General features: G+C 46.2%; 44 protein-coding genes and 2 tRNA genes (2 of these 46 cut by a window edge). 30 read left to right on the top strand and 16 right to left on the bottom strand.

From position 1 onward, the window contains the following. From ACZ5KY_RS01590 to ACZ5KY_RS01580, 3 genes are all read left to right on the top strand, one after another. Positions 1–992 carry the 3' portion of an ABC transporter ATP-binding protein gene (locus ACZ5KY_RS01590; protein ID WP_464242161.1) on the top strand. The gene continues 763 nt to the left of window position 1, outside the view, so the window shows 992 of its 1,755 coding nt (coding positions 764–1,755); its start codon lies beyond the left edge, outside the window; its stop codon occupies positions 990–992. Positions 993–1,033: 41 nt separating this feature from the next. Continuing rightward, entirely contained in the window at positions 1,034–1,984 is a 951-nt protein-coding gene (gene rsgA, locus ACZ5KY_RS01585) for a ribosome small subunit-dependent GTPase A (RefSeq protein ID WP_464242160.1), read from the top strand. A 104-nt stretch (positions 1,985–2,088) separates the two neighbouring features. Beyond that, positions 2,089–2,931, top strand: coding sequence for an alpha/beta fold hydrolase (locus tag ACZ5KY_RS01580; RefSeq protein WP_464242159.1), 843 nt, complete (start codon positions 2,089–2,091; stop codon positions 2,929–2,931). Between the two features lie 90 nt (positions 2,932–3,021). Here ACZ5KY_RS01580 and mnmM read toward each other — a convergent pair whose 3' ends face one another. After that, on the bottom strand, positions 3,022–3,645 hold the full coding sequence (gene mnmM / locus ACZ5KY_RS01575; protein ID WP_464242158.1) for a tRNA 5-(aminomethyl)-2-thiouridylate-methyltransferase MnmM: 624 nt from the start codon (positions 3,643–3,645) through the stop codon (positions 3,022–3,024). A gap of 83 nt (positions 3,646–3,728) precedes the next feature. On the opposite strand from mnmM, the gene ACZ5KY_RS01570 reads away from it, so the two are divergent. From ACZ5KY_RS01570 to ACZ5KY_RS01500, 15 genes are all read left to right on the top strand, one after another. Next, positions 3,729–5,474, top strand: coding sequence for a hypothetical protein (locus tag ACZ5KY_RS01570; RefSeq protein WP_464242157.1), 1,746 nt, complete (start codon positions 3,729–3,731; stop codon positions 5,472–5,474). Between the two features lie 185 nt (positions 5,475–5,659). Next, the gene (locus ACZ5KY_RS01565) at positions 5,660–6,820 is read left to right on the top strand and encodes a NifS family cysteine desulfurase (RefSeq protein ID WP_464242156.1); all 1,161 of its coding nucleotides are present in this window, start codon (positions 5,660–5,662) and stop codon (positions 6,818–6,820) included. Between the two features lie 47 nt (positions 6,821–6,867). Continuing rightward, complete coding sequence (locus ACZ5KY_RS01560; protein WP_464242155.1) at positions 6,868–7,836, top strand: iron-sulfur cluster assembly scaffold protein; 969 nt, start codon at positions 6,868–6,870, stop codon at positions 7,834–7,836. A 194-nt stretch (positions 7,837–8,030) separates the two neighbouring features. Further along, on the top strand, positions 8,031–8,546 hold the full coding sequence (gene def, locus ACZ5KY_RS01555; protein ID WP_464242154.1) for a peptide deformylase: 516 nt from the start codon (positions 8,031–8,033) through the stop codon (positions 8,544–8,546). Positions 8,547–8,575: 29 nt separating this feature from the next. After that, complete coding sequence (fmt, locus tag ACZ5KY_RS01550) at positions 8,576–9,490, top strand: methionyl-tRNA formyltransferase (RefSeq protein ID WP_464244607.1); 915 nt, start codon at positions 8,576–8,578, stop codon at positions 9,488–9,490. 170 nt (positions 9,491–9,660) lie between these two features. Next, on the top strand, positions 9,661–10,497 hold the full coding sequence (gene htpX / locus ACZ5KY_RS01545) for a zinc metalloprotease HtpX (protein WP_464244606.1): 837 nt from the start codon (positions 9,661–9,663) through the stop codon (positions 10,495–10,497). A 103-nt stretch (positions 10,498–10,600) separates the two neighbouring features. After that, the gene (rsmB, locus tag ACZ5KY_RS01540) at positions 10,601–11,971 is read left to right on the top strand and encodes a 16S rRNA (cytosine(967)-C(5))-methyltransferase RsmB (RefSeq protein ID WP_464242153.1); all 1,371 of its coding nucleotides are present in this window, start codon (positions 10,601–10,603) and stop codon (positions 11,969–11,971) included. A 56-nt stretch (positions 11,972–12,027) separates the two neighbouring features. Continuing rightward, entirely contained in the window at positions 12,028–12,681 is a 654-nt protein-coding gene (rpe, locus tag ACZ5KY_RS01535; RefSeq protein WP_464242152.1) for a ribulose-phosphate 3-epimerase, read from the top strand. Positions 12,682–12,723: 42 nt separating this feature from the next. After that, positions 12,724–14,589 carry a bifunctional homocysteine S-methyltransferase/methylenetetrahydrofolate reductase gene (locus ACZ5KY_RS01530; RefSeq protein WP_464242151.1) on the top strand — a complete coding sequence of 622 codons (1,866 nt, stop codon included), beginning with the start codon at positions 12,724–12,726 and terminating at the stop codon, positions 14,587–14,589. Between the two features lie 243 nt (positions 14,590–14,832). Beyond that, a complete protein-coding gene (locus ACZ5KY_RS01525) occupies positions 14,833–16,791 on the top strand; it encodes an FAD-dependent oxidoreductase (RefSeq protein ID WP_464242150.1) in 1,959 nt (652 codons plus the stop codon). 68 nt (positions 16,792–16,859) lie between these two features. Then, positions 16,860–19,451, top strand: coding sequence for a molybdopterin-dependent oxidoreductase (locus ACZ5KY_RS01520; RefSeq protein WP_464242149.1), 2,592 nt, complete (start codon positions 16,860–16,862; stop codon positions 19,449–19,451). A gap of 840 nt (positions 19,452–20,291) precedes the next feature. Next, the gene (locus tag ACZ5KY_RS01515; RefSeq protein WP_464242148.1) at positions 20,292–22,214 is read left to right on the top strand and encodes a TonB-dependent receptor plug domain-containing protein; all 1,923 of its coding nucleotides are present in this window, start codon (positions 20,292–20,294) and stop codon (positions 22,212–22,214) included. 15 nt (positions 22,215–22,229) lie between these two features. Next, on the top strand, positions 22,230–22,793 hold the full coding sequence (locus tag ACZ5KY_RS01510; protein WP_464242147.1) for a YfiR family protein: 564 nt from the start codon (positions 22,230–22,232) through the stop codon (positions 22,791–22,793). Continuing rightward, on the top strand, positions 22,790–25,483 hold the full coding sequence (locus tag ACZ5KY_RS01505; protein WP_464242146.1) for an ATP-binding protein: 2,694 nt from the start codon (positions 22,790–22,792) through the stop codon (positions 25,481–25,483). The genes ACZ5KY_RS01510 and ACZ5KY_RS01505 overlap by 4 nt, the downstream gene beginning before the upstream one ends. Next, entirely contained in the window at positions 25,480–27,177 is a 1,698-nt protein-coding gene (locus tag ACZ5KY_RS01500; RefSeq protein WP_464242145.1) for a two-component system response regulator, read from the top strand. The genes ACZ5KY_RS01505 and ACZ5KY_RS01500 overlap by 4 nt, the downstream gene beginning before the upstream one ends. 108 nt (positions 27,178–27,285) lie before the next feature. On the opposite strand, the gene ACZ5KY_RS01495 is transcribed toward ACZ5KY_RS01500, so the two are convergent. Then, positions 27,286–27,684: a CoA-binding protein gene (locus ACZ5KY_RS01495; protein WP_464242144.1), complete on the bottom strand. Its 399-nt coding sequence runs from the start codon at positions 27,682–27,684 to the stop codon at positions 27,286–27,288. Positions 27,685–27,712: 28 nt separating this feature from the next. Continuing rightward, complete coding sequence (rnhA, locus tag ACZ5KY_RS01490) at positions 27,713–28,162, bottom strand: ribonuclease HI (protein WP_464242143.1); 450 nt, start codon at positions 28,160–28,162, stop codon at positions 27,713–27,715. A gap of 141 nt (positions 28,163–28,303) precedes the next feature. Between rnhA and ACZ5KY_RS01485 the strand changes: the two genes are divergently transcribed. From ACZ5KY_RS01485 to ACZ5KY_RS01465, 5 genes are all read left to right on the top strand, one after another. Then, on the top strand, positions 28,304–28,483 hold the full coding sequence (locus ACZ5KY_RS01485) for a diguanylate cyclase domain-containing protein (protein ID WP_464242142.1): 180 nt from the start codon (positions 28,304–28,306) through the stop codon (positions 28,481–28,483). 445 nt (positions 28,484–28,928) lie between these two features. Next, positions 28,929–29,525, top strand: coding sequence for a hypothetical protein (locus tag ACZ5KY_RS01480; RefSeq protein ID WP_464242141.1), 597 nt, complete (start codon positions 28,929–28,931; stop codon positions 29,523–29,525). 18 nt (positions 29,526–29,543) lie between these two features. Further along, positions 29,544–29,684: a hypothetical protein gene (locus tag ACZ5KY_RS01475; protein WP_464242140.1), complete on the top strand. Its 141-nt coding sequence runs from the start codon at positions 29,544–29,546 to the stop codon at positions 29,682–29,684. Between the two features lie 203 nt (positions 29,685–29,887). Next, complete coding sequence (locus ACZ5KY_RS01470; protein ID WP_464242139.1) at positions 29,888–30,883, top strand: DUF3089 domain-containing protein; 996 nt, start codon at positions 29,888–29,890, stop codon at positions 30,881–30,883. 314 nt (positions 30,884–31,197) lie between these two features. Beyond that, positions 31,198–31,788 carry a cache domain-containing protein gene (locus ACZ5KY_RS01465; protein ID WP_464242138.1) on the top strand — a complete coding sequence of 197 codons (591 nt, stop codon included), beginning with the start codon at positions 31,198–31,200 and terminating at the stop codon, positions 31,786–31,788. Between the two features lie 332 nt (positions 31,789–32,120). Here ACZ5KY_RS01465 and ACZ5KY_RS01460 read toward each other — a convergent pair whose 3' ends face one another. The 10 genes from ACZ5KY_RS01460 to ACZ5KY_RS01415 all read right to left on the bottom strand — a co-directional run bounded on the left by ACZ5KY_RS01460 (position 32,121) and on the right by ACZ5KY_RS01415 (position 42,962). After that, positions 32,121–33,884 carry a sensor domain-containing protein gene (locus ACZ5KY_RS01460; RefSeq protein WP_464242137.1) on the bottom strand — a complete coding sequence of 588 codons (1,764 nt, stop codon included), beginning with the start codon at positions 33,882–33,884 and terminating at the stop codon, positions 32,121–32,123. 1,037 nt (positions 33,885–34,921) lie between these two features. Beyond that, positions 34,922–34,999, bottom strand: a tRNA-Glu gene (locus tag ACZ5KY_RS01455). A 13-nt stretch (positions 35,000–35,012) separates the two neighbouring features. Further along, positions 35,013–35,088, bottom strand: a tRNA-Lys gene (locus ACZ5KY_RS01450). 96 nt (positions 35,089–35,184) lie between these two features. Continuing rightward, positions 35,185–36,480 carry an adenylosuccinate synthase gene (locus ACZ5KY_RS01445; RefSeq protein ID WP_464242136.1) on the bottom strand — a complete coding sequence of 432 codons (1,296 nt, stop codon included), beginning with the start codon at positions 36,478–36,480 and terminating at the stop codon, positions 35,185–35,187. An 18-nt stretch (positions 36,481–36,498) separates the two neighbouring features. Beyond that, complete coding sequence (gene hisZ, locus ACZ5KY_RS01440; RefSeq protein ID WP_464242135.1) at positions 36,499–37,776, bottom strand: ATP phosphoribosyltransferase regulatory subunit; 1,278 nt, start codon at positions 37,774–37,776, stop codon at positions 36,499–36,501. Between the two features lie 147 nt (positions 37,777–37,923). Beyond that, the gene (serA, locus tag ACZ5KY_RS01435) at positions 37,924–39,555 is read right to left on the bottom strand and encodes a phosphoglycerate dehydrogenase (protein ID WP_464242134.1); all 1,632 of its coding nucleotides are present in this window, start codon (positions 39,553–39,555) and stop codon (positions 37,924–37,926) included. 147 nt (positions 39,556–39,702) lie between these two features. Next, positions 39,703–39,903, bottom strand: coding sequence for a cold-shock protein (locus ACZ5KY_RS01430; protein ID WP_464242133.1), 201 nt, complete (start codon positions 39,901–39,903; stop codon positions 39,703–39,705). 253 nt (positions 39,904–40,156) lie between these two features. After that, positions 40,157–40,327 carry a DUF362 domain-containing protein gene (locus ACZ5KY_RS01425; RefSeq protein WP_464242132.1) on the bottom strand — a complete coding sequence of 57 codons (171 nt, stop codon included), beginning with the start codon at positions 40,325–40,327 and terminating at the stop codon, positions 40,157–40,159. Positions 40,328–40,548: 221 nt separating this feature from the next. After that, positions 40,549–42,723: a ferrous iron transport protein B gene (gene feoB / locus ACZ5KY_RS01420; protein ID WP_464242131.1), complete on the bottom strand. Its 2,175-nt coding sequence runs from the start codon at positions 42,721–42,723 to the stop codon at positions 40,549–40,551. Further along, positions 42,723–42,962, bottom strand: coding sequence for a FeoA family protein (locus ACZ5KY_RS01415; RefSeq protein WP_464242130.1), 240 nt, complete (start codon positions 42,960–42,962; stop codon positions 42,723–42,725). The genes feoB and ACZ5KY_RS01415 overlap by 1 nt, the downstream gene beginning before the upstream one ends. Before the next feature lie 152 nt (positions 42,963–43,114). On the opposite strand from ACZ5KY_RS01415, the gene ACZ5KY_RS01410 reads away from it, so the two are divergent. Further along, positions 43,115–43,780 (top strand): hypothetical protein, encoded by a 666-nt coding sequence (locus ACZ5KY_RS01410; protein ID WP_464242129.1) that lies wholly within the window; start codon positions 43,115–43,117, stop codon positions 43,778–43,780. 96 nt (positions 43,781–43,876) lie between these two features. Here ACZ5KY_RS01410 and ACZ5KY_RS01405 read toward each other — a convergent pair whose 3' ends face one another. Both ACZ5KY_RS01405 and ACZ5KY_RS01400 read right to left on the bottom strand, forming a co-directional pair. Then, a complete protein-coding gene (locus ACZ5KY_RS01405; RefSeq protein WP_464242128.1) occupies positions 43,877–46,387 on the bottom strand; it encodes a GSU2204 family CXXCH-containing (seleno)protein in 2,511 nt (836 codons plus the stop codon). Between the two features lie 21 nt (positions 46,388–46,408). Continuing rightward, complete coding sequence (locus ACZ5KY_RS01400; protein ID WP_464242127.1) at positions 46,409–47,512, bottom strand: GSU2203 family decaheme c-type cytochrome; 1,104 nt, start codon at positions 47,510–47,512, stop codon at positions 46,409–46,411. Positions 47,513–47,920: 408 nt separating this feature from the next. Between ACZ5KY_RS01400 and ACZ5KY_RS01395 the strand changes: the two genes are divergently transcribed. From ACZ5KY_RS01395 to ACZ5KY_RS01380, 4 genes are all read left to right on the top strand, one after another. Then, entirely contained in the window at positions 47,921–48,823 is a 903-nt protein-coding gene (locus tag ACZ5KY_RS01395; protein ID WP_464242126.1) for a multiheme cytochrome-associated LysR family transcriptional regulator, read from the top strand. Positions 48,824–49,066: 243 nt separating this feature from the next. Further along, on the top strand, positions 49,067–51,853 hold the full coding sequence (ileS, locus tag ACZ5KY_RS01390; RefSeq protein ID WP_464242125.1) for an isoleucine--tRNA ligase: 2,787 nt from the start codon (positions 49,067–49,069) through the stop codon (positions 51,851–51,853). Position 51,854: 1 nt separating this feature from the next. Then, the gene (lspA, locus tag ACZ5KY_RS01385; RefSeq protein ID WP_464242124.1) at positions 51,855–52,337 is read left to right on the top strand and encodes a signal peptidase II; all 483 of its coding nucleotides are present in this window, start codon (positions 51,855–51,857) and stop codon (positions 52,335–52,337) included. A 624-nt stretch (positions 52,338–52,961) separates the two neighbouring features. After that, positions 52,962–54,038 carry a KamA family radical SAM protein gene (locus ACZ5KY_RS01380; RefSeq protein WP_464242123.1) on the top strand — a complete coding sequence of 359 codons (1,077 nt, stop codon included), beginning with the start codon at positions 52,962–52,964 and terminating at the stop codon, positions 54,036–54,038. Positions 54,039–54,123: 85 nt separating this feature from the next. On the opposite strand, the gene ACZ5KY_RS01375 is transcribed toward ACZ5KY_RS01380, so the two are convergent. Then, positions 54,124–56,088 (bottom strand): monovalent cation:proton antiporter family protein, encoded by a 1,965-nt coding sequence (locus ACZ5KY_RS01375; RefSeq protein ID WP_464242122.1) that lies wholly within the window; start codon positions 56,086–56,088, stop codon positions 54,124–54,126. A gap of 213 nt (positions 56,089–56,301) precedes the next feature. Between ACZ5KY_RS01375 and plsY the strand changes: the two genes are divergently transcribed. Beyond that, positions 56,302–56,889 carry a glycerol-3-phosphate 1-O-acyltransferase PlsY gene (gene plsY, locus ACZ5KY_RS01370; RefSeq protein WP_464242121.1) on the top strand — a complete coding sequence of 196 codons (588 nt, stop codon included), beginning with the start codon at positions 56,302–56,304 and terminating at the stop codon, positions 56,887–56,889. Further along, positions 56,861–57,671, top strand: the 5' portion of a protein-coding gene (mltG, locus tag ACZ5KY_RS01365) for an endolytic transglycosylase MltG (protein ID WP_464242120.1). It continues 266 nt past the right edge of the window; only the first 811 of its 1,077 coding nucleotides appear in the window; it begins with the start codon at positions 56,861–56,863; the stop codon falls past the right edge of the window. Before plsY ends, mltG begins: the two co-directional genes overlap by 29 nt.

Here is a 57,671-nt window from a genome sequence, read left to right as displayed (position 1 = left end):
CGATGTTTTATGCCTGTGTTCATATCTTTGGCAGTCTCGCAGTGGCCGCTATTCTGTGGAAAGGCGGCGGCGAGGTGATGCGTGGGGCGGCGACCTTTGGTACGCTGGTGGCTTTTATTGAGTATTCGCGTAAATTCTTTATGCCGCTCACCGATTTGGCCTCTAAGTTTTCGGTGTTGCAAACAAGTAACGCATCCCTTGAACGAATTTTTGATCTGTTAGATCAGCCCGAGGAGGATCAGGGAACGTTGCCTGTTGCTTCTGGCCCTGGTCGGGTTGAGTTTTGTGATGTGAACTTCTCGTACGTCGCCGATGAGCCTGTTCTTAATGGGGTCTGTTTCACCCTTGAGGCGGGGCAATGTGTGGCCTTAGTGGGTGAGACAGGTAGTGGTAAAAGTACTCTGGCGCAGCTCTTACTCGGTTTTTATTCTGCGGATTCAGGTTGTATTCGCTTGAATGGCGACGATGTTGCTTTGCTCGATAAGGGCAGTTTACGTCAACAAGTTGGTTGGGTTTCGCAAGAGCCGTTTCTGTTTTCAGGTTCGGTGCGTGAAAACCTTGACCCGCTGTTTACTTTAAACGATGAACAAGTTTTTGAACATTTGAGCCATACTGGAGCGAACACCGTGGTCGATCGCCTTGGCGGTTTAGAGGGGCAACTGGTTGAGCATGGTAAAAATCTGTCTAGTGGCGAGCGTCAACTGCTATGCTTAACGCGCACGCAGATTCAAGATCCGCAAGTGATTATTCTCGATGAAGCAACCAGTCATCTCGATGGCGACAGTGAAGAGCTCGTTTACGAAGCGATGAGGGCTGTTTCTGGTGGCAGGACAACTCTGATGGTTGTTCACCATTTACGTTTAGCTGCTGAGGCAGATCTAATTGTGGTGATGCATCAAGGTCGGGTGTGTGAGCAAGGCAGTCATCGCCAATTGCTTGAAAAACAAGGGCGCTATGCGCAACTGTGGCAAATTCAACAACTTGATACGTAGGCACTGTCTCTATTGTCCTTGCGTCTTAGAAATGGGAACACATGGCACGGCATAAAAAGAAACAATCTACAAATACGGAAGCAGGTAAAGAGGGTCTCATTGTCAGTCACTTTGGTGTCGCCGTTTTGGTGCGTTACACTGATGCCGATTCGAGCGGTAATCATGTCGAAGAACGGGTGAAGGTTAAACGTAATTCGGGCCATGTTGTCGGCGATCAGGTGCAGGTGGTCGGTGAGGTTGTAACGGGGTTGCCACGCCATAATGCCCTGTGTCGTCGCGACGCTTTTGATAAGGTGCGAACCATGGCTGCCAATCTTGATCTATTGGGGATTGTTGTTGCCCCGCGCCCTGAAACTCCAGCGGGTTTTCTTGAGCGCGCTGTAGTCGCCGCGCGCGCCGCCAATATCGAACCCTGCTTAATCGTTAATAAGTGTGATCTTGACAATGTCGAGAGCTTAGCCGCGCAACTTGGTGAGGATTTCCTCGACGTCACACAAGTGTTCTCTGTCAGCGCTCTTACGGGTGAGGGCCTTGATGCGCTGCGCGAGTTTTTAGCTCGTGGACGGAGTGCTTTTGTCGGCGTCTCGGGGGCAGGAAAAAGCTCATTGTTGAATGCTCTGTGTCCTCAAGCTCATCTGGAAATTGGTAGCTTGAACGCTGATGACCACGGCTGTCACACCACCAGTGTCTCGACACTTATCGCCTTGCCGTCCGGCGGTGAACTCGTTGATACGCCGGGGTTTCGCGATTTCGCTCCTGTCGATGTCAGCAGCGAAGAGATCGCCCATTGGTTCCCTGGCTTCATGACCATTCTCGAACAGCAACCGTGCCGTTTTCGCAATTGTCGTCATCGTCAAGAGCCGGGCTGTTCCATTAAGAAAGCCATTGAAGATGGCCACCTCACTGAACAGCGTTATGAGCTGTATTTACGCACTCTTGATGATATTGAAGCATTAGAGCTTGCCAGTATTGATCGGCGTAAGCCGTTTTAGCACTTGTTTGGATTTTGATCTAACTGGCGCTGTAATCCCTTTCTTCTCCTTTCTTCTGTCTGATTCGAATAGGCAGGAACAGGTCTGTGGAGTGAAAGTTTGAGATGCACAGATTTTTGGTGTTGAACTTTATCGTTGTTATTATGTGGCTAACTGCATGTGTTCCACGCGGCAAGCAAATGAGCGTGCCTGAGGTCGACTTGCTAAGTCAAGAGCATGGCTATTCTCATCGTGTTATGGCGGGTGGAATTTTTTCATTGTTGACGGTATCAGCTGACGTGATCCCTGTTATTCATAGCAAGGTGTTGCGTGTCTACATTGAAGGCGATGGCTTAGCATGGCGGACGCGGCGCCAACTTTCAGCTCAGCCAACGCCGGTAAACCCGCTGGCGTTACGTTTGATGTTGGTCGATCCTTCGCCTGATAAGCTTTATATTGCTCGGCCATGTCAATTTATTCAGACAGCTTTTTGTCAGCCCCGTTTTTGGTCACTGGATCGGTATCATGAAGATGTGGTGGCAGCAGTGGCAGCGGTGTTGTCACAGTTTAAACAGGCGCGCGGATACACCCAGGTGGAATTGGTCGGTTATTCGGGTGGGGCAACGGTGGCATTGTTGTTGGCTGCGCAGCGAGATGATGTGCTGTCGGTGCGAACGGTGAGTGGTAATTTGGATCACGCTGAGTTTTGCCGTCTGCACCATGTCACCCCACTGAGTGGTTCACTTAATCCAATTGATTTTACCGTGTCATTGCAGTCGATTCCTCAACTTCATTTTGTCGGTGGGCAAGATTCTGTGGTGCCTATCGAGATCTTTAACTCCTATGTTGGTTGTTTTGGCGATCCACAGCTGGTTAAATCAGAGGTTGTGCCAGGGATGAGACACCGTGAGGGGTGGGTTACACAATGGGCTCAATTGTTGCGACTGCCGTTATCGAAATATTACTAATTCCCCCATCCTGCTAGGCCGTGCTGGGAAGTAGGGGTGGTGTTGGTACGGGATTGTCATCCCTAGCGCGATCATTTTTATTTTGACCAGTCATCTTTTCTCTATCATTAGCAGGTAGGGCGCATTGTTACGGTTGACGGGCTGAATTCTTAGCACGTTCCATGTTTGACCCTCCAGTTTGTTGCATAGGTTTTCAATGGCGTCCACTTCTTCTGTGGCCCCCTCGTGCCCTGTATAAAGCACTAAGGCAATGCGACCTCGTGGCGCAAGTAATTGGCTTGCTTGAAAAATAGCGTCACAACTGGTTTTGGCATTGGTTGTGGTGGTGTGGTCGCCGTTGGGGAGGTAGCCGAAATTTGCAATGACCGCTTTAGGTTGTGGCATGATGCGAGGATCAATCAATTCTGCTAATCGACTATGGCAGCAGGGGGTGAGGGTGATCCCCGCCGTTGAGGCCAGCGGTTCCGTCGGTTCATTGATGGGAAATCCTGCGGTGTCAAGCCGCTCTGCTGTGCTATCTATGGCCGTTTGTTGGACATCAAAAGCGAGAACGTGCCCCTGGTTCCTAGCACCAACTTGTTGGGCCAGCCACAACGTATCGTGGCCGCGCCCTGCGGTGAGATCGATGGCGAAATCACCTGTATTGATCACTTCAGCTAATAATTTATGGGCCCAGTTGATCACATTGATTAACTCATTTTTTGCTTGGCTCATTTTTTATTGCCCTTGTCGATTGTTAGTTCACATTCTTGACCTAAATGGTTGCCAATAGCGATTATTAGCGATACAGTGCGCGCATGAAAAATACAACAGAAAATACCTTAAACGTAGTAGAAAATCTCCCCGAAGAGCAGTTGGATAAATATTCATCCGCGATCACTCTCTCTGATATGGAAATTTTTATCTATCCTGATCTTCTCTATAGTTTGGTGCTTGCCAACATCATGTCGCCAGTGGTTTGGTCATGGCGTGATGATCCTTGGTTCGCCAAAATGGGTAAGCTTAACCCGTATCGCCGGGTGTTGCGTCTTAAGCAGTACATTATGGAACATTATGATTTTAATCTCGATTTAGATTCGTGGGGGTTAACCAGTAAAGATACTGAAATAGCACGCTTTGGTTCAGTGATGGATCCTGAAATTATTGCCAAAAGTAATGCGTTGTTTGGTTACACTGGTGATCAGTATTACTTTGATATGGATATCCGCAAACACTTCGGGCTGGATAAGTATGAGGGTGATATTATCCCGTACTGGAAAACAGAAACCGTTGAAGCGATGGATGCTTTTTGTTATCGCGATGGCTATCGCAATGGTGCGGGAGAGTGTGTGTCGTTGTCCACGCTTTACGCTGCGGCATTGTTTGTTGTCTGTGGTATTCCCCTTGAAGATATTTTCCTTATGGCGACACCTCTGCATTCGCAAAATTTTGTTGATGTAAAGGGTGGGGTGGTGACGAACAATCGCCGTATCGTTACACAAAACATGTGGTTTAACGGTACGGAACTTTCGGCACGAGCGCAACGGGCGTTACGCAATGAGCAGGTAACGATGGTTGCTCACTGTAGTGGCAGTATCCACTCTGTGTATCCTGAAGCGAGCATTGACGCTGTTGCCTATAGTCGTTTTAGCGACAAGGTGACAGCGTATCTGAAGATTGAGTTAAACTTGGAAGTTTTATGTAACTTTTTACGTGAAAATAGCGACCTGCAAACGTGTTTTCAAATTAAGCATATGCGTCACGGTAAGCCACGGTGGATCGCTGCTGAAACAGTGTACAGTTACGAGAATGGCAGTGCGTTTAAGGTCAGCAACAATACTCGTGAAAAGTTGTTGGACTCTATTGATGCCTACGACTTTCATCATGAACCTCTCGAAGGTCGGATGCAGCTATCTAAGTTTGAGCAATTTTTTAAGCAACATCCTCACGTCGATTTAAACCAAGAAGAGATGCAGAAAAAGTTGATGGACGAGTTTGATTGTAAGCAACACCAAGCGTGTCAGTTGATACAAAAGATACGCGCTTTCATTCAAATTCAACCTCGGTTGCCACAGCAGTCTGAAAAGCAAGTGAAAGAGGTTGCACCGATTGTTTTAACTGCTGATATGGACCGCAGCGCCGTTGTCGCTCAATTGGCGACACTGAGGCAAGATAATGTGGTTGTTGATCTTGCTTTTTACGCCAGCCGTGATATGAATTGTTGCGATTGGTCACCGTTTATGAAGGCCGCTGTTGAGCGAAACCCCGTTTCGATTGTTGCTACTCAATCGTTGAGTGATGAAGCTCTTATTGATTGTTTTGCGGCGATGGAATCGGAGTCAATCTATTCTGTTGGCCGACTTGCTCAACCTGATGAAGTGTGGAACTTTCAACGTGGTGATGGCGTTGAACGTGCGATCTGCTTAGCAAATGTATGGAAGGCACGCTATCCGCAGCAAAAGATCAGTCTATCGGTAGCGGGTGAGTCTGTTACGTTAGACTTGGGCGGTCGTATCGTGTCGTATGCGAGTTGTAAAGATTTGAATACGCAACTGAATCTGTAAGATGTTGATCGTTACAATGGCAAGGGTGCCAAGGTGAAATGGTGCGCATTAATTCGTTATGGCGATTGACGCATGAAGTGTTATCAGCTATCTTACATAATGTAGACTAAATTGGTTATGTATTGGGTCGATCACAACGGCGTGGTTCAAACAAGCTGTTTATTAATTAAATAAGGTAGGAACTTATGGAACGAATTTATCTCGATAACAATGCAACAACACTCGTTGATCCTGCTGTGCGTGAAGCAATGGATCCTTTTTATTGCCAAATGTACGGCAATCCAAACTCGTTGCATTCATATGGTATTGAAGTGCGTCCTTACCTTCATCAGGCAATGGAGCAGATGTATACTGGCATTGGCGCGCGGGATGAGGATGATATTATCATCAATTCCTGTGCCACCGAGGGTAATAATACCGTCATCATGGGGATGTATTTTAATCTCCTTAAGGATACCCGCAAAAAGTCTTTGGTCACTACGCAGCTTGAACACCCTTGTGTGCGCGAAGCGTGCCGCTTTTTAGAGACTCAGGGTGTGAAGGTTACCTATCTTGCTCCAGATCGTGATGGTATGATTACCGCTGATATGGTGAAAGAGGCCATCAATGACAAAACCGCGCTGGTTTCTGTTATGTGGGCCAACAATGAGACCGGTTTGATTTTACCGATAAAAGAGATTGCTGAGACCTGCAAAGAAAAAGGGGTTTACTTTCATACCGATGCGGTTCAAGCAATTGGTAAGATTGATGTCGATTTACAAGATGTTCCCATCGATTATTTGACTTTTAGCGCGCACAAGTTTCATGGCCCGAAAGGGGTCGGTGGTTTGTATATTCGCAAGGGGGCAAGTTTGCCACCGTTGTTGCACGGCGGTGAGCAGATGGGCGGACACCGCGCTGGAACCGTTGATGTTGCGGGTATGGTTGGCATGGGTAAAGCGATGGAACTTGCCGTTGAGGGTCTTGACTTTGAAGATAAGGAAGTCCGCCGTCTGCGTAATAAGTTGGAAGATGCCCTACTGAAAAACAATGATGTTATGGTGGTAGGTGACCGGGAGCTACGCACTCCTAATACTCTTTACATCAGTATTCGTGGTGTTGAGGGTGAGGCGATGATTTGGGACCTCAATGAGAATGGGATTGCCGCATCAACAGGCAGTGCTTGCGCTTCGGAATCTCTAGAAGCTAGCCCAATTCTTACTGCGATAGGTGCCGACAAAGAGTTAGCTCATACGGGAGTTCGTTTTAGCTTGTCGCGCTTTACCACCGAGCATGAGATTGATCGAACCATTGAGGTGGCAAATAAGGCAATCGTTCGCTTGCGTCAGCTTTCAACATCGTATTAATGATTCATAGTTTGCTTCGGCGACTGCTTGATAGGAGTACTTAAGTTATGGCTAAAAATGATTTGATTGGTGGTTCCCTTTGGGAGCAATATTCTGAAAAAGTTGCTGAACGGATGAACAATCCACGCCATTTTGGTGAGTTGACAGAAGAGGATGCTCAGGCATTGAATGGTCGGCTAATAATTGCCAATGAGGGTGCTGAATCCTGTGGCGATACGGTTCGTTTGTTCTGGGTTGTTGCCAATGATGGTGAAGTGATTAAGGCGGCAAAGTTTAAGTCGTTTGGTTGCGGAACCGCGATTGCCTCAACGGATATGATGGCCGAGATGTGTATCGGTAAAACCGTTGAAGAGGCGACAAAAATTACTAATCTTGATGTTGAAAAAGCTTTGCGTGATACGGATGATGAGCCCGCTGTGCCGCCACAAAAGATGCACTGTAGTGTTATGGCCTACGAGGTGATCAAGCAAGCAACCGCCATCTATCGTAATGTAGATGTGGCAACGTTGCAGGAGAAAGATATTGTCTGTGAGTGTGCACGGGTCTCGCTGCAGATGGTTGAAGATGCGATCCGGATTAATGATCTCACTACAGTAGAAGAGATTGCCGATTACACCAAGGCGGGTGCATTTTGTAAATCATGTATCGAGCCCGGTGGGCACGAAAAGCGTGACCACTACCTTGTTGATATTTTGGCGCGTGTGCGTGGCGAAATAGAGATCGCGAATAGTCCCGATGGCGTGGTGGTCGACGATTTCTTGAGTCTGTCTATCGTTAAGCAAATTAAGGCGATTGAGCAGTCCTTGGATCAATATGTTCGCCCTGCCCTAGCGGGTGATGGTGGCGGTGTTGAGCTTGACGATGTTTGTCCGGGTGATGATGGTTTTGTTCATGTTCACATCAAATATCAAGGCTCCTGTAAGGGGTGTGCTGGCAGTGTTGCTGGAACCTTAAGTTTTGTCCAGAAAAGCTTACAGGGCACTGTGAGCGATAAGATCCGCGTGGTCGTCGCGTAACGCTTCACAGCAAAAGCTGCGCATGAAATTTTGTTAGAATAAAAAATGAAAAGAAAAAGGGGGAGCCAGAAACGGGTTCCCCCTTTTTCTTTGTCAGCAGAACATTGACTTGCGGGCGCTCTGGTTCTATCATGTAAGGATTTATGTCGTAATATTTGGCAATGCAGGGTTCGTCTTAAGGGGAAGCGAAAATCATGGCACTGTTACAGATTCAACACTATCCAGAAGTTGTTCTCACTGAAAAGTCGGTTCCAGTGACCGAATTTGATGCGGAACTACGCACTTTAGCGGCCAATATGGTTGAGACCATGTATGCCGCTCCAGGCGTTGGGTTGGCTGCTCCTCAAGTGGCAGTCCTTAAGCGTATGGTTGTCATCGATTGTGGTGGTAAGGAGGATCCCAAGCTCATTGTTGCGGTGAACCCTGAAATCATTGAGTGTGACGGTGAATCGTATGAGGAGGAGGGCTGTTTGTCGGTTCCCGATTATTATGCATGCATTAAGCGTAGTGAGCGGGTGCGAATCCGTTTTCAGAACCTACAAGGCGAAGTGATCGAGTTTAATGCCGAAGGGTTATTAGCCATCTGTTTTCAGCATGAGATTGATCATCTCGATGGCAAGCTTTTCGTTGATCGCTTATCGTCACTTAAGAAAGCGATCTTTCGTAAAAAATATCAAAAAATTATGGAACAACAGCAGGAGCAGTTGTGATTGATACCAAAAATATTCGGACCGTATTTATGGGGACACCCGATTTTGCACTAGCCACCTTTGAGGGTTTAATCGAAGCAGGGCTTGATCTTGTCGGTGTGTACACGCAGCCAGACCGTCCGAAAGGGCGTGGTAGGAAAATGGCTGCTCCGCCGGTAAAAGAGCTGGCCTTACAGCACGGTATTCCCGTATTTCAGCCACGTCGCTTACGTGATGAGCAGACGGTTGCTGAATTAACGACGTTGAAACCTGATCTTATTGTCGTGGTGGCTTATGGCCAAATTTTACCGCAAAGTGTGTTGGATCTGCCTAAGTATGGTTGCATCAATGTTCATGCTTCGTTGTTGCCGCGCCATCGTGGGGCGGCTCCCATCAATAAGGTGATTATCGATGGTGATGAGGTTGCGGGTGTTACGACCATGATGATGGATATTGGTCTTGACACGGGTGATATGCTGGTCAAGCGCTCACTGCCTATTTTACCTCATGAAACCGCTGGCCAATTGCATGATCGTCTTTCTTTGTTGGGCTGTGAAGCGATGGCTGAAACCATAGCGCGACTCTGTGCAGGAACGTTGAGTCGTGAAGTGCAGGATGACAGTCTTAGCACCTATGCATCGATGATGAAAAAAGAGGATGGTTGTGTCGATTGGACACAGGCTGCCACGACCATTCACAATCTGGTGCGCGGACTCGATCCGTGGCCTGCAGCGTATACCACCCTTGAGGGGGTGACGGTGAAAATTTCTGCCACCAGCTTGTGCGATGGTGAGGGGCAGCCCGGTACGATACTTCGTGCTGATTCTGATGGCGTTATTGTTGCCTGCGGGCAAGGGGCACTTAAGGTCAATGGGCTCCAGTTGCCCGGTAAAAAGCGTTTAAGTGCTGCGGATTTTGTTCGTGGTCGCGCATTGGAAATTGGTACGTTGCTTGGTGTTTCATAATTTAAAGAGGTTGATCTGCACAGTTGTGAAACTGTTGATTGCCCCTTGAAAAGTAAATCGACTCTCCCTATATTCAGCTAGTAAAATCGATTGTTTGGGTATGGGTGTGATAATGGCTTATCACTTAAATAGTAAAATAACATTTGATAATAGAGGGTATGTGACACATGTTGAATAATGTAAAAACCGTGGGCTTAATGGCTTTGATGACCATCTTGTTGATGGTGTTTGGTGGTATTTTAGGTGGGCAAGCAGGCGCAATCTTTGCTTTGGTTATGGCTGCCGTGATGAATCTCGGTTCCTACTGGTTCTCCGATAAAATTGTCTTACGCATGTACAAAGGACATGAGGTAACTAGCGGTGTTTTGTACGACGTGGTTCAAGAATTGTGTCAGCGTAATCAGTTAGTGATGCCAAAAGTGTTCATGATTCCTGAATCAACACCGAATGCTTTTGCCACGGGGCGAAATCCTCAACATGCAGTTGTTGCGGCAACAGAGGGGATTATGGGGATTCTTAGTCGTGATGAATTGATGGGCGTTATGGCGCACGAGATGGCTCATGTGAAACACCGTGATATTTTGATTGGTTCCATTGCAGCAACCATCGCTGGTGCGATCTCGTATATGGCGACTATGGCACAATGGGCCATGATCTTTGGTGGTTTCGGTGGCGATGACGAAGAGGGTGGTAGCAATATTTTCGTGATGATTGTCACTATGATCTGTGCGCCAATTGCTGCTATGTTAGTGCAAATGGCGGTTTCTCGCTCGCGTGAATATGCCGCTGACCGTGGCGGTGCAGCACTGTGCGGCAATCCTCACTATTTAGCCAGTGCGTTGCGTAAGCTCGAATCGTCCAATCGTCAAAGTCCAATGAAAAATGTTAATGATGCAACGGCACATATGTTTATTGTCAATCCGTTGAGTGGTAAGGGGCTACAGAGCATGTTTTCGACTCATCCACCAATGGATGAGCGGGTTCGTCGCTTAGAAGAGATGGCCTAATCGGTCAGGTTTGTTGAGATTTAAGGATCGTTGAATGGTGTGGCGGGGGCGTGTTAAGCATGCCCCCGCTTTGTTGTGAATTACGCTAGCGAGGTTTTAGGCTGTGGCTAAAGATAAAAAATATGTAGCAAAGGATGCTCGTTCTATTGCATTTCAAGTGTTGAGTCGCGTTGAAGATGGTGCCTACTCAGATCTTGTTCTTGATAGTGCGTTAGACGCTGTTCCGGCCCTTGATCCACGTGAGCGCGGTTTGGCAACCGAGCTTGTTTATGGTGTTTTGCGCCGCCGCGGCAGCCTTGATTATATTCTCGATGCCTATTGTCGTCAGACGTTATCTAAGCTGGAACCTCAAGCCCTGTGCTTGCTACGTTTAGGTGTTTATCAACTCTTTTATTTAGATAAGATTCCACAACGTGCCGCTGTGCATAGTACCGTTGAGTTAGCGCGACAGATGGGTTTGGAACGGCTGACAGGCCTTGTGAATGGCATTTTGCGCTCCTGCTTGCGTGATCCTGAGCGGGTTAAGTGGCCAACGCAGGAACGTGATCCTGTTGGCTGGTTGACACATAAGCAGTCGTTGCCCGCATGGTTGGCTACGCGTTGGTTAGCTGAGTTTGGTTTGGAAGAGGCATCAGCTCTTGCTGAAGCCGTGTCTCAGGTTCCGCCGGTCACCGTACGTGTTAATTTGCTGAAAACAGATCGTGAGTCCTTTATCCAAAAGCTTGCTGAGTTGGATGTTGTTGCCACACCGACCCGCTTTGCCCCTGAAGGGGTGGTGGTGGAACGTGGTGGCTTGCGCCAACTTAGTGGTGCCGATTTAGAGCTGTATCAAGTGCAAGATGAGGCGAGTATGCTCATTGCTCATCTGTTGAACCCCAAGGCTGGGGAGAAATTGCTTGATGTCTGCGCGGCGCCGGGTGGTAAAACGACACACGTGGCTGCCTTAACTGACAATCAAGCTGAAATTATGGCGATGGATCTTCATCCGAAGCGGCTAAATTTGGTGCGTGACAGTGCCGTGCGATTGGGTTGCTCGTCAATCACCACTCAAGCCTGGGATATGACACAACCTTGTACGGTGTTAGCGGGGAAAACGTTTGATCGCGTACTGGTCGACGCTCCATGCAGTGGCCTTGGTGTGTTGCGCCGTAATCCTGAATCGCGCTGGAAACGTACCGAAGCCGATGTTCTTCGCTTGGCAAAGCTGCAAGGGGAGATCTTGACGCATGCTGCCGAGCTTGTTAGTTCGGGTGGCATGTTGTTGTACTCGCTGTGTACCACGACTGCCGAAGAGTCGCGCGAAGTTGTGGCGCGCTTTTTGGATCAGAATTCTGATTTTATTCAGGAAGATCTTCGCACTCATGCGCCTGAGCATTGGCTCGATTTATTTGATGATCAAGGTCGTTTGGTGACACTGACAACCCGTCATGATGGCATGGATTGCTTTTTTGCGACGGCGTTACGGCGGATTTGATTGTCACGTTAACACCACCCTTTTTATTCTTATCAATATTTACTTGGAGTTGAACCATGATTAAGATCTCTCCGTCGATTCTCTCGGCTGATTTTGCTCGTCTTGGTGCTGAAATTCGAACTGTGGCACAAGCAGGTGCTGATTATATTCATGTTGATGTTATGGATGGCCATTTTGTGCCGAACATCACCATTGGTGCGCCGGTCGTTAAGGCGTTGCGTCAAGTGACTGATCTGCCCCTCGATGTCCATCTGATGATCGAAAATCCTGATCTTTACATTCCAGATTTTGCCGCGGCGGGGGCGGATATTATTACCGTTCATCAGGAAGCCGTTCCCCATCTTCATCGAACCATTCAGTTGATTCATAGCCTTGGCAAAAAGGCTGGGGTGTCGATCAATCCAGCGACTCCTGCGTCGACGCTTGAGGTGATTATTGATGAGGTTGATTTGATCTTGGTGATGAGTGTTAATCCCGGTTTTGGTGGTCAAAGTTTTATTTCATCAATGCTGCCAAAGATTAAGCAATTGCGTGAAATGGTTGAACGTAGTGGTCGCTCGATTGAAATTGAAGTCGATGGTGGCGTGAAGTCGGACAATATTGGCGAGATCGCTGCGGCGGGTGCCGATGTGTTTGTTGCCGGAAGTGCGGTGTTTAATACTCCAGACTATACGGCGGCCATTAGTGCTTTGCGTCAGAGTGTGGGCTAGCGGGCTACTGGAATTCAATATTTAATGTTGGGGAGGTAGCTGGTGGCGAACTCGCAGTTTTTGACACGGATTCAAGAAACCGTTTTAATTGGTGACGGTGGCATGGGGACAGTGCTCTATGAGCAGGGTGTTCCTGTTGAAAGTTGCTTTGAGAACTTGAACCTCACCCATCCTCATCTAGTCACAGCGGTGCATCAGGCCTATCGCGCTGCTGGGGCCCAGCTACTTGAAACCAATACCTTTACTGCTAACCGTGCGCGCTTAGCGGCGATTGGGCTCGAAGCCGATGTGCATCAGATTAATGCGGCTGGAGCACGCTTGGCCCGTCAAGCGGCAGGGTGCGATTCGGATCTGTTTATTGCTGGTGCTGTAGGGCCGTTGGTTGGTTGTGATCAAGAGACCTTGTTAAGCGTCGCGGATCAGGAGCAGATGTTTCGTGAGCAGATGGAGGGCTTGGCTGATGGTGGTGTCGATCTGTTCTTGCTTGAAACCTTTGCTTCACTCGAAGAGCTTAAGCTGGCGATCTCAGTTGCTAAAAAAATTGGCCTGCCCGTTGTTGCTCAGATGACCTTCTTTGCTGAAGGGCGCACTCGCGAAGGTCTTGATGGTGCTCAGGTTTCCCGTGCACTGGATGAGATGTCACGACTTGGTGATGGTTATGCTGCCGATGTTGTTGGTGCGAATTGCGGCTCTGGCCCTCATGATATGTTGGCTGTGGTTCGTCAGATGGGTGGCGCTGTCGAGCGACCGATCTCTGCCTTTGCTAATTCGGGCTTTCCGCAATATGTAAATGGTCGCCATATCTACTTGGCAACGCCAGAATACTTTGCTCAACGCAGCCAGGAGATGGTTGCTGCTGGTGCTTCACTTGTTGGTGGTTGTTGTGGTACGACGCCGGAGCACATTGCCGCTCTCGCTCAACGCCTCAAGGGGGTTAGGCCGGTAACGCGCACCCTCGCACCTCAAGTAATTAACGAAGCTAAGAGTGTTGCGCCTGTTGTCACTATCTCCTCTTCGCGAGAAAATTCACCACTACTAAAGCGTGAGTCAAAACGTCTGCCGATCACGGTGGAGTTAGACCCGCCACGCGGCCTTGATTGTACTCAGGTGATTCAAAGAGCGCGCCAGCTCGCTGCCAGTGGTGTTGATGCGATTAATCTTGCTGAAAATCCTCTGGCTCGTATTCGAATGGGTAATTTAGCGCTAGCGGCCCGCATTCAAGATGCGACAGGTGTTCCTGTCATTGCTCATGTGACCTGTCGTGATCGTAATTTGATTGGCCTTCATTCGGAAATGATGGGTGCCCATCTGCTCGGGTTACGTCATATCCTTGCGGTAACGGGGGATCCGGCTTCGGTTGGTGATGGCGGCGGTGCAACCAGTGTATTTGATCTTAACTCTGTTGGTTTGCTCGAACTTTTGACGGCGTTGAATCATGGCCGCAATTTACTTGGCGCTGATCTGGCGAGTTGTAGTGACTTTTGTATCGGCGCGGCATTTAATCCGAATGCCGCCAAGCTTGATGGTCAGTTGCGTAAATTAGATAAGAAAATTGCTGCGGGTGCTCAGTTTGTTCAAACACAGCCTGTTTACTCCATTGAGATTGTCGATAGGATGAATCGCGCTTTAAAGGATGTGAGTATTCCGGCCTTTCTTGGCATTTTGCCCTTGGTCAGTGAACGTAATGCTGAATTTCTTCATAATGAAGTTCCTGGGATTGTGCTGCCTGATGAAGTGCGCGAGCGAATGCGTGGCACAAAGGGTGCGCAAGGTGTGGCGGCGGGCATGGAGATAGCTGTCGAGATGGTGAGTGCTCGCCACAGTCAGAGCGATGGCTACTATATTATGCCGCCATTTGGCAAGGTTGAACTCGCGCAAGAACTCATTGAAGTTATTCGATCAATTTAAACGTAGCTTGCTGCTGTGGCCTAGGACCTTTTGTTTCTCTCCTCCCCCGCCATGGGGCCTTGTCTCGTCCTTTCTTATGTAAAATTGTCCTTGATTTAGTAGCTGTATTTGTGGTATCTAGCTGCATACTGTATACGAAAAATTCGTCGTGATTTACGATATAAAGAGCGGTTCGTCGCTCTGCTTTGTGAAGAATAAAAAGCCCTCTTGCAGGTGAGGGCATGGGTATCACAGGAGGTCATATTGTCTGAAATCGTATTTTCCAGCTGGGGAAGAAAAGTTGTCGATAACCGCAATGGCGGTGAGGCTGACTTAGCTTCGTTAAAGCTTAAGCTGCCGACAGAATATCTGGGTAACAGCAAAGTCAACGCGTTTATGGGTTGGGATGGTGTCGTTTTACTGGATAAAGATACTGACGTGGTTGCTATGGCCGCCGAGTACATGAAGCGCGTGCAAGAGAAACACTGCTGCGGCAAATGTACTCCAGGTAAAAAAGGGACACGCGTACTACAGGATACGTTGGCACGTATTCTTCAAGGTCATGGTGAAGAGAAGGATTTGGATATCATCCAGAGCCTATCTAGCCTTCTTGAGGGGTGTAAATGTACTCTGTGTATGACATCGGTTATTCCTGTTTTGGATACTGTCAATCACTTCCGTGATGATTATATGGCGTACATCAGTGGCGGGCGAAAGCCTAAATTCGCTGGTGATTATCGTGATAAGGTCACTGCACCATGTATGGACCGCTGTCCAGCGCATATTGATATTCCTGCTTACATCGAAGAGATCAAAAACTATCGTTTTGATGAGTCTTTGGCGACAATTCGTGAGCGGATGCCTATTCCAGCTGTTTGTGGTCGTGTTTGCCCTCATCCTTGTGAAACAGCTTGCCGGCGCGCTCTGATTGATGAGCCCATTAGTATTATGGTTCTCAAGCGTGTTGCCGCCGATCATGAGTGGAAGCATCATAAGCTATCACCACGGGTAACAAAGCCCGCAACCGGTAAAACGGTTATGGTTGTAGGCGCTGGTCCTGCTGGCTTGACCTGTGCGTATTATCTTGCACAACAAGGTCATAAAGTTAAAATCATCGACATGTTATCAGAGCCAGGTGGCACTGTTGCTGTTGGTATTCCTGACTACCGTATGCCACGTACCCTCCTTCAGCGTGAAGCAGACAATATTGCAGCTCTCGGTGTTGAGATTGAGTATGGCGTGAAGCTCGGTCGCGATGTCTCTTTGAAAGAACTCAAAGAACAGTATGATGCGGTGTTCCTCGGCACGGGTGCTTTCAAGTCCAAACCAATGGGCGTTGAAGGGGAAGACGAAGGCTATGAGGGCTTCTCAACAGGCGGAATTAACTATCTTCGCGCGGTCGCCCTGAACGAAGGGATGGTCACACCGAAGCGAGTTATCGTTGTTGGTGGTGGTAATACAGCTATTGACTGCGTGCGTGTTGCGTTACGCGAAGGTGCTGAAGAGTCCATCTTGGTTTATCGTCGTACTCGTAATGAGATGCCTGCTGAATCGTATGAGGTTGATGATGCAGATGAGGAGAACGTCACATTTGAGTTCTTGGTGAATCCAACTCGTCTCATTACTGATAACAATAAAATCACTGGTGTTGAAGTGATCAAAATGGCTCTTGGCGAGCCAGATGATTCTGGTCGTCGTCGGCCAAAACCTGTTGAGGGCTCAGAGTATGTGATCCCTTGTGACATGGTTATCCCGGCGATTGGTCAAGATCCAGATCTTTCTTATCTTGATGATAGTGATTACGGTATTAAGCAAACTCGTTGGAACAGTATTATTACCAACGGTGGCACAATGATGACAGACAATGCTGGCGTATTTGCCGGTGGTGACTGTGAGTATGGTGCCATGACTGTTGTTCTCGCGGTTGGGCATGGTAAGCGTGCTGCAAGTGTTATGAATCGCTACTTGACTGATGGTGAAGCCATTCTTGATGATGATGAGGCTTTGGAAGATGTTGTTAATCGTCTCGGTGTTTTTGACGATGATGAGAAACTGCCTCTCTTGGGTGGTTTGCATCGTGAGCATCAGCCTAAGATTGATGGTGCAGAGCGGGCAACAAACTACGGAGAGATCGAATTGGCCATGCCTGAAAGTCAGGCTGTGGTTGAGGCCGATCGCTGCTTGCGTTGCTATCGCGTGGCGATGGTTGCCCTCGACAAGTAGTCGCTATCGATCATCTGGAGATGGTTATAAATCAAGCCGAAAACGGACACTAGCTTTAGGACTTTCATATGAGCAATAAAAGTGAAAACGCAATGGTTAATCTCACGATTGATGGCCAGAATGTTCAGATCAAATCAGGGGCAACAATTATTGTTGCTGCTGAAAAACTGGGCATAAAAATTCCGACCATGTGCTACCTGAAAAAACTTTCCACGACTGGCGCTTGCCGCGTTTGTTTGGTTGAGGTTGAAGGGGTTGCAGCGCCGATTACCGCTTGTAATACTGTTGCAACAGAGGGGATCGTTGTCACGACGAAATCGGAGCTAATTGAGCGGATGCGTAAAGATATGATTCGCTTGATGTTGGTTAATCACCCTCTCGATTGCCCTGTGTGCGATTCTGCAGGTGAGTGTGATTTACAAGATATCTGTTTTGATGATCACATCTTAGACCAGCCTTTTACTGCTGAAGATGTTGCGATGCCAAAAGTGACCAATTGGCCACTCATTGAGAATGTCCCTTCACGCTGTGTGTTGTGTGAGAAGTGTGTCAAGGTTGGTCGTGAATTGACTGGTATTGGTGATTTCTTTGTAACAGAGCGTGGTGACAAGGCCTATATCGGTCGTACGGGCGGCAGCGAAGTTGATCCTTACATTGAAGGTAATGCTGTTGCAGTCTGTCCTGTCGGCGCGATGATCTCAAAGCCGTTTAAGCATTCTGCACGGTGCTGGACTCTTGATAAGGTTCCTTCGATTGGTTTTGCTGGTGGTAGTTTAGAGCAGGTTGATCTTAACGTTAAGCAAAATAAGCTGTTTCGTATTACTTCCAAGGATGGTGTAACCATCAATGATGGATTGTTGAGTTTTGATTCTTCCTTTGGTTATGGTTTTGTCAACTCTCCTCAGCGCTTACTCCAGCCTACTCTTAAGCAGGATGGTGAGGCGGTTGTTGTTGATTGGAAGTGTGCTCAGTCTGCGATTCTCGATAAGTTTAAGTCTTTTGGTGGTGCAGCAGTCGCTGGGCTTTCATCAGCCCGTTTAACCGTTGAAGAGAACTACTTATTCCAAAAGTTGTTTCGTGCTGGCTTTGCGAGTAATAATATCGATTCCGATGCCCGTTTTGGCATGATGAAAGCCTCGAATGCGTTATATAGCACTCTTGGTCTTCGTGGTGCGAGTGCTACGGCAGATCAAATTGCTTGCGCTGATACGGTTTTTGTCTTTGGTTCAGATATCACCTCTGAGCAACCACAAATTAACTATCAAATTCAAAAAGCATTACGTCAAAACGATGCGCAACTTGTTGTTGCCAATATGCGTAATGTTCGCATTGCTAGTCTGTCAAATTCGTTTTTGAATTATATTCCAGGCAGTGAAACAGTGTTGCTTGGTGCGTTGACGAAGCTAATTGTTGATGGTGGCCTAGCAGCTGATGAGTTTATGAAGCAGTATGTTAAAAATGCTGCGGACATTAAGAAGATTATTGCAGCGGTTGATTTAGACGCTGCGGTTTCTGCGACAGGTGTATCACTTGAATTATTACAGGATGGTGCCTCAGCGCTAGCAAGCTCTGGTTCTGTCGCATTGGTCTTTGGCGCTGATGTCACGAAGTCGGATCGTTGCGAAGAGATTACTGCGGCTCTTGCAAACCTTGCAATTGTTTGCGGCGCGTTAGCGAATGATGCTGGCGGTATCTTCCCGGTTGATGAAAGACCTAATACTCAAGGCTTGCTCGATGCGGGTGTTTGTTGTGAGCTTCTACCAGGTTATCAAGGTTATGCTGATGCTTCGGCTAAGTTTGCAAAAGCGTGGGGGCTTGACGCGCTACCTCAGGGTGGTATGAATGCCTTAGAGATTTTGGCTGGTATCGAAGCTGGAACAATCCGTGCTCTTTATCTTGCTGGAACAAATCCTTTGGTCACCTTTGCTGATAGTTCACGCTGGAAAAAAGCGCTGGATAAGGTTGAGTTCTTAATCGTACAAGATATTCTTAGCTCCGAATTGACCGAGATGGCAGATGTTGTCTTGCCCGCTGCGGCGTTCTCTGAGAAATCAGGTACCTATATCTCCTGTGATCATCGCGCTGGAATGTTGGCAAAGTCGATCAAGCCAGCGGGTGGTTCACGCAGTGATAAGCAGATCTTTGCTGAACTGTTTAGTGGTATTCATGGCGCAGATCAGACGTTGTGTAATCAGGAGATTTTAACTGAAATGGCAGAGTTAACAGACCTCTTTAGTTCTGTGTCTGTTACTGGCGATACCTATACTAGCTCCTGTGTTAAGCCAAGCTATGCTCCTGCGGCAGCATCGTTATCCTTTTCAGCGTTTGCCCAACCGCAAGCGGTTAAAGGGCTACAGCTTGTTACAGGTAAGATGCATGCCCATACAGGTGTGACATCAACCTACGCAGCAGGTGCATTAGAAATTGCTCCAGCCGGTTATGTTGAACTGAGTCAACTTGATGCTGATCAGGCTGGTGTTGTTGATGGGGTTCAGGTAAGCGTTAAGGGTCCGGCTGGAACAGCAGTGGGCGTTGCGCGCATTAGTGATTGTGTCCCACAGGGTGTTGTATTTGCTCCGTACCACTTTGCTGAATTAAATATCCAGCAAGTTGTTGCTGCTGGTCAAAATGTTGTGTCTGTTGAGGTTGTAAAAGCCTAACAGCAAGAAATAATGATGGTTTAAGTGAAAAGGCCTCGACACTCGTCTAGGCCTTTTTTTTGTTTTTCAACATTGAAGTCTTAATCGTGGTAGTGCAAAACGACCAGCAGGTAACTACTATTACCAATGACATTTACACAGTTTTCTTTGTTGGTGTAATAATGGAAAGACTGTCGACATTGTCAGGCACCGAATTAATATGGAAAAGTGCCACTGCTTCCTGTGTGCGTTTGTGTATATTTCTTCGTAGTGGTGATAGGACTCGTCTTAATGGGGGCCGAAGGGTAGATTTGTTCCATAGCCAGCGAGTCTATGGTTGCGTGCACGCCTTTTTAATTCGTTACTTATGTAATTAAATACTTAGCCATGTATTAACATTTATTATCGTATACTATTAGGATTACCAGTTCTTTGATAGAGATAAGTGGCGCATTTGTTGGTGGTGCAGAATTTAATTCTTCTAAACAGTGAAGATTCTAATTGTTTTGCATCTTGCTATTTTAATGTGAATTTGTGCTTATTCATTTTGATGTCAACAATTACCGTGTATAATATACCATTATTGTTATTGTTAGTGTTTGTGTTTCTGTTTGTACGGAAACGTTATTTACAGTAAATAATTTGGGTTCTCAGCTCGTATAGTTAGGGCTTTTCTTTGTTCAAAATGATCGTAATTTATATTTAGTTACATAAAGCCATGGGTTAAGGTTTATATTTATGAAAAAGTTATCTTTTAGTTTCTGCTTCTTTTTTCTCATTTTGTCTCTTCCTTGTAGTGGATATTCATCAAGCACGTCCGATTCTTTAGTGTATTTAAAGCAGCTAAGTTTAGAAAGTTTGATGGACATAGAGGTAACATCTGTTTCTAAAAAAACCGAGAAAGTGATGGACACAGCCGCCGCAATTTACGTATTGAGCAACGATGAAATTGTACGAAGTGGCTATCGTTCTTTACCTGAATTGCTTCGCAAAGTACCAGGGCTTTTTGTCGCGAGTGTCGACAGTAGTAATGCCGTGGTAACGAGTCGGGGATTCAAGAATGTTTTCTCGAATAAACTTCTTGTTCTGATTGATGGACGTTCTGTGTATACACCTCTGTTCTCAGGAGTGTACTGGGATATTCAAGATGTTCTAATTGATGACATTGAGCGTATCGAGGTGATTCGTGGTCCTGGTGCAAGTACGTGGGGGGCGAATGCTGTTAATGGCGTTATTAATGTTATTACGAAAAACACAAAAGATACTTTAGGAACTTTGGCCAGCGCGGGTGTCGGAACCCATGAGCCGCTATTGCTTAATGGCCGATATGGAGGAACTCTTCGCGACGGGTTAACCTATAGGCTGTATGCAAAAAAACACGATCTAGATCCCTTAGAGAATAATGGTTTATCGAAAGCTGTAGGTGATTCTCAGTTGGAGCATGGTGGATTTAGATTTGATTACGATATTAATCAATCACACGATTTTACGGTGCAGGGCGATATTTATCGTAGCGAGAATGATACGATTCTACGGGTAAGCACTGCCGCTCAAGAAGAGTATATCTCGCGTGTTGAGACACGAGGTGGGAATATATTAGCGCGTTGGAATACTGAATTGAGTGCAGATTCAGAGCTCACGGTTCAAGGATACTATGATCGCACAGACCGCGAAGATCTTCGTTTAGGGGAAGTTCGTCAGACTTGGGATCTTGATGTTAGACATCAATTTATGCTAGGGCAAGTGCAAGATATTGTATGGGGTGGAGGCTACCGTTATAGTCGTGATGAAAGTACAGACGGTTTAGTGACCACACTTACGCCAAAATCACGCGATGATGAACTATACAACGTGTTTCTACAGGATCAATTTTCATTATGTGATGATCAACTTTTGCTTACTGGTGGCATAAAGTATGAGCACAATGATTATACGGGCTCAGAGTGGCAACCAAATATTCGGGCTGCATGGAAATTTAATTCAAGGCACACCCTGTGGGGGGCTGTTTCGCGTGCTGTGCGAACTCCTTCGCGTGCTGAGGCTGACATGTCGTCACTGATTGGCAGCATTCAATCGATGGTTCCCTCATCCGCTGTTGGGATTCCAGGTCCAGGTTTTGATATCCCAGCGATTGCAAACATAACCATTATTGGTAATGACGAGTATGCCTCAGAAAAATTACTTGCTTATGAATTAGGCTATCGTAGTCAATTGAGTGACCGTCTTTATGTTGACATGTCATTGTATTATAATGATTACAGTCGGTTGAGAACGCAGGAGGCCAAGGGTAAGGTTGTCGAATTTGATGGTTCAACGGTTCTGGTTGAACTGCCATTTTATATTGACAATCTAGCTGATGGTGAGGGCTATGGTTTTGAAATTTGGGCGCGTTATGAAGCCAATGACTGGTGGAATATTACAGCAAGTTACAGTTGGCTAAAGTTGCTGATCCATTCTGATGGATCAAAGCTTGATCCCCTTGGCGAGAGTGCTGAGGAGGATGACCCAGAGCATAATGTTTCAGTCCATTCAGCAATGAATTTGTCTGATTCTATCAGTTTAGATACTTTTGTTTACTACACGGCAGAAACGAATGAGGGCGATGTCCCATCTTTTTGGCGCCTTGATCTTCGTTTTGCTTGGCAGTTAAGTGAGCAGTTGGAGTGGAGTATTCAGGGGACGAATTTGTCCGATTCGGCCCATCTTGAGATGCCAACACAGTACGGTTCACGTCCAAGTCAGGTGCCAAGAACTGTGTATACTCAGTTGAGTTGGAAATACTAAACGATGAGCTTGTCGATGTTGAGACAATTAATGTTGATTGTATTTATCGTTACGTCACTTCTTGTCGGTGCAACGGATTCCCAGTCACGGACACGTTACTCTGAGGAGCAGGTAAAGGCGGTTTTTTTGCTGAATGTCACTCATTTTGTGACTTGGCCAGACAGTGGGCGTAATTATCAAGATAATCCGTTTATTTTTTGTGTGGTTGGCAATACACATTTTGCTGATGAACTCGTATCGGTACTCAAGGGTGAGCTGATTTTCATGGTTAAACCCCTTGTCGTTGTTTGTGATGACCCGACAAGTATCCCCCCTTGTGATCTTCTTTATGTTGATAAAAGTGTAAAACTTGGTGTTCAAGAGATTGTTAGCCAGACGGATAACTTGTCTGTGCTCACCGTTGGTGATGACTCTGCGTTTTGTCGTGAGGGTGGCGGTGTAACACTGGAGCTAAGGGATAATAGGATTCAATTACAAGTCAATGTCGATGCTGTTCGGCGCCATGGTTTGCAGGTTAGTTCTAAGTTGCTTCAGATTGCGAAAGTTGTCGGTATCTCTAGTCTGCGAGAGTCGGAATGAGGTTAAGTAATTTAGCCATTCGACATAAATTGTTAGTGTTGCTTGTTGGGCTTAGTACGTTAGCTTTGACGATTGCTTTTGTTCTTGCTGCTGCGGATAAAATGGTCACCTACCGCCAAGGCTTAGTCGTTAAAATGACAACTCTTGCTGATGTTATCGGTATGAATTCTACCGCTGCCATTGTGTTTGACGATGCACAAACTGCAACGGAGATATTGTCCGCGCTGCGTATGGAAGGCAACGTTGATAGTGCGATAATTGTTAAGGTACGTACTGGGATTTTTGCTAACTATACAGCGGTAGGACAATCGCCAGACCAATTAGCAGAGTTTTATGCTGTAGCCACTGCGCTTTATGATACGGAAGAGCGCTATTTTTATGAAACGCGGTCTCTCGATCTGGTCCGTCCAATCATGATGGATGATAAGAATATTGGCTTTGTTGCGATCAGGACGAATTTAAATGCGCTTTACAGTAGTTTGCACGTTTTTGCCCTAAGTTCCTTTGCTTTCCTTGCTCTATTAACCCTACTTGTTTACTTTTTAGCGCAACGTATGCAGCGGATTGTTTCGGCACCAATCTCCCATTTGGCTGGTATTATTCAGCAAGTTGCCCAAAGTGAAGACTATACCCTACGCGCGCGCAAAACCAGTGATGATGAACTTGGAATTTTAATGGATGGATTCAATGCCATGCTTGTTCAGATTCAAGAACGTGATTCCCATCTTGCTGCTGCGGTTGATGGGCTCAAAAGTGCTAACCTTAAAGCAGAAGCAGCGAGTCTTGCTAAGTCTCAATTTTTAGCCAATATGAGTCATGAAATACGCACTCCCATGAATGGTATTATTGGCATGAGTGATCTTCTTTTGAAGACGACGTTGGATGAACTACAGTCTCGCTATGCTGGGTTTTTACAGCGATCATCGAAAAGCCTTCTGGCCATAGTTAATGATATTCTCGACTTGTCAAAAATTGAAGCTGGTAAGCTTCAGCTTGACCCACAGCCTTTCGTTTTGTCTAAGGTTTTGGAAGATGTAACGGAGCTGCTGTCAGGAGAGGCTCTTGATAAGGGGCTTGAGATTGGGGTGGCGTATGATTTTCACCCAGCTTTACAGGTGGTGGGAGACGAGGGTCGCTTAAGACAAGTTGTTGTTAATCTGCTTGGTAATGCAATTAAGTTTACTCATTATGGCCGAGTGCGCTTGCATGCGAAAGTTGATTCAATTAGCCAACTTAGTTGTCGTGTTGTTTTTTCCGTCATCGACACCGGAATTGGTGTTTCTCACAATGCGCAAGAAAAAATATTTGAATCGTTCAAACAAGAAGATGGTTCGACAACCAGGCGATACGGAGGTACAGGTTTGGGGTTGGCGATTTCACAGGAGATCGTCACTATGATGGGTGGTATGATCACTGTCAATAGTGTTCCTGGTCGTGGTGCCGTATTTACTTTTGATGTTGAGTTTCCTGTCCTGGTACTGGATGAAGTCCTTGCACGTGAAGTTACCTCTTCTAAGGTGATCTTGCTAGGGATGGGGGAGGAGCTTCAGCAGCTGTTTGTTGAGCAGATGTTGGGTCTGGGCGTTGAATGTATTTGCTGTGAAAGCTATGAGCAGTTTTCCGCTCAGTTCGAATCAAAATGCTCGAGCTCAGATCAGTACTGGATTTTCTGTTCGATGCAAAATGGCAAGATTTGCTCGCCCCAGTTAGATCTGTTGAACCAATGTAAAGCCTTTCGCGTTGTGATGGTGCTTGATCGCGTCAGTGAATTAAGTTCCCATAAATTTAGGTACGATAATATTTATTTATCAATGGTTCGTCCTGTCCAGCCGAGTGCTATTCAGCGATTACTGTTAGAAAAAGAGCAACCCTATGATGTCAAGACTGATCATGATGCTCCTGTGTTTGCAGACCTGAATGTTCTTTTGGCTGAAGATAATGTTGTTAATCAAGAGGTTGGTCGCGGGATATTAGAGAGCATTGGTTGCCGCGTTAGGATTGTTGAAACGGGTGAGCAAGCTCTTTCGGTAATGGTTGCTGGGAAGTACGATTTAGTATTGATGGATTGCCAGATGCCTGTTTTGGATGGGTATGCAGCTACGCAACAATATCGTGTTCACGAGATGGGGGGTCCCGATGTGCCACGCTTACCAATTATTGCTCTAACTGCCAACGCAATGGTTGGTGATCGAGATAAATGCTTAAAGGCAGGGATGGATGATTATTTATCTAAGCCATTTGATCATAAGCAATTGACGGAAATGATTGAAAAGTGGGTGGGAATCACGTTAGTCAGCGACCAGTCAGCACTTGTAGAGGTGGAGCGGGTTGTCAATGGTCCTCTTGATTTGAGCTATCTTGTTGCAATAGGCAATATTCGGCCAGATGGTGCCAAGGAAAGAATTAATAAGGTTATTACTCTTTATTTAGACAGCTCTGCTAGCGAGATTAAGCAGTTGAAAAATGCGTTACATGATAAGGATTGCGACGCGTTGATGATGAGGGCCCACAGTCTTAAATCATCTAGTGCGAATGTTGGTGCCGTTGATTTCTCTGAATTACTGCATAAGATTGAACAATTGAGTCGAGAAGGGAACATTGGCGAAGTTACAGGATTGATTGAGCAGATTTGCGAACAGCATGGGGAACTTGGGCAACGGTTGCGGTCAATATTGGAGGATGGATTATGATAGATCAAGATCGAGGGTTTGATTTAATATTGATCGTAGATGATGATCCAATGATTCAGTATCTCGCTCAAGAAACACTGCACGACGATAAGTTTCAAGTGCTTGTCGCGCAAAATGGTTTGAAAGCTCTAGAGCTGTTTGAAACCAAATCACCAGATTTGGTTCTGCTTGATGTGATGATGCCTGAGATGGACGGCTTTGAGTGCTGCCGACAGATTCGCCAGCTGCCTACAGGTAAGGATGTTCCAGTGTTGATGATGACTGGGCTGGATGATGTATTATCCATTGATCAAGCCTATGAAGTTGGAGCCACTGACTTTACCACTAAGCCAATTAATTGGTTGATATTAGAGCATCGTGTTAAATACATGCTGCGCTCTTATTGGTCCATGTTGGAGCTTAAGAAAACTGAGAAGGAAATTCGTAAAAATGAAGCGCGTCAATCCTATCTAGCAAATCATGATCCTCTTACGGGGTTGCCGAACCGTTTAATGTTTCAAGAACAACTTCAGCAGGCATTGCGACTTTCATTGCGGTATGAAAAGAAGATTAGTTTACTGTTTTTGGATTTAAATGATTTTAAAGTGATTAATGACACCATGGGCCATAAAGTTGGAGACCTTGTCTTGTGTGAGTTCGCGCGGCGCCTTAAAGATGTGTTGCGTGAAAGCGATATGGTGGCAAGATTGGGTGGGGACGAATTTGTCGTTTTGCTTGAAGGGGTTGATGTTTGTCAGACAGCAGAAGGTGTTTCAAGAAAAATACTTGATGCCTTTGATGAACCGATGGTGTTCAAAGATCAAAGAATAATCATTGATACCAGTATTGGGGTCGCCAGCTTTCCAGAGGATGCGACCACTGCAGATGGGTTGATGAATTGTGCTGATATTGCGATGTATCAAGCTAAAAAAGATGGTGCAGGCTATTACACGTTTTCTCAGTCGAGTGAAGGTTTAGATGGGGGCAGAGGGTTGACCTATGATTTGAAAGTTGCCCTCGAGCGTGGCGAGTTTCAGCTATATTACCAACCTATCTTTCATATGGATGATGGTACCTTGGCGGGTTCAGAAGCATTGCTAAGATGGAACCATCCTATTCATGGAGTCTTACCTCCAGGGCAATTCGTTACATCAATACGTTATAGTTCAGAGATGTTAGAGCTAGAAAGGTGGATTATTGAGCAGACTGTGAAGGATGTTTGCTTGGGAGAGGTTGTTGATCCGTCATTGTATGTGGCGGTAAATATCTCATCGCGGATGTTTTATCGCCCCTGCTTTGTATCGTGGTTAGAGTCTGAAATTGTCAAAGTTTATTCTCTACAACGGGGAATGTTACAGTTTGATATTAACGAGTCGGTTTTGATGGCGAATCCCAAACTCTCTAAAAAAATTGTCGCTGATCTGTATGGTCTTGGCGTTCCAGTTGCTGTTGATGATTTTGGTACTGGGTGTGCCAGTCTGGCGAATCTTAAAGATGTCTCTTCGCAGTCTCTGAAAATTGATGGCCAATTTGTTTCAACGTTGACGACGAATACGTCGTCGCGAGCATTATGCGAGGCAATTATTGCTGTTGCACAATGTTTTGATATGGCTGTTGTTGCTGAAGGGATAGAGACTGAGGAAGAATTTGAGTTTTTAAAAAAGGCTGGATGTAACCAAGGGCAAGGAAATTGGCTCGGTGTTCCTAAGCCTTAACGGATAAATGTTTATAAGAAAGAAAATTGACTACATTTGCAGTGATTTTAGATTATTGACAAACCCCACATTTTTAAATGTGGGGTTTTTTATGGTAACTGGGAAGATTTAATCGTGTTCGTGATAGTGCAAAACCACCAGCAGGCAACTGCCATCCGCAATAACATTTATACCGTTTTCTTTGCACAGATCAATAGCTAAGGAACTTTCAGCACCGGGTTGCATCCAAATACTTTTAATCCCCTTGGTGATCGCATGCTGAACGACTTGTTCGGTAATCTTTGGTGGGGTAATAATGGAAAGACTGTCGATGTTGTCAGCTAGATCTAGCACCGAACTAACACAGGTAAGTCCCTCAATCTCTTTAGCTCGAGGATTGATAGGGACGACAAGGTGATCGTTTTGTTTGAGGCAGCGCAGCACCTTGTTGCCGTATTTATTACGATTCGTTGACGCTCCCGCTACGGCAAATGCTGGTGATTGCATGAATTGTTCAATCTGATCCATTGTTTTATTCTCCTCTTAAGCAGGATGGTTAACAGCGGTCTATGATTGCTTGTCGAGCTAGGTCGTCACAGCGTTCATTTTCTTCGTGGCCTGCGTGACCCTTAACCCACTTCCAGCGAACGCTATGGCCATTTGTTGCTGCTTCTAACCGTTCCCATAGATCGCGATTGAGCACCGGTTTGCGTTGTGAGTTTTTCCAGCCCTTTTTCTTCCAGCCCTCGATCCACTCTGTCATCCCTTTACATACATATTGGGAGTCAGTTGTCATGATAACTGTACTCGGTTTCGTGAGGGATTCAAGGCCAGCGATCGCGCCCATCATCTCCATGCGGTTATTGGTTGTGTCAGGGGCGTAGCCACTAAGCTCTTTGACGTGAGGGCCGTAACGTAAAATGGTACCGTAACCGCCAGGGCCAGGGTTGCCACTACAGGCTCCGTCACTGAAAATTTCTACGTGTATTGTTTTAGTATTATTCATGATGACATGCTATCACGTTTTGGGTTGGTGGTCAGTATGACAGGATTCGTAAGGTGATTTATTTTCACCAATTGCGAGTTGAATCCGCGCTCTAAAAGTAAATGCTACAAACCATGAGTTTGCTAGTAATACGAAAAATAGTTGGTTTTATGGTTTCTTGATCTAGCTGAGTTTAAAGTGGTCAGTAATGCTATGGGTCATAGAATTGGTGATCCTGTCTTGTGGGCCGGGCACGGAGGATTTAAGAGGTGTTTATTGCGTGACATCTGGTTTGCCAGGTTGGATGACGATGGATTTGTTGTATGTAACATCATGACTTGAAGTTGGTACAACTGCGGCTGCTTATTGCTATATTATGACTAGTTGGACAGGGTTGAGGAGTGGTCAGGTTTTTTAAAGTATGAAGGTTCGCTTGTAGGAAAGGCAATGGATTTTTTAGTTCTTTGCGTCCCCCAAGGGAATTCGAACCCCTGTCGCCGCCGTTAACGGGCGGTGTCCTGGTCCAAGCTAGGCGATAAGTATGTAAATTTAAAAGTGGTGAGCTGGGGAAGGGAATACGGATAACTCGAAAGATATCCTCCCATAAAAAGAGCACGAAGGGCTAAAAACTTTCTAAACACTGGCATGAGTATACGGCCAAATATCGAAAAATAGGCCTTTAGTCTGATAGACAGCCACTGCACATGTTTAGTAGTGTTTAAAGTTACAGATTACGGATTTTTTTGTTTAATGAGTAAAAAAACAGAATTAAGTGCCGCTTCAGCATATGAAATTAGATAATGAGCAGAGTCATTGCCTTTATACCTTTGGCTCGATTTATCATCTCTCACCCTTTTCACTGATCACACACAGTCGATCGGCATTAGCATCCGCCACCGATGTGCACAATAACGCACCATTCCAATTTGTAAAGGCATGTATGAAACATAAAAAACAGTACCGTTGGATTTTCGTTGCCGGGTTATTTTTGACAACATTGTTGCTGGTAGGTTGCAGTGATGGTGACGGCTGGGATCGCTACACCATTTCAGGCCAAGTTTATAGTGAAGGGCTGGAGTCTAATATGGGTTGGCCCGATATCACCCTGACCATGGACGGAGACCAGACCCAGACCACCACAACGGATGACGATGGCAACTACAGTTTCACTGTGCCTGTTGGCGTATACAGAATAAGACCCACACACAAAGGTAACACCTTCGCGCCACCGGACAATGTTATCACCGTCAGTGATCCGGATGTTATCACTGACAGTAATCCGGATGGTGGCAGCGGCGATATCGGCGGGGTCGATTTCACGGTGGAGCCTTTTGGTGCCACGCAGTCAAGTGCCACCTGGCAGGTAACCGGTTCTATGGCCTAAGAGCGCAGAAAACCTACAATGACCCTGCTGGCCGAAGGCAGGGTGCTCGTCGCCGGAGGAGCAAGCAGATTGGAAAATGACCGTGCCAGCGCGGAGCTCTACGATCCGGCGTCATACTCTGATTCTGCTTTGATGCCGGAGGAAGAGGCGCTCGAATAACTGTCAATTTTCGAGCAGACATCAATTCATCAGGGGGGAGTAAGTCGAATGGATCTCCGTTGAAAGTGGTTCTATCTGCCGAGATGACTGATGAAACGAATTGAGCGGCTCTTTCACAACGATAAAGCTGCTGAATTATAAAATTAATGGCACGAAATCGCTTTTCCATCATTTTTTAATTTCAATTTAAGGAGAGTTCAAGTATGCGCACAAAATACAGATTATTAGGCGTTCTATTTATTGTACTGGCTTGCATGCTTACGGCTTGTGGCGATGACCATTCAAGCTCGACGAGCCTTGATGTTACCGATTACTCACAAGCAGAGCACTGGCTGTCACTACCGGCGACATCGAAAGACGTCGATGTGTTCTACCTTTATCCGACGGCCTGGCAGAAGATAGAGCCAACCGACCCGAACATCAATGAGATTGATAACGCTTCTATGCTGCTCGGCGCCAATGGTGCCTTCGACCGTCAGGCGACGGCCTTTGAAACCGTTGGTAATATCTATGCGCCCTATTACCGACAGGCCGATATCTTTTATGTTTTAGAGTTGCCGACTTTGGAAGAACGCGAGCAGGTCATAGCAGGGGCTCCGACTCTGGATGCCATGGCGGCCTTTGACTACTACATTCAACATTTCAATAACGGCCGGCCGTTCATTCTCGCTGGGCATTCACAGGGTTCAAATGTGCTGTTGAATCTTCTGGCTGACTACATGGAAGAAAACCCAGAGGTTTATGAGCGGATGATTGCCGCCTATGTCATCGGCTATTCGGTGACGCCAACCTATCTGGATAGCAATCCTCATTTGAAATTTGCCGAGACTGCGGATGATACCGGAGTCATCATCTCCTATAATACGCAATCTCCAGATGTTGAAAAGGGAGATAATCCAGTCGTGAGTGATGGTGCTATTGCCATCAATCCGCTGACTTGGACGAGAGACGAAACACCGGCACTCATTTCAGATGGGTTGGGGTCATTTATGCCAGTAGATGGGGTTTTTACCGAGGTTGCTCAGTATGCGGACGCAACGGTTGATCTCGATAAGGGCGTGGTGACAACGACCGTTGATCAGGCTGGCCTGTTTCTTGGACTTGGTGAGGGAATCTACCATAGTTATGACTACCCCTTTTATTATTTCAATCTTCGTGAAAATGCACAAAACAGAGTTGAGGCGTTTTTGAACCTATAAAGTGAACCCTGAGGCGTCTGTTGAAAAAGATATCATCCTCGTGAAAACGGGAATCTAGTCCTTAACAAATCCAGTGATCGTCACTCCCGCGCAGGCGTGACGGTCACCGGATTTTAAACTGTTAGCTAATAGCGCCTAAGTACTCAATTCTCAACGTATTCAGCAATGCATAGCGCGACGAATCTCTCGGGTAATTATCGATAACTGGCAATGCCTTTGACCGCATGCTAGATTTCCGCATGGTCAATTTTACGGTGTGTTGTTAGCGTTTTCTCCAATTCACCGCTTGCGAGACCACGGCGGGAGTGAATAATATGTTGTTACGAATTTGGTTGGCGTTAATCGTTGTGATCAGCGGTTATTTTTTGACGTTGTGGTTCAATATAAACAGCCATACCAATATGGCTTACGATGCGCGAAAAAACGAGCTGCGGCATATCGTAAACCTAGCTAAAAACACCATCCAGCCTCTTATTGACCAGCAAAATGCCGGCCTTCTTACCAAAGAGGAGTCGATGCGCGCTGGCATTGATATTCTCAACCGTATGACCTTCCTTGACAGTTATGGCAATAATTATATTTTCATGACAACCTACGATGGAACCATGCGCGTCATTCCATTTGAACCTCAAAGGCTGGGGTGCAATCAATGGGATATGCAGGATAGTCACGGCAAATATTTAATTCGCGAATTAGTGAAATTAACCAAGAGTTCTGCAGGTGAAGGATTTTCAGACTACTTTTATCTCCCCCCGCACTCACAACGTATTTCTTTAACTGCTTTTTTTGTCATTTTTTTCAAAATAAGAAATCCCTCTAGAAAATATTTGAGTAGTCGTAGCTTCATCAGTGGTCCAATTTTACTGAGGCACTCATTATATGAATTCAATAGAATGGATTGTTAGTTCTTGGGTCTATCAGGAACACCAAAAGGGCTATTAGCGTTTAGCTAGAAGGGTCAGGAGTGGGTTGTGTTGCCGATTTCCTGTAGTCCCGTAGGTCTCTTCACACCCTCAGCCCTCAGTCGCTTAAACTTACGGCCCTTGTCGACGGCATCCTGAATACTGAACTGCGGGTAGGGGCCGATGGTGATGAATAACCGTTTCTCTCGAAATCTCTACTTGAAGCGCTACGAGGGTGAACCGTTCTTATCCACCGCCAAGCATAGGTTTGACTCCTGCGGTGCCGTGTACTCAATATTTGACGTTGGCAAGCCCTGTTTCTCGCTGCTAATCTTTCACCCATTGCTCAATAAACATTGGGGAGGTTTTAAATATATCTTCTCTATCTCCACTACAGGTAAAGGACGGGAATAAAGGAAGCCTTGTACATATTCACAATTTTGTTCAATTAACCACTCAGCTTGTTCTTCTTCCTCGACACCCTCAGCGACCACCTCTAACTCTAAAGAATGCGCTAGGGCAATAATTGAACTACAAATACAACCACTATCACTCTGCTCAGGAATGCCTGCGACAAACGAGCGGTCGATTTTGAGTATTGAAACTGGGAACTTTCGCAGATAACGTAGCGAAGAATATCCTGTGCCAAAGTCGTCAATAGCTAAGCTGATACCAAGTTGTTTAAGTTGGAAAAGTTTATCGATGCTGCTTTCGGTTTGCCCCATAATGCTTGATTCGGTAATTTCAAGCTCTAGCAGGTTTGGTGAGATTTTTGTTTCAGCTAAAACCTTTTCTACAAGCTCTATAAAACCAGGTCGCTCAAATTGCAAACCCGACACATTGACCGCTATTTTTATTGAGGGAAATCCTAAACTTTCCCACTTTGCAATCTGTTCGCAAGCCTCTCTTAACACAAATTCGCCAAGCTGAATAATCAAGCCAGTTTCTTCAGCTACAGGTATAATTTCACCAGGTAGAACAAGCCCTCGATCTGGATGATTCCACCTTAAAAGAGCCTCTGCGCCGATCAGTTGGCCTGACCTCAAGTTAAACTGCGGTTGGTAAAATAAAATAAATTCTTTTTTTTCAATAGCCCTATGCAATTGAATTTCAAGATCCATTTTTAAGCTATTGAAATAACTCATTTCCTCATTGTAGAATTGATACGTGTTTCGACCTGCCTCTTTAGCCTTATACATGGCTATATCAGCATTTTTTATTAACGATGTCGTATCATTGCCATCTGCAGGAAAAAAGCTAACGCCAATGCTCGCCGTAACGTAAATAGAACATCCGCCTAAGGAGCGTTCCCGATCTAGGGTTTTAATGATTCTCTGACAGGCACACGAAACCTCCTGAGCATCTTTAACATTGTCAAGGATCAGCAAAAATTCGTCACCACCCATTCGGGATAGCACATCTGATTTTCGCAACTGATTGCGGATATCTCTCGTGACCTCAACAAGTAACTGATCGCCGATATCGTGGCCAAAGGTGTCATTGACTTTTTTAAAATGATCCAAGTCTAAAAATAATAGAGCGAATTTCTCATTTCTTAGTCTTGCCTGTTGCGATATCTGTTCAATTTTAGATTTAAATAAGTGCCGATTGGGTAATCTTGTGAGGGCATCGTGATTGGCTATATATTCGAGTTTTTTTTTACTTTTATGGATATTGGCCTGATTGGCCAAACGTTCAGTAATATCCCTGTTTACTTCAATTATTCCAACAATGCGATCATGGTCATCGTGCAACGGTGATGCTGTAACCTCGAAATGTTTTTCTTGGCCAAATTGATCAACATGACAATGAATCGTTGTGAATTTTGCACCCGTTTTTATTACTTCCTTCAATGGACAGCAATGATTGATTCCATCACAGGGGGAATTGTTATTATAAAAAGCACGATAACAAAAGTTAGTCGTTTTATTTATTTCTTCACCAATCCAAATATTTCTTACCGCCTTATTGCATAAAAGAAGTTCATGCTTTAAGCCAATAACCATCGTTGGATCAGGGCTACTATCAATTATTTTTTTTAAAAATTGGATTTCATCAACAAAGACGCCATCAATTCGTTCCAGCGTATACTTTTCCATGTTAAGGCTTTCTTTTTTGGAGTTAGCTGACCATTGACCATGCTATTTAATGAGTAGCTTTACTCTGGTCGGCAAATATAGAATATCGGGGAACCCCCTATTTCTGTACTGCTATTTGCCTATTTAATCCATCGCCACGTGCGAGTTTGTGTTCCGTCAATTTTTCTCTGCTGTTTAATGGATTGATCCAGAAATATTCCACCGCTACTAAGTAGCGGTGGCCACTCACGAGGAACCCAATTTTGATTAGGTCGAATCAGGGTGTGCAGCACTGGTTGTCACGTAGCAGGGGGCCAATGTAGACACGGGTAGAAATGATATGTTTCGCTTGTTTAAAGGGTAGTTCAGGGAAGGGCCGATCAAGCTGTTTGATGATGGTTTGATCAGTGTCGCCCTCTTCATGCAAGATGGTGGCACCGTTGTTGGGGTCAAGAATAGTTGTCTTGGCAAATGGAAAGCTCGACAGCAAGGATGTGCTGTGCAAGCGGGCGTAGGTTTACGCAGAGAGAGTAGGATTAATGACCTGCTCACTGGTGTGATTAAACATGGTTTGTGGCCTCCTTTTTGTTGGGTTGATATCAAGAGGTAATAGTGTTTGCTGCGGTTGATTGAAGCGGGAAGAGCCACGTTCGGTGACTCTATCTGTGTTTCATTCTCGGGTGTCGATACCGTTTTTTTGGTTTCTTGGGTTTTGAGGGGCAGGGTAAAGGAAGGCGATGGCGTGTTACGATTTAGTATGAACCGTGCTGGATAATCTTGTCAGGATTGATCAGTGTTTTTTTAACTTAGATTAAATTTACCGGAAAAATGAAACCAACCTACGGCCAACCTTGTGAAGCTGAGATATGAAGGCCTGCATCATGGCTTCCGGTTAACTCAAAGACCTGAGGCGGTGAGTCTAAATATAATTTTTGGCGAGATGCGTAACGGTCTTGTTGAGGCCGGCATTAGGGTTGGACTTGAGGGGGAGGCTGCAACTCGCTGAATATAAATAAAAAAGCCCTGCTAAAATTAATTAGCAGGGCTTCCATATTTTTTGGCGTCCCCAAGGGGATTTGAACCCCTGTCGCCGCCGTGAAAGGGCGGTGTCCTGGGCCAAGCTAGACGATAGGGACGTAAATTTTAAAATGGTGAGCCGGGGGGGGATCGAACCCACGACCATCTGATTAAAAGTCAGATGCTCTACCAACTGAGCTACCGGCTCACAACGAGGAGAGTTATACGTGATGACCGAATTGAAGTCAATCCTTTTTTTGGATTAAAATAAAAAATCGATTCATCTGTCTAATTTTCTCCAAATTTACCCTTCAAATGGGTTGCGAAGTTGAATCGTTTGATCACGACGCGGCCCGACGGAAGCGAGAACTACTGGACATTCGGTAATCTCTTCAATTTTTGTCAAATATTCTTTAACTCGTTCAGGAAACTGATCGTATTCCGTTACCGAGCAAATATCAGTTTTCCACCCGTCAAATTCTTCGTATACAGGTTTGCATTCTTGCAAGATGGATAAGTCGTGAGGGAACTGCTCAAGTAATTCACCGCGGTAAGAGTATGCGGTGCAAATTTTGATTGAATCAAGTTCGCTCAATACATCTATTTTAGTGATGGCAAGACCGCTGAGGCCGTTGGTGCGCACTGCTTCACGTAGAGCAACTGCATCAAACCAACCGGTTCTGCGTGGACGACCTGTTGTCGCGCCGAATTCTGATCCTGCTTTTCTGAGTCTCTCACCCATTTCATCATTGAGTTCTGTCGGGAATGGACCTTCGCCAACACGAGTGACATAGGCTTTAGAGATGCCAATGACTTCGTTGATAAAGCGTGGACCAAAACCAGTGCCAATAGTCGCTCCACCAGCTACCGTTGATGATGAGGTGACATAAGGGTAGGTGCCGTGGTCAATGTCAAGTAGGCTGCCTTGAGCGCCTTCAAACAAGATGTTTTGATCCTTCTTGCGGCATTCATCGAGTAGTGCTGAGGTGTTGCCGATATGCTTGGCTAGGATCTCACCATACGCATTGTATTCATCAAGAATCTCTTGCTCAACAAGAGGCTGATCTTTGAGAAAGTGTTCAAGAAGAAAATTCTTTTCAGGTAAGAATTCTTTTACTTTTTGTGCGAAAACATGTGGGTTGATTAGATCCGATAGCCGGATACCGCGACGGCCGACCTTGTCTTCGTAGGTTGGACCAATACCACGACCTGTTGTGCCAATACGGCGCTCACCTGGTTTGTTTTCACGGGCGATATCAATTTTCTTATGATAAGGCATGATAATGTGAACATTGCGATCGATGATAAGTTGAGAATCATCCTTCATGTAGCCTTTTTTCTTTAGCCCTTCGATCTCTTCAATGAAGACCTTGGGGTCAACAACGACACCATTACCGATGATGCATTTTTTGCCTTCGTGTAAAATTCCAGATGGAATTAAGTGTAGTACTGTTTTCTCGTTACCAACAACAAGGGTGTGACCCGCATTGTTGCCACCTTGAAAGCGTACTACCGCGTTAGCGTTTTCCGTATAAATATCAACAACTTTACCTTTGCCTTCGTCGCCCCATTGAGCGCCGACAATTACAACGTTTGCCATGTTAGTTCTCCTAATCGTTTACAGAGTCGTGCTGCCGTCAAGTAGTGAGGCTGTAAGGACCTGTGATGTGCTGTTATCGGAAAGTGATAACAGCTCTGTTTGCGTACCTGACTCTGAAACAGTCAATAAATAGCGATAGTTCATTTTAGATGCATAAGATTGGTTGCCTGTTGCACTGTATTCCGTGATGCAAGCTGAGTTACCTTTTGAGCGCAGCATTTGAGCTAGTTGATGAGTTGTTTGATCGTTGTCACGTTTTGATACGATCAGTGCATCAACACCAGGTTGAACGACTTTGCTTAACTGCTGTGGCATTGCAAATAGCAGGTTGAGCAAGTTGAAAGCAAAGCCAGTTGCTGGGGCATCGTAGCCATATCCTTTAGTGAGGTTGTCGTAACGACCACCGAGGCAGACAGCTTTACCGAACCCTGTTAGAAACCCTTGGAAGGTGATTCCCGTATAGTAATCAAGACCACGAAGTTCCCCTAGGTCAAGGGTGATATGTTTGTCACTATTATAGTTTTCGAGGATTTGTAGTGTTTTGTGTAGATTCTCCAACGCACGCTTTGAGCGATCGTTGGTGACGATTTTAGCCGCACGATCTAAGACCTCTTTACCGCCAAATAGTCGAGGTAAGGCCATTATTTCTTCGCAGTTGGCGGTGTCAATAGGGAGGGCCTCTAGTTGTTGTTGTAAGCCAGAAGTATCCTTGTGCAGGATGCTGTCATGTAGGCTTGTAACTTGGGCTGGCGATAGATTTAGTGCATCCAAGACTCCGCGATAGAATTCAACCTGACCAATGTCGATGGTGTATTCAGGGGCATCGAGGGTTTCAAGGCATTCTAGGGCAATGGCAATCAACTCGGCATCAGCCTGAGGCCCAGACTGGCCAATCAGCTCAACGCCAGACTGAAATAATTCACGGTCTTTTCCAGCTTGTTGTTCTGTGTGACGTAAGACGCGGCATGAATAGCTGAGACGTTGGGGCAGTGGTGCATCGTGCATTCTTGTGGCAAATACTCGGGCAATTTGCGGAGTAATGTCAGATGGGAATGCCAACAAATTACCACTTTGACGATCATCAAAGCGAAGGGTGCTGTTTTTTAGGTCGTTACCGAGCCCACGCTCAAGCACGTGAAGAAATTCAAGCGACGGAGGTGTTACCGGTTGAAAACCCCACTGGGCGAACACCTGATGGAGTGTGCTTTTTAGGTGCTCAATTTTTACTGCATTGATCGGTAAGAAGTCTTTAACTCCTTTGGGTATCATCGACTCAAGTGTTGTGTTGTGATTCATGGATCTCTTTCTTGTCGGATCTTTAAGTCCCGCGATGGGTTGAATTTAAGAACTATTAATTTTGATCTATGTGTTCGTTCGCTTTTACTTGTGTTGACGCTCTGATGTCAGATTGCCACACGAACATAGTTGTTGTGTTGGATTCGTTTAGGAAAACTCTACCTGTATAGCGGATAGTATGTTTTCATTTTGACGTAACTGCTCCATGGTCTCACTGGGGATACGGTGGTCAACGGTTAGCAGCGACATGGCGGTACCGTTAATTTTTCCTCGTGATAGATTCATCATGGCAACATTGATATTCGATTCTGCCATCAAGGTACCCAGTAGGGCAATAACGCCAGGGCGGTCATGGTTTTTAACCACCAAAATTGTCCCTGATGGGATCGCTTCAACTGAGTAACCATCTACGCCCACAATTCGGCACTCTTGGTTGTTGAACATCGCTCCACGCACAGATTGTTGACCCTGTTTTCCCGAAACAACTAACTCTATCATGTTCGAGAACCCTTCGGCAACATTGCGCCGAATTTCACTAACGTTTATTCCTCTTTCGAGGACAATATGTGGGGCATTGACGTAGTTGACACGTGGACCGATGATCGGTGTGAGTAGCCCTTTGAGTATGGCAAGCGTTATTGGCTCGGTGGAGTGGCGAGTTAATTCGCCCGAATATTCAATAGCAATATCATCAAATGGCTTGTGGTCTAATTGCTGAGCTAGAAATGACCCCATTTTTTCACCTAGTTCTAGGTAGGGTCGTAAACTGTCAAGCAGGTCGGCATTTACAGATGGAACATTAAGGGCGTTACGGACAATGCCTGTTGTGAGAAAATCCACAACTTGATGTGCCGCCTGAACCGTTACATTTTCCTGAGCATCAATTGTTGCCGCACGAATATGGGGCGTGCAAATAACATTATCCATTGTCAATAGTGGATTGCTGGGATGTGGTGGTTCTGTGGTAAAGGTATCAAGAGCTGCGCCCGCAAGGGTCCCGTTAAGTAAAGCATTAATCATGTCGGGTTCGTTGATGAGGCCGCCTAGTGCGCAATTGATCAACCGGCATCCGGGTTTCAGCTTTGCAAAAGTTTCAGCATTAAGCAGCTCTTCGGTTTCATTGTTTAGTGGTACGTGTAGAGAAATGAAGTCGGCACTCTGGAGCAGCGTGTCTAGATTTACCTTGCTTGCACCGAGTCGCTGTATGATCTCCTCAGAAAGGTAGGGGTCGTAAAGGTTGACGTGCATATGAAGACCACGAGCGTATTCAATGATTCGTCGACCAATTTTACCCCCGCCAATGATGCCAAGAGTTTTCCCGCTTATTTCAGAACCCATAAATTTTGTAGAGTTCCATTGCCCTTCACGAACAGAGGCGTGCGCTTGGGGGATCATTCGAGCGATGGACATCATCATTGAAATGGCATGTTCAGCAATCGTTGTTGTACTGCCTGATGGGGTGTTTGTGACAACGATACCGCATTGGTTTGCGGCAATCATGTCAATATTTTCAACGCCAATACCAGCGCGGGCGACTATTTTAAGCTTTGATCCTGCGCGGAGTATTTGTCCTGTGATAGCGGTTCCTCCACGGACGAGTAGCGCATCAACGTCAGTGATCTCGTTGATGAGTTCGTCCGAGGTGATTCCTGGTCGGTAGTCAACAGTTAGGGACTCAGTGTTGGAGAGGACCTGTAAGCTTTCTGCTGAAAAATTGTCTGAAATTAAGACTCGCAATGCATTGCCCGCCGTTTGAATAAAATGGATAGATTTCCACAATAAAAAGCACTTGCAAACCTAGCAATAGGTGGTGGGCATGTCAAGATGAAAGCAGGGCTGAGAAGGCGGTGTCGTAACGAGGTGTCGTAGAAATAAAAAAAGCTCCACCGCTTTCACGGTGGAGCTTGTTTTTTTTAACTGCGTAATTTACAGCTTGATTACGTTAGCTGCTTGAGGACCTTTTTGGCCGTCAGTGATTTCAAATTCTACGCGGTCACCTTCAGCGAGTGATTTGAAGCCGTCACCACCGATTGCTGAGAAATGAACGAATACGTCAGGACCACCGTCTTGCTCAATGAAACCAAAACCTTTTGCGTCATTGAACCACTTTACTGAACCTTGTGCCATTGTATCTTACTCCTTTAAATGCCGACTTTGTCGGTCTATATCTGGTGTTTTCAGCCGGAATTCTGTGGTGCGCTATCGAACCGTTAATTCAAAAGATTTCCGTACTAAACTCAAAACACAAGGCACGCTAACATGCTTTTTGCGTGAATCGCAAGAGAAAAGTAGTTTGAGTGGTTAGGCTATCTGCCCTAAATAAAAAAGCGAGGAGCATGTGCTCCTCGCTTTTTTATTTGAAACTAATTTGCTGAAAGAATTAACCTTCAGTAATAGCACCTACAGGGCAGCTATCTTCACATGCGCCACAATCGGTGCAAGTGTCAGCGTCGATTACATACTGATCAGCGCCTTCAGAGATTGCTTCTACAGGGCAAGAGTCTTCGCATGCACCACAGCTAGTGCAGTCACTACTAATTACGTAAGCCATTTTGTTTCTCCTTTGATTGAAATTGAACATGAGCTTTGTGGGCCCAAACTAAGCGAACTGGATTCAATATACAGAGTTTCTCTAACATGTCTAGGAAAAAAAATACGTTGCAAATTCAGCGATGGTTTACCTTGTTTAATGAAGGTGGTGGTGATGCTTAAGTGTTTGTTTTGTTTCAGTTTTGTGTACTGAATAGCTCTTGCTGTTTCCTCTTGTTAATGTCATGCTATCCGTATTCCGATTTGATAAACCAGTGTTGCGAGCGAAAAAGCAATGGTGGTATTAAAGATCAATGCGAAGCAGGCCCACTTCCAGCTCGATTCTCGTGCCATAACGACAATGGTAACGAAGCATGGAGCATATAAGAGGACGAATATTATCGCGCTGATTGCAGCGGATTTACTCCATGTTGGGTCTTTTGCGATGCGCGTTGCTAGGCTGGTGGTTTCCTCTGCATCACTATCACCAATTGAGTAGGCGGTTCCAAGTGTTGAAACAATTACCTCTTTTGCTGCGACTCCACCGAGTAGGGCAATGTTGGTACGCCAGTTAAATCCAGCAAGTTGACTAATTGGTTCAAGTAGCACCCCCATTTTTCCTGCCATTGAATTTTTCAGGGCTTCCATACTTTGCTGTTGATTGAGCTGCTCAAGTTGGACGGTTACTGTTTGCTTGCTGATAGGGCTTGTGCTTTGGATGAGTTGTTGTTCTAGGGCCTGCCGCTGACTGTCAAACACGGCAACTTGCTCCGCTGTTTGACTTGGGAATGTCATGGCTGCCCAAAGTAGGATCGAAATCGCTAAGATCACGGTCCCCGCCTTTTTGATGTATTCCCATGTGCGCTCCCATGTGTGAATCATTACCCCTTGAACAGTTGGCCAACGATAGGGTGGAAGTTCCATGACAAATGGGGTTGATTCGCCTCTGATGATTGTTGAGCGCAGCAGCTTTGCAACAATGAGTGCCATGATCCACGCTGTTAGGGTGATAGAGAACATAATCATAGGGCGGTGATCAGAGAAAAACGCACCGATCAATAATAAAAACACTGGGATTTTAGCTCCGCAGGGCATGAATGGAGCGGTTAAGATTGTTGCTAGTTTTTCTCGTGGACTACGTAACGTTCTGGCTGCCATGACACCCGGCACCGCACAGCCGCCAGCAATACCACCTGAAATAATGAACGGCATAACGGAGCTGCCATGGAGGCCAAAAATGCGAAAGACCTTATCCATCATATAGGCCACTCGAGCCATGTAGCCAGAGTCTTCAAGAAAGGCGATCATGATAAACATAATCATAATCAGGGGCACAAAACTTAGGACCCCACCTACGCCATCAATTATTCCAGAAACAATCAGTGATTGCAGGTGGCCTTCGGGCAAAATGGCTGTCGCGCTATTCGCCATAAAACCAAAAATGGCCTCGAGTAATTGCATCGGATAGTCGCCAAGTGTGAAGGTGACTTGAAACATGGCGTAGAGTAAGAACATCATTAAGCTTGGCCCTAAAACTCTATGCGTGAGGACCTTGTCTAGATTGTCGGTGATATCCAATCGGCTCTCTACGCTTGGGATGGTTATCACACCTTTACGTAGCAGAGAATGGATAAACCCGTAGCGGTAGTCTGCAATGATCGCTTCTGGGAATGAGTTGAGGGTTTTTGAGCAATGAACCTGAAGGTCGTCTGCAATTTTTATTAGTTGTTGTGATGTTTCTGCAGATTGTTGTCCTTGTTCGTGCAGATTTTCATCCCCTTCGAGATATTTTATAGCGGTCCAGCGTGCAGGATAGCGGTCGGTTAAGAATGCGTTGTCGGCTATAATCTGTTCCATCTTGTCCAGTGCTGGGTCAATGTCGGGGCCGTACGAGATCTTAAACGGGTTCCATTTTCCTGCTCTAGCAGAAGATGTGGCGATGATTTGGTCAAGAAGTTGATCTTTACCTTCGCCACTGCGTGCAACGGTACTAATTGCTGGGCAATCAAGAGCTTGCGAGAGCGCTGGAATGTCGATTGTTATCCCTTTGCTGCGTACATCATCCATCATATTGAGAGCTAATATGACAGGGATGCCAAGTTCGAGGAATTGTATGGTGAGGTATAGGTGGCGTTCCAATTTGGTTGCATCAACAACGTTAACAACAAGGCTCGGACGCTCATCAATAAGAACTTGTCGGGCGACCAGTTCCTCTTGAGTATATGCTGTGAGAGAATAGCAACCCGGTAGGTCAATGATGTTAAGCTTATTATCTTTATAGTGTACGCTACCCTCTTTGCGCTCAACGGTAATTCCGGGGTAGTTGCCAACATGTTGGCGTGAACCTGTTATCGTATTAAATAAAGTAGTTTTTCCTGCATTGGGGTTTCCAGCAAACGCGATCATGTTGTCTGACATTATTCGACCTCTTTTTTTTCAACATGGATAAAGTCAGCTTCATTATTGCGCAGGGTAAGTGTGAAACCACGTAAACGTAGGGCGACAGGATCTTTAAGGGGAGCACGGCCGATTATCTCAATTTCAGTGCCGGGAACAAGGCCCATATCGCGTAAGCGGCGACCCATTTCTCCCGCAGCACTAATTGAGGTAACAATCGCTTTATCGTAAACCTCAAGTTGACGTATGGAGCAGATCATGATTTTCTTTATCCCGTCTGGTGTATTATTTAAATGATTTTGATAATTTTTATCATTATATTGGTGCTCAGGTTGTAGTCAAGGGGAATATCGTTATAACATTTAAAGTGAAGAGAGTGTTCTTTTCATTTAATTCGGTAGGAGGTGTTGTGGTGGGTAAAAAGCGTTTAATTTTATTGCCGGGGTTAGCGGCTGATGATCGAATGTATGCTCGACTTACTGAGCTTCCCGTACCGCTTGTAACGCCTCGATTGTTGATCCCTGAACAGGGTGAACATATGGCATCGTATGCTCGCCGGCATGCAGACTGGTTGAGTATTGGTGAAAACGATATCGTTGGTGGTTGTTCCTTTGGCAGTATGGTTGCTAGTGAGATCTGTCGTCAACGTGTAACAAGGGCCTTGGTGTTATTGAGCGGTGCATTATCGTCTGATGCTCTTGTTTCATCATCGGATCAGCTTCATCGGTTTGCTCGTTGTTTGCCGTTTAGTCTGGTGCGTCGCATCCTGATGAGTTCATTTTTTTTACATAAGGTGTTTGGTGAGGGTGAATTGAGTGCTGTTGAGTTGGGCAGGAAAATGATCGCTGATACACCGCGTGAATTATTGCTTCGCGGAAGCACTTTGGTAACAGGATATCGTTCCGATGAGTCAATTAATTGTGAAATTTATTCATTGCATGGTGGGCAAGATAGCGTGATTTTTCCGCCGCAATTAGACCAAGGTGAAATTTTAACTAACGCGGGGCATGGCATGGTTGTTTCCCATGCTGATGAGGTATCGAAGTTTTTATGTAGGGTATGTAGTGAGGTGGCTTGATCCTAGTTTTTTGCCAATAAATTTATAGAATTAAAAAAGCCCGACTGGAAAACCAGTCGGGCTTTTTGTTGAACTTATCCTAAAAGAGAATTCCTTTTAGAAGTTGTAACCGAATGCAACGTAACCACTGTAAGATTTACCATCTTCGTCGCCGTAGACATACTCTTCTTCAGATTCAAAGATGTCATAGGTGCCTGATACTTCTGTGTAAAATGCATCAGTGAAGTTGTAGATAGCGCCAAGTGTGAATGAATACTGCTCGTAAGAGAGGTCAGAGTATTCATCAATCTCGTTGTTTAGCTCCCAGTCCTCATAACTTACTGAACTTTTTAGACCTGGGACTTCGATACCACTGGTTGCAATATTGTCGTCTAGCTCACCATTGCCATCTAGGTCAGCAAATGAGTTGAGGCTAGATCTTTCGGTGAATTTCCAATCCCAACTATCATCAGCACGGTTGTAAGTAAAGCCCGCAGTGAGCTTTAGTGCATCAGTTGCTTGGTAGTCAGCATTGATTGCTGCAGTGTGAACGCTTGATTCGTACTCGGTAGTTTTACAGATCGACCCAAACTGGGACGAAGCTACTGCGTTCGCTCAGCCATGGTACCAACCAACACAGATACGGTTTTCTGTATCTTGATTGTTGAATGTGTAGGACATGGTGAGGTTTAACTTGTCACTTGGTGCATACCAGAAACTCATACCTGGAACGAATGTGGACTGCTCGTACTCAACGGTATCGTTCTCTTCATAGCGGAAACGCATGTAGAATGTAGCAGCCATGTTTGCACTCGGAGACCATGTGGTGCTTAGCTTGGCTTCGTGAACTTCATCAGGCTGGTTAGTTGATTCTAGTGTGCGTGATGAATAGACGCTGTTCCAGTAGTATGCAAACTTGTCATTTGGATCAGTGCCGGTAAAATCAGCAGTGTTGAGGTACCACAGGTCTGGGTTTAGAGGGTCGACAGTGCCAATCTCTTGAGCGATACCGACATGGACTCCAGCAAAGGGCTCATCGATGTCTTGATACTTGTAACTGATGCGACCTGAAAGAGTTTTATTTACGCGGGTATTGATAGCGCCAGTGAAGGTGTGAGTCTCAGTTTCGCCAAGCTCCTCTTCGTCGCGTTCAACATCTTCGTACTCGTAACCGAGGCGCAGTGTTGTTGCTCTGGCTAAACGATAAACTGCATCAAAGCCGAATTCGGTAACTTCGCGTGATTCTGCTGACTCATATTCCTGAATTACAGGCATATAAGGTACAGCTGAAGTAGGATCACTGTAGTTGAAGTTATCGTAATGAGATGTAGAGATGTTTCCTGCAAGAGCTTCTGCTGTCTCTAGGTCAATAGCTTCTTGACGGTCAGGGAACATCAGTGAATATTTAGGACCATCGATCTCATACATTCCACCACGTAGAGATAGACGTACTGGACCTAACTTGGTTGCCAGCTTACCATTGAATCCTTCGTACTCACTTTTCAGTGTGTCGCTACCCTCAAAGGTGTATTCGCCGGGTTGATCAGATTTCTGACTCTCAATGTCAGCATTTACATAGCTAGCTGAAAAGATAGTGTTGTTAGGCAGATCAAGGCGGGCCTTGACCATGTGTGAATCTTTTTCAGAGTCTGGAGTTCTGTTGAGCTCTAATTCACTTTTGTCATAAATAATTTGACTGGCTTTTGCCAGTTTTAGGTCACCGGCTTTAGCGCCAAAATCTGCAGAATATAGTGCGGGACCAGCAGCGTTTTGATACCAGCGAAATGCGCCACCACTTTGCTCTTCAAAGTCGCGAGTTAAGTACTCGTAATCAACAGTGAGAAGGCCAAATTTACCTGTTGCGCCGAGAGTGTACTCTTCGGTGCGCTCATCGATCTCTTTGCCTACAGCACTTACGTGACAACTAGCACACTTAGCGAGACTGATAGATTGCTCCATCCCCTCACGGGTTTCGATGCGAGCGCCAGCTTTAAATGTTACGTTAGCTAATTGTGGGATAACCAGTTCGGCTTCATTTACCCACTCACGGCGAGTTACGACGTAGTTGTTACTAACTTCTTGATCCCAAGCTACTGCAGGGTCGTAAGCTAGGTTCTTGTCTGCATCAAGTAAGTTACCGCCACCAACTGCGACGCCATCGTTGCCTGTTGCCTCGATAAGGTTAGCATAGATGCTGTCGGTGGTTACACTAGGTTGTCCGCCACCGATGTCATCACGAGCTGTTGCGCCCATTTGAGCTAGAGTCTCGTGATCTTTAGTATGTTCAAGAACAGACAGCTCACTTTCGAGTTTGAAAACACGACCAAAATCAAGGCCTAAACTGTGCTGTTGGTCGCGGGGACCCATAGTCTCGCTCTCAAGTTCAAGAATGAAACCACCTTTTTCAAATTCAAGATCCAGTTGAGGAGCAAGAGAAACACCGTCCTCTTGACGTACTGAACCATACTCGTTTACGCGTGCTGCATTGTCATCCGTATTGATGCCGCTCATCCCTAGTTCCCAAGAACCAGTGAGATGACCCGCACCCTCTTCCGCCATAGCTGTGGTAGCTGCTACAAACGTCAGGACGGTCAACAGTGCAAGCAGCCATAATTGGCTTTGCTTCATAATGTGTGCCTCCTAAAAAAATTAACGGGTCAAGCCGCCACCAGTAAGTGGTTGCGATGGGAAGTCACTGCCGTGAACAACTTTGTGACAAGTAGTACACTTGGTGCCATACGACGTTTGGAAACCCTCAGTTCCGTGAATGTTTACAATGTCAGCAGTGCTTTGTGCTGCAGCGCTTGTGAAAACATTTTTAGTATCTTCATAAGGGTTTTTGGTTCCAGCAATTGTGTCTGGCAGATCATTAGCTAGGAAGTCAGATTCCGCTACGGAGTAGTCTGACTCACGCAACATGTGGAAGTGACCTTCGTGGCACTGTAGGCACAAGAATGGCTCGTTTTGAGCTAACAGGTTGTTGGCAACGCTACCGTGTGGATCGTGGCAGATGGTACAATCATCTTCAACTGGTGCATGACCGAAGACAAAAGGACCTTGGTAACGGGTGTGGCAGTTCAAGCATAGGTCGTTTAAGCGCTCGTCGGTGTTCAAGCTTTCGCCAATTGCACCGTGAGCATTGTGACAGCTTGAGCAGTTCATTTTACCAGCCTCAAGAGGGTGGCTAGATGGGAAGTGAGTTTTTGCTTGCTCTTCCTTGTGGCAGGTGAAGCAAAGCTCTGGATCCTCAGCTTTAAGGCTGAATTTACCCTCGCCATCGTGAACGCTGTGACAGTCGATGCAGCCTACGTCACTCAATGCGTGAGCACTGTGAGTATAGTCCATCAACTTGCCGTCAGTGTGACATTTTGAGCAAATTGCCGCAGATTCGTCAGCATTTAATTCAGCTGGACGGAGAATAAAGCAAGGATCTCCATCGTTGTCTACGTGTTGGCTACCGGGTCCGTGGCAAGACTCGCAACCTTTTTCTGCTCCCATTAGCTCCCAGTCTGCTAGGCGACCATGAATGGTCTTAGCAAAACCTTCGCCTCCGGTTGATGTGGCGAAATTATCGCCGGCCATGTCGTCATGACACTCTAGGCAGGTCTCTTGACCTACATAAGTGGCACCCTCGATCACTGGCAGTGTGAGAACCTTTTCCCTGATTGTTCCTGTAGCGCAAGCGCCCAGAATCAGTAGCAGGGGAAGGGCTTTCACCAGCCATGAGGCCTTGGTGTTCAACTTCCTTCGCATGTTTTCTCCTTTCGGTCTTCCACCGATGATGTGATCCCAATGTTGATTTATACCGCCATTGTTGACTCATAGGGTTATGATTCGAACAATCGTCCAGCATTAAAAAACTCAGGAAAAACAGTGTGTTGCAGGCTTTGCCCACTATGTGGTGAAAAAAGCGCTATAACACCCACGTTTGTTATCGTGTGTACAATACGTTTGTTGACTGTTAGTGTAAAACGAATGATTTTAATGGGCTCATAAGGCCAGCTTATAGTTTTACATGCTTATATTCGGAATTTGCTATACTTTGTAGGGGCTGGAATGTGGTGTGGGCGCCAGCAAAATCTGGGACAGCCCCCGGTGGTGCTGGGGACCATCCAGGTTTTGCTGTAGTGAAATGGGTTTTTTTGCAATGGAGCAATTGATATGGAAACACAATATCTGAAAACATTATTAATGGCGGCCGAAGAGGGGAGCTTCTCTCGTGCGGCAATTAAGTTGAATATTACTCAATCAGCGGTTTCGCAGCGAACGAAAAGTTTGGAAAACTGTTGTGGGGTTGCATTGCTCGATCGATCAGGGGCGACATTGGTGCCAACGGTTGCCGGTAAGGTTGTGCTTGATGGGGCCCGCCGTATCTTGGATATGGAAGAGGAGATGATGCAGCAACTGCGCTCCTTAAATAATAAACAGCATCTTAACATCTGTAGTACCCCGGCGTTTGGCATGGCTCATTTGCCACAAATTCTCAAAACTTTTGTGCCGCAACATGGCGAGATCGAAGATCTTAAGTTTTTGTTTAATGCGCCGTTGCCCGCATTGGATGGGTTGAGGGCTGGAGAATTTGATGTAGTCGTTATCGAGCATCTGGGTGATATCGATTTTGGTATGATGCGCCATCGCTCTTTACCGGAAGATGAGATGGTGTTTGTCAGCGCGCCAAGCATGGGGATTCCCGAGGGTGGCATTTCGCTAGAAGAGCTGAAACAATACTGTTTTATTACCCGCCGTGATGGTTGTAGTTGTCGAGATCTGTTGACGCTTAATTTAGATAATGCTGAACAAGGCATTGACCAGTTTCAACGGGTGATGGTTCTTGATGATTTTTGGTTGATCATTCAAGAGGTGCTGGCTGGCGCGGGGGTGACCTTTATTTCGCGCTCAGCAGTGGACGCTGATATTGCTGCGGGACGGTTGCTTGAACATCATGTTGATGGTTTTCAGCGTTATCGTCAGCGCAGTATTGTTGCACGAGAATGTGAGGCAGCCTTATCGTTGAAGCGCAGCTTCATGGAGAGTGTGCTCAACTACTTTGGTTTAGAGGTGTAGTCTTCTTATTTGCGACTGTGTTTGTTCGCAGTCTGCTGGGTTTGTGTTTGATATGCATATAGTATATACGTGAGTTCTGTTGGTGGTATCGTTCAGGTGCTGCTGTGCGGATAAAAGGGTGGAGAATCTTCCCCTATTCTGATAAGTTAAGCGGCTTATTTAATAGAATTTAGAGAATTTGGAGTTGATGGGGGGAGAAATGGTCCCCTGTTGCCGATTATATTAATAAATGTGAGGATCGAAATGGACTACAAAGATACCCTGAATTTACCGAAAACCGACTTCCCTATGCGCGGAAACCTTCCTAAGCGTGAGCCTGAAATGTTGCAACGTTGGAATGAGGTCGATCTGACAGGTCAAATTGCTAAGGCGGGTGAAGGTCGTCCACGATTTACTCTGCACGATGGCCCTCCCTATGCGAACGGTCACACCCATATTGGTCACGCACTGAACAAAATCCTTAAAGATATCGTTATGAAAAACCGGCGCATGCAGGGCTACGATGTGCCGTATGTTCCGGGTTGGGACTGTCACGGTTTGCCAATTGAGTTAATGGTCGACAAAAAACTCGGTAAGAAGAAGCGTGACATGACCAAGGCTGAGATTCGCCGCGAATGTCGCACTTACGCCAGCGAGTGGGTTGAGATTCAGGCGAATGAGTTTAAGCGGTTAGGTATTTTTGGTGAGTGGGATAATCCTTATCTTACGATGCATGATAGTTATGAAGCGGCGACAGCACGTGAACTAGCGCGTTTTTCTGAGCGCGGTGGTCTGTATAAGGGGAAAAAACCGGTACACTGGTGCACCTCTTGTGTGACAGCATTAGCTGAAGCCGAAGTCGAGTATGCTGACCATGTCTCTCCTTCGATCTTTGTGAAGTTTCCTTTTGTCGATGAGCTTCCTGCGGAGTTGGCTGCTATTGAAGGGAAGTCACTGTCCTTTGTTATTTGGACCACCACTCCATGGACGATTCCTGCAAATATGGGAATCTGTCTCAATCCTGAACTCGACTATGTTGCGGTTGAGATGGCTTCGGGTGAAGTACTTGTGTTTGCTGAAGGACTCTACGCTGGCGTTCTCGCTGAACTCGATCTTAGCGGTACAGTTGTTGCTACCTTCAGTGGTGAATTGTTTGAGAATAAGCGCTGCAAGCATCCTTTTTATGAGCGTGACTCACTGATTGTCCTTGGCGATCATGTCACTCTCGAAGCCGGAACGGGCTGTGTTCATACCGCACCCGGTCATGGTCATGAGGACTATGTTGTTGGCTTGAAATATGGTTTGGACATTTATAATCCTGTCGATGACTATGGTCGTTACCGTAAGGATGTGGAACTATTTGGCGGCATGAAGCTCGCTGAAGCGAATGATGCGGTGTGTGCCAAGATGACAGAAGTGGGTGCATTGCTGAAACGCAGTGACCTGAGCCACAGTTATCCCCATTGTTGGCGCTGTAAAAAGCCGGTTATTTTCCGTGCGACACCGCAGTGGTTTGTGTCGATGGAAGAAAACAATCTACGCGAACAAGCCCTTAAACATATCAATGATGTGCAATGGATTCCAGGTTGGGGCCGTGAGCGGATTTACGGTATGATCGAAAAAAGACCTGACTGGTGTATTAGTCGTCAGCGTTCGTGGGGAGTTCCCATCACTGTTTTTTATTGCGCTGATTGTGGTGAAGCACTGTCTGATGCGAAGGTGATGCACTATGTTGCCGATCTGTTTGAAGATGGTGGTAGCGATCAATGGTATGAAAAAGAAGCCAAAGACTTGATGCCGGAAGGCACCTGTTGCTCGGCCTGTGGTCACGGTGAGTTTACCAAAGAGACTGATATTCTCGACGTGTGGTTCGATTCAGGAGTTTCGCATGCTGCTGTCGTTGAAAAACGTGACAACTTAGATTCGCCTGCCGATCTATACTTAGAGGGTAGCGATCAGCATCGTGGGTGGTTCCATTCGAGCCTGTTGGCATCCGTTGGTACACGCGGTGTTGCCCCATACAAAGCGGTGTTGACGCACGGTTTTGTTGTCGATGGTAATGGCCGAAAAATGTCAAAATCACAAGGCAATGTTATCGCTCCTGAAAAAGTGATCAATAAGTTCGGTGCTGAAGTACTGCGCTTGTGGGTTGCTGCTCAAGATTATCAAGATGATATCCGCATTAGTGATGAGATCCTTCAGCGGTTATCTGATGCGTATCGTCGTATTCGCAATACCGCCCGTTATATCCTTAGCAATATTCATGACTTTGATCCTGCTACCGATATGGTTGCCGATGGTGATTTGCTCGAACTTGATCGCTGGGCACTGTCACGGTTAGAGTCTCTGGTTGGTCGTGTTGAGAATGCCTATAACGATTATGAGTTCCACGTGCTGTATCATGCCGTACATAATTTTTGTGGCGTTGAGTTAAGTTCGATCTATCTCGATATCATCAAGGATCGAATCTATACCTCAGCGGCAACAAGTTTAGAGCGTCGCAGTGCGCAAACGGCTATGTATCGCATCCTTGATGCGTTGACACGTTTGATTGCACCGGTTCTATCATTTACCGCTGAAGAGATTTGGGACAAGATGCCGGGTGAGCGCGAAAGTAGTGTTCATCTTGCTATGCTTCCACAATTTGAAACAAGTCTACTTGATGTGCAACTCGACGACGTGTATCAGCAATTGTGGACCGTTCGTTCCGATGTCTCAAAAGCGCTAGAGCTAGCTCGTGATGCGAAACTGGTTGGTAATTCTCTTGAAGCGAAGATTACACTTGCAGTGTCAGGTGTTGAGTGCCGTGAGTTGCTGGAAAAGTATGCTGATCAACTGGCAACGCTATGTATCGTTTCTCAGGTAGATCTTGTTGAAAGTGTTGAGGGTGGGTTCACGTCAGAAAAAGTAGAAGGCCTCATTGTTGGCGTTACCGCTGCTGAGGGAGATAAATGCGATCGCTGCTGGAACTATTCGACCGAAATTGGTGCGAATACCAGTCATCCGACCGCATGCCCACGATGCATCGCTGTGTTAGAGCAGGGCTGCTAGAATGGTGCAACGTTATCGTTTACTGCTGATCGTTGTGGCCATTGTGTTGCCCCTCGATCAGTTAACGAAAATCTACATTGATTCGACTATGGTGCTACACCAAAGCCGAACGGTGATCGAGCATTTTTTTAATATTTGCTACGTCCTTAATACGGGCGCAGCTTTCGGTATGCTTGCTAATAGCCCGTTTAGGGTGCCGTTGCTCGCAGGGGTAGCGTTATTTGCTTTAGCTGTTATCCTGTGGTTGTTTAAGCGCTTAGCCGTTGCACAACAATTGCAACGGTTAGGTTTGGCTCTGGTGTTTTCAGGTGCTATTGGCAACTTAATCGACCGTTTGCGCCTCGGGGCGGTGATCGATTTTATTGATGTGCATTGGTATCAAAATCACTGGCCTGCCTTTAATGTTGCTGATTCTGCGATCACTATCGGTGTTGGCCTGTTGTTGATTGACTTGTGGCGCGAAGAAAAACGACGCTCAAAGTAACCACTCAAGAAAAGAAACTGATATGAAGCGGACGATAGCTTTCGTTCGTTAGTACTGATGCTGTTGATGGCTGGTTGCGGGTGTATGGGTGGTTTGGGTCGTGATATCCAAGATAGTGGTAAATGGATAGAAGATACCGCTGATGGAATGAGGCTATGGGTCATAATGTAGCTGCGCGCTCTTTTTTAACCACCATTTGCAATCAAGTTGCAGCTATGTTAGTGTCTACTTATTCATGGCGGCGTTCAATCTGGACGGTCCGACCATAGACCCGCTCGTGAGGTGGACTGATCATACTCTGGTGTGTTCGGGACGAACCCTCTCTCTTAAGGGCAGCACTGGCTTGGAATGTTCCATTTCAAGTACGGGTGCGGGTGGCCCTGACCTTTAATCATAAACTAATCTATAAATTTCCAGCGCACTGCTGGTTGTCTGCGTTTCTGTGCGATCTACGTCTGTCACTTTCTGGTATCCCTTTTTTTGTCTTTGTTGACTCACGTCTATTCGCTTACCTTGTTTGTGTTCTATCCTCTCTGCGGTGTGTCTGGTCTGAAGTAATCGTTTTCTTCATTGGTGTTGAATTCGTTTGCGTCAGCCTACTTTCTAACCCGTAAAGGAGACACCATGGTAGCCGAGTGGCAAGGCCAACTCAGAGAATTTGTTAATACCATCGATCGCCTCGAACAGTACGTCAATTTAACCGATGAAGAGCGCACGGTCCTCATCGCCAACACCACCACTTGGGGAACGACGCCCTATTTTGCCTCGTTGATGGATCGTGATGATCCTAATTGCCCGATTCGCAAGCAGGTGATCCCATCCCGCCATGAGCAGGAAAATGTCTTTGGTATGGACAACTATCTAGTTTGGAAGGAGAATCGTGCTACGGATGAGGTGCGACCAGATAGTATTGCTCGCCAGTATCAGGATCGCGTCGCTTTTACCGTCACCCAAACGTGTGGTATTTACTGTCGCCATTGTTTTCGCAAGGAGTTAGTGGTTGATGGTGATCTGAAGTTGGATTTCAATGTTGATGAGGGGTTAGATTGGATTGCGGCTCACCCTGAGGTGCGTGATGTCTTGATCACTGGTGGCGACCCGCTACTGTTGCCTGATGACCAAATCGCTTATTTGCTAGACCGTCTGCGCCAGATTCCGCATCTGGAGATGGTCCGCATCGGTTCACGCGTGCCAATCGTGTTGCCGAGTCGCATCACCGAGAATTTGCAAAAGATTCTCGGCCGGTATCACAAGGTGCCGATCTGGATCAATACCCAGTGTAATCACCCCAAGGAATTAACGGAAGATACGGCGCGCGCTGTTTTTGACTTAATGCGGTGTGGAATAAATGTCGGCAACCAGGCGGTCCTGCTTAAGGGGATCAATGATGATGTCGAGACCTTTCGCGCCTTGCATCTGAAGCTGTTGACAGTACGAATTCGCCCTTATTATGTCTTCTATTGTGAAGCTGCTCCAGGTATTGACCATTTCCGCACTCCGGTTGAAAAAGGTGCCGAGCTGATCCGCGATGCATTGCGTGGTCATACGACTGGTTTGGCGCAGCCCATGTATGTGGTGGCTACTAATGTTGGTAAGATCCCGCTGATGCCTGATTATTATATTCAAGGAAAAACCGATCAAGAATATACCTTGAAAAACCATCTCGGCGATACGACCACCATTCCCAACATCCCAGAATGAAAAGAATTTTACCTTGATGGTAACTGTCAGTACGGTGGTGCTTACTGTACTGACAGTTAAAGGTCTAATTTAGTGTCTTGTCAAATTAGAGTGGGTGGCCATGCAGCACTTCGCTGGCCTGTAATATTTCATCGTTAGCACCGAGGAGCATTAATGTGTCGCCTTGCTCGATTTTGAATGATCCTGAGGGGTTGTAGATGGTTCGCTCTTTACGGATCACACCGACAACGGTAACGCCCACCTGATTTCTCAGGTCGATTTCGGCTAGTGAAGCATTCAGGTAAGGGGAATCGTCAGGGAGGGCTTGATAGTCAAGCCGGCCGCTATCGAGTACCGACAGTCCTTGCGCGGGAGCATTGGCAGCGACCATTGAATTGTAATGCTGTTGGCGCAATTGTGAAATGGCGTGGAGGATTCTCCCTTCGTTCATGTTAAAGCGGCGCATGAGATTATTTCCCAGCTGGAGGCTCGCTTCAAATTCATCAGGGATAACCACATCGGCACCGAGGTTATGTAGGTGATCAAGTTCTGCAACATAGCGGGTGCGTACGAGGATCGTGAAGTTCGGGTTTAGCTGTCTGGCAACGCTAATCGTGCGTGCGGCAGCGGCAGGATCATTGATCGATAAAACCAATGCTTTCGCTCGCTCAATGCCGACTTCGTGAAGTAGGTCACGCGAGGTCGCGTCACCGTAAATGATAAAATCACCATCCCGTTTTCCTCGCTGTACATTGGCGGCATTGAGTTCAATGTATAGATGGGGAATGTTAAATTGCTTCAGTATCCAACCAATATTTCTCCCTGAAAGTCCATAGCCAGCAATCAAAACGTGGCCAGTAAGATTGCCAGTTTTTTCTTGTATTTCAGGGTGAATCTCTTTAGCTGGAGTGCCTAATAGTGCTGCAATAGCCGCGGCCCATTGTTCAGCCTTTCCGGCAACAATGGGGGTGGCGATCATGGTTAAGGCGATAACTGCGAGAGTAATTTGATAGGTTGTATCTGAGATCAGAGCTAAATCTGTCGCACTTTTTAGGAATACAAACGAAAACTCACCTGCTTGAAAAAGTAAAAAACCGCTTAACAGCGCGATCCTCAGCGGATGACGACAGAGCAGTGTTGCTAGTGCTGCAGCGATAAACTTGATGAGAATTACGGCTAAGGTGGCGGCCAGTAGAAGTGGCCACTTGGCCACCACTAGCTGTAGGTTAACTAGCATGCCGATTGAGACGAAGAAGATGGCTAGAAACGTATCCCTAAATGGTAAGATATCGGACAGTGCTTGATGCGCATATGGTGATTCAGCGAGTGCCAAGCCCGCTAAGAATGCACCGAGTTCAAGCGATAAACCCACTTCGCCTGTGAGCCATGTCGTAGCGAGAATCAGGGCTAAGATTGTTATCCTAAACAGCTCTTGCGAGCGTGATTTAAGAATATTGAGTAGCAACGGTTGTAGCAAAAAACGGGAGAAGATAAATAATCCAATCAGTAAAGCTGCCACCTTACTAAAGGCGATGATTGAGAAGCCTAACTCTTGACCCGCAATAAGGGGTAGCGCAATGAGAAAGAATACCACCGCTAAATCTTGAGCAAGCAAGATGCCTAGCGCCATACGTCCGTGGACGGTATCAATTTGACCACGCTCGTTAAGAAGTTTAAGTACTATGGCTGTCGAGGAGAGCACCAGTGCCATTGCCAAAGGGATGGCTGCTTGCATCTGCACTCCGAGAACAGCAGCAATTCCTATCAGGGCTGCACCACTAAGAGCCATTTGGGCAAGACCACCACCTAGAATGAGATGCTTTAAGCGCATTAAGCGAGACACTGAAAATTCTAGTCCGATGGTGAATAGCAGTAAAATGACGCCAAATTCAGCGATCGCGCCGACATCTTTAACATTCTGTATGAGATGGAGACCGTAGGGCCCAGCAATCATGCCCGAAACGAGGTAGCCAATGATGGGTGATAGACGTAGTCGGGTAAAGATAAGAGCACTGCCAAGAGCTAAACCCAGAAGAATTAAAAGTTCGAGAAGAAATGAGTGCTCAGGCATGTCTGTGAGGCTTTCTCTTGTTGGTTGGTTAAAAATGACATTATACCGTATTGGTGGCAGGTTGTCGTTAAATCAAAAGGTTGCTGCACTACACAGAGGTGAAACGCGTTTATTGTACTGTTTCATGTCGATGTATGATACAAAACGCAGGCAATATTTTAACGAAGTATAAAAGCTAACTATTTGTTTTTTCATAGGAAGGTTGATAGCGTTATGCAACTAATAATAATCCTTGTCGTGGCTTATTTGGTCGGAGCCATCCCTAGCGGTGTGGTGCTGACTCGCATCGCTGGTGCTGGTGATGTTCGGCAGTCGGGCAGTGGAAATATTGGTGCGACAAACGTGTATCGCGTTGCAGGGAAACGTCTCGGGGTTTTGACTCTTGTTGCTGACATGCTCAAGGGCTTGTTGCCGTTGTTGGCGATGAAGTTATGGGGTGGCTTTAGTGAACAGCAGCTTGCACTGGTGGCCGTAGCTCTATTTGTTGGTCACTGCTATCCGATTTACCTCGGATTTAAAGGTGGTAAAGGGGTGGCTACGGCATTGGGGATTTACCTCGTTCTTTCTGCGGCATCGGTTGGTGTGGCTTTGTTGGTTTTTGCTGGAATATTGTGGCGTTGGCGCTATGTGTCACTCGCTTCAATCTGTGCCGCAGCGGTTATCCCATTTATGGTCTATCTGTTTGGCAGCTCCTTCCCCGTGATGATGGCAACTGTTTTAATTGCCAGTGGTGTTATTTACCGCCATTCTTCTAATATTCAACGGCTACGCAATGGCACAGAAACCAAATTTAAAGGGTAAGTCACCCGCCTTTGTTGAGCAGGGTGAGGGCCAATTCTGGCGACGCCTGTGGCAAGCGGCGCTGGTTTTTTCCCTCTTTGTTGGCATTCCTGTGCTGGTTTTTGCTGTGGTTGTTTTGCGGCCTATGCAGCCAGAATCTCTTAGCGCCGAAGATTCAGATGGTGTTGTCATTACCATTGAATCGGGTCAATCGGTGGCGAAGATCTCACAAACCCTTGCTGCCAAAGGTGTGATCACTGATCCGTTTATTTTTCGTTTGCTAGTGCGGTTAAAAGGCGAGGGACGAAAAATTCAAGCAGGCGTCTATCGAGTTCAGGGTGCGAAGTCAGCCCTCGATATTTTACAGATTCTTGTTGCCGGAAAGGTGGAGTTAGCGCAATGTACCCTCCCTGAGGGGATGACCGTCGTTGAGGTGGTCGATTTGTGTGCGCAATCTGGGTTGGGGGACAAGGCCCGTTATCATGCCCTATTGGAGGATGAATCTTTTCGGCAAAAGTTGAATATCAAGGTTTCATCTCTCGAAGGCTATCTGTTTCCTGAAACGTATCGCTTTGCACCTGGCAGTTCTGAACGGACAGTTTTGCAAGTGATGGTGAAGCAGACACAGCAGCACCTGACGGAATCACTTCTTACCGCGGCAAAAAAACACGGACTGGATGAGTTCCAACTTTTGACCCTAGCGTCGATTATTCAAAAAGAAGCTGGCAATGAACAAGAGATGCCACGCATTTCGGCTGTGTTTCATAATCGCCTCAAACGCGGCATGATGTTGCAGGCAGATC

The sequence above is a fragment of the Desulfuromonas svalbardensis genome (genome assembly GCF_055389415.1).
Note: the sequence above shows the minus strand (reverse complement) of the source record. Positions and strands in the feature narration are given on the sequence as shown.

Coding starts and splice junctions, on each gene's coding strand:
- rsgA (WP_464242160.1), top strand. CDS start 1,034: ATGGCACGGCATAAAAAGAAACAATCTACAAATACGGAAGCAGGTAAA.
- ACZ5KY_RS01580 (WP_464242159.1), top strand. CDS start 2,089: ATGCACAGATTTTTGGTGTTGAACTTTATCGTTGTTATTATGTGGCTA.
- mnmM (WP_464242158.1), bottom strand. CDS start 3,645: ATGAGCCAAGCAAAAAATGAGTTAATCAATGTGATCAACTGGGCCCAT.
- ACZ5KY_RS01570 (WP_464242157.1), top strand. CDS start 3,729: ATGAAAAATACAACAGAAAATACCTTAAACGTAGTAGAAAATCTCCCC.
- ACZ5KY_RS01565 (WP_464242156.1), top strand. CDS start 5,660: ATGGAACGAATTTATCTCGATAACAATGCAACAACACTCGTTGATCCT.
- ACZ5KY_RS01560 (WP_464242155.1), top strand. CDS start 6,868: ATGGCTAAAAATGATTTGATTGGTGGTTCCCTTTGGGAGCAATATTCT.
- def (WP_464242154.1), top strand. CDS start 8,031: ATGGCACTGTTACAGATTCAACACTATCCAGAAGTTGTTCTCACTGAA.
- fmt (WP_464244607.1), top strand. CDS start 8,576: ATGGGGACACCCGATTTTGCACTAGCCACCTTTGAGGGTTTAATCGAA.
- rpe (WP_464242152.1), top strand. CDS start 12,028: ATGATTAAGATCTCTCCGTCGATTCTCTCGGCTGATTTTGCTCGTCTT.
- ACZ5KY_RS01520 (WP_464242149.1), top strand. CDS start 16,860: ATGAGCAATAAAAGTGAAAACGCAATGGTTAATCTCACGATTGATGGC.
- ACZ5KY_RS01515 (WP_464242148.1), top strand. CDS start 20,292: ATGGACATAGAGGTAACATCTGTTTCTAAAAAAACCGAGAAAGTGATG.
- ACZ5KY_RS01510 (WP_464242147.1), top strand. CDS start 22,230: ATGTTGAGACAATTAATGTTGATTGTATTTATCGTTACGTCACTTCTT.
- ACZ5KY_RS01505 (WP_464242146.1), top strand. CDS start 22,790: ATGAGGTTAAGTAATTTAGCCATTCGACATAAATTGTTAGTGTTGCTT.
- ACZ5KY_RS01500 (WP_464242145.1), top strand. CDS start 25,480: ATGATAGATCAAGATCGAGGGTTTGATTTAATATTGATCGTAGATGAT.
- ACZ5KY_RS01495 (WP_464242144.1), bottom strand. CDS start 27,684: ATGGATCAGATTGAACAATTCATGCAATCACCAGCATTTGCCGTAGCG.
- rnhA (WP_464242143.1), bottom strand. CDS start 28,162: ATGAATAATACTAAAACAATACACGTAGAAATTTTCAGTGACGGAGCC.
- ACZ5KY_RS01480 (WP_464242141.1), top strand. CDS start 28,929: ATGAAATTAGATAATGAGCAGAGTCATTGCCTTTATACCTTTGGCTCG.
- ACZ5KY_RS01475 (WP_464242140.1), top strand. CDS start 29,544: ATGACCCTGCTGGCCGAAGGCAGGGTGCTCGTCGCCGGAGGAGCAAGC.
- ACZ5KY_RS01470 (WP_464242139.1), top strand. CDS start 29,888: ATGCGCACAAAATACAGATTATTAGGCGTTCTATTTATTGTACTGGCT.
- ACZ5KY_RS01465 (WP_464242138.1), top strand. CDS start 31,198: ATGTTGTTACGAATTTGGTTGGCGTTAATCGTTGTGATCAGCGGTTAT.
- ACZ5KY_RS01460 (WP_464242137.1), bottom strand. CDS start 33,884: ATGGAAAAGTATACGCTGGAACGAATTGATGGCGTCTTTGTTGATGAA.
- ACZ5KY_RS01445 (WP_464242136.1), bottom strand. CDS start 36,480: ATGGCAAACGTTGTAATTGTCGGCGCTCAATGGGGCGACGAAGGCAAA.
- hisZ (WP_464242135.1), bottom strand. CDS start 37,776: ATGAATCACAACACAACACTTGAGTCGATGATACCCAAAGGAGTTAAA.
- ACZ5KY_RS01430 (WP_464242133.1), bottom strand. CDS start 39,903: ATGGCACAAGGTTCAGTAAAGTGGTTCAATGACGCAAAAGGTTTTGGT.
- ACZ5KY_RS01425 (WP_464242132.1), bottom strand. CDS start 40,327: ATGGCTTACGTAATTAGTAGTGACTGCACTAGCTGTGGTGCATGCGAA.
- feoB (WP_464242131.1), bottom strand. CDS start 42,723: ATGTCAGACAACATGATCGCGTTTGCTGGAAACCCCAATGCAGGAAAA.
- ACZ5KY_RS01415 (WP_464242130.1), bottom strand. CDS start 42,962: ATGATCTGCTCCATACGTCAACTTGAGGTTTACGATAAAGCGATTGTT.
- ACZ5KY_RS01400 (WP_464242127.1), bottom strand. CDS start 47,512: ATGCGAAGGAAGTTGAACACCAAGGCCTCATGGCTGGTGAAAGCCCTT.
- ACZ5KY_RS01395 (WP_464242126.1), top strand. CDS start 47,921: ATGGAAACACAATATCTGAAAACATTATTAATGGCGGCCGAAGAGGGG.
- ileS (WP_464242125.1), top strand. CDS start 49,067: ATGGACTACAAAGATACCCTGAATTTACCGAAAACCGACTTCCCTATG.
- lspA (WP_464242124.1), top strand. CDS start 51,855: ATGGTGCAACGTTATCGTTTACTGCTGATCGTTGTGGCCATTGTGTTG.
- ACZ5KY_RS01380 (WP_464242123.1), top strand. CDS start 52,962: ATGGTAGCCGAGTGGCAAGGCCAACTCAGAGAATTTGTTAATACCATC.
- ACZ5KY_RS01375 (WP_464242122.1), bottom strand. CDS start 56,088: ATGCCTGAGCACTCATTTCTTCTCGAACTTTTAATTCTTCTGGGTTTA.
- plsY (WP_464242121.1), top strand. CDS start 56,302: ATGCAACTAATAATAATCCTTGTCGTGGCTTATTTGGTCGGAGCCATC.